Here is a 54175-nt window from a genome sequence, read left to right on the forward strand (position 1 = left end):
GACCAAACATGCGCCTCACCACCAACACATAACCACCAACAACGCCTGAGTAAGACACCGCTACCGGATACTCACTCAGGCGCTACCAGATACTCACCACACCGCTACCATTTCAGTCTTCTGAACAAGCAATGGGCTTGAAGCACTCACCGTGGAAGAGCTCTTACCATTCGCATATAACTGGCGTGACATGGACAAAGAGCAACGCATCTATATGTGGGAAGGCTACGAGAAATCAATTCGAAGCGGAGAAAAGCAACAAACAATTCGGGTGGATGACCCCTTCCACGAAGGAAGCGCCCAGATTGTCTTCGAGAAAGAATCCGGAGAGGTTGTCACCATTCCCGCAGAGGTCACATCTGTCGTCTCTACCCAGCGGAGGTCCTTGACGGAGGAACAAGCCCGAAGAGATGGCTTTGGTTCTCTTGCTGAGCTTCATGAAGCGCTTGATACTCACTATCCCGGATTAGCTGAGGATGACGAGGTCGACGTCGTTGAGTTCATACTCCGTAAGGCTTAAGTACTTCGGCAAAACGACGGGGAAATGATTTTACCTAGACTGTCGGTATGTTCGGCCCCGCTTCCGCCCAGCCACCGCGGCTTATAGATTTCCCTGTGCTGCGGTTACCGTTTGTGGAGTTCGTGCTTGTTGGGCTGCTGGTGGCCCTCTTTTTCGTCGATACGCAAGGAACTGATGCTGAGAGTGGCTTCCTTGCAGTCTTTGTGCTTCTTCCCGCACTCGTGTTTCTGGGAATTGCTTACCTTGTTTCCCTGCCCATGCAGCGGAAGGTCATTACAGATTTCCGCCTGGATGCCGTTTTCGTCGTTATCGGGGCGGTTGGTCTCTTCGGCTGGATCGGGCAGATGCTCATCGCTTTGCCCTTCCTGTGCTGCCTACCCGTGGGGCTTTCAGCACTGATCCGCAGGGGCATCGCCTTTGCGTTGTGGAAGAAGGGTAAAGGTCCTCAACTGCCGGAATGAGGTTACGCGCTTTGCCAACGCATCCTGCCATCAGAAGCGGGTGCGCATGTCATCGGGACACCTCTCTTTGATACGCCGCTTCCGCCGCTGCAATACGCGCCGGGATGAACGTAGTTCTCCTGCACGGCGGGTGCTTCATACACCGCGGCGGCTTCTTGAACTGGAGGATTCGCAGCCAGCATCTCGTCCGAGCACTGTTGCGTCCAGCCAGAGGTTCCATCGCTGAAGAATGTCGTTCCGGTTTCGTGTAGCGAGACATCACCGCAGGACTCGATGGTTTTCTCCATCGGAGTAGGCTGCGCCGCGCCGGGGGCCTCGGTGAAGCCGATGACTTCCTCTTGTGGTTGATCTATGTTGACGCCTTCGACGTTTTCCTCGGTAGCGGGGAGGGTGGGCTGTGGGCCCTCGTCTGCTGTTTCGGCAGTGGTGCTGGCTGTGCTTGTCGACTGCCCACTGCTATTCGTCGGGGTGTTCGTGGAAGGTTCGAGGTCGAGGGAACAGCCGCTGAGAAAGAAGAGTGCAGCGGCAAGAGAGAAATCGCTTCATCACAGGTCCTAATGATATGCCGTGGTGTGCGGTGAGCACGCATGCGATTTCACTGATAGAGTTACGCCTTGTGTTCCCTGGTATTCTCGCTTCCTTGCTCTCCATCATCGTGACAGTGACGTCCTCCCTGTTTGGCGCCCCCACTTCTGCGAACGTCCCCGGGGTTCTACAGGCAACGAGCACGGTTGCAGCCAGCGATGACCGCGTCGCGGCGCTGTGGCGAAACGGCAAACGCGAGTGCTCCGCGGGGTACATCGGCAATGATTGGTGGCTTACTGCTTCACACTGCCTGGGCCGCGACCTGCGTCTCACGCAGGCGGACGGTGACAGTGCCAAGGTGCTCGCCTCTACCCCGGTAGCAGAGAAGTCGGACGTCGCCCTGCTGAAAGCGGAACCCATGGACGCGGAAGCCTTCGAGTTGCCCTCGCGGCCGCTGCGCGTCAATGACTCGCTCTTCCTCGTGGGCTACGGAGGGATGCACAATTTTGCCTCCGAGGCCGTGGTCCGCGTCGAAGAGACTGGGGTCGCTGGGGAGATTCAAGGCTACGATTTCGATAATCTCATCCAATCGCGCTCCATGTTTGCCTCGCGCACGTGCAACGGAGATTCCGGCGCGCCGCTCTACCAGGACACCATGATCTTCGCGGTGCACACCGGCGGTGAAGAAAACGAGGAGTGCACCGATGGCACGCGCCGACACATGTGGCACAGCGAAATCTATCCGAATCTGCAGTCTCTGCGGACGCTGATGGATAGCTACGATGACTTCGACTCGCCCGCAGCATTCGAGGAAGCAAAGAAACACGCCCAGACCCAAAAGAAAGAATCCAAGCGCTCCAGCAGCTTGAGCAGCCTTTCCTCCTGGTAGGTCGTTAGGCATACAGGAACCGTACAGCAGACGCTCAGGGATCGGCGCTAAGCTGTCTCCTTATGAAAAACGGCTTCCTGCAGCGTGCCTTCCTCGCTATTCTCCTCGCCACTGCGGCCCCCGTTCCGGCCCATGCTCAAACCATGGAGACCTCCGCCGCGGAGGGTCTCGGCATCAACGATCCCGACTGCCAGCCCACGGGTCCTGTCGCCGAGCCGGTCGTTTTGCTGCACGGAACCTCGGCTAACTCGGCCGAGTGGAACGACCTCATCCCAAAGCTCAAGGACCAGGGCATGTGCGTGTGGGCCTTCGATTATGGCGCCGAGGACGTGGCCTACCAGAACGCTTATGACTACCTGAAGGGGATTGCGGATCTAGAGTCCTCTGGGCGCGAAATAGCCAGGCAGATAGAGCACATCCGGGAGGTCACCGGAGCAAACAAAGTAAACCTCGTGGGCTTCTCCCAGGGCGGCCTGCACACCAAGACTTTCACCCAGCTCTACGGTTCGCCCGAAGAAGTGAACCGCGTGGTCACCATTGGCGCAAATTTTCACGGGACGACGTGGGGCGGTAGGGCAACGTCGCTAAGCACGGCAGCCAAAATCGCCCCCAGCGTGGTCAAATTCGTGGGTACCAGCGCCGGCATTCAACAGTTGGAGGGCTCGGAGTTCATGGAGAATCTCAACCAGTTGCCGGACACCGCGCCCGGCCTCACCTATACCTCCATCTACTCGCCGGCGGATAGCACTGTGACGCCGAATCAGACCTCTGAGTTGAGCGCTGTTCCGGGCGCGGATGTGGTCAACGTGGAATCGGCCCCGGTCGAACATGGGCAGCTGCCCCATGACCCGCGCGTGCACGAGCAGATTCTGTGGGGGCTCACGCGCTAGGCCGGGGTCGGCGCGGACTTGCGGGCGCGTGCAGCAATGGCGAAGGTGGCCGTTAGGCAGATAGCGAGGGCCACTAAGGGCAACGCATTCGACAGCCAGTAGGCGGTGGTGAAGGGGAGGGAATAGGCGGCGACGACGCGGATGATGGCTTCGAGCAGGAACACGACGCCCCACACGATGGTGATGTAGCGCTGGGAGGCGCGGAAGGTCGGGTATTTCCACAATCCGTTCCAGTAGGCGACGCCTTCCTTTGTGCCGTCGGTGCCAAAGCGCTGGCCAAAGTAGAAGGCAAGGGGCTTTCCAAGGGCCAGGCTGCCGAGGAAGAGCAATCCAATAATGCCGGTAACAACGCTGCCCTTAACCAGCAGGAGGCGCTCATCGGTGCCACCGACCAGCGTGGCCAACGCCGCAGCAACGTTGAAGGCAAGGATCAACGCAGAAATCCCAGAAAAAGACTTCTGGCGCACATGCTGGATGATGCCGCCGATAAGGGGGCCGATGCTGGCGGCCAGGTAGGCATAGACGTGGTTGTTGGTTGCGGAATCGACGATCTGGAAGAGCAGGATGGCCAGGCCGACGTCGAAGACGCCGAGGATGAGGAAGTTGAGCAGGCGTGGATTGAGACTCATGCCACATAGTGTGCCACAAAACATACGAATCGGTTTGTTTCTGACACATAAAAACCCTAGGGTTGGGGCATGGCTGACGTTGGACCAGGAACTTTTGGATACCTCTGTGGGTTGGCCCGCCGCGAGGAGCTCCCCGGTCCCGTGCTGACACCGATCCTCACTGGGCTGGGTCTGTCGCCGGCCGGCGCGCGCACGTACTTATCACGCATGGTGCGCGCGGGCGACCTATCCTCGCGCCGAGTGGGGCGTTGTTCCGTGTATTCCATGGTGGGTGACTACCTTGCGGAGTTTCGTCACCTAGGTTCGCCGCGCGACTTCCACTGGGAAGGGGCGTTTCACACCGTGATCCTCGATATCGGCGAGGATCGCCGCGCGGAAAGAGACGCCCTCCTGCGCGCCGCCCATGCCAGCGGTTTCCGGCAGCTGCGGCCCGGAGTCCTGGTGGGCGCCCACGCGCCGGGGGAGTGGGCGCAGAAAACCTTTATCGGCACCTGGGCCGTGGATGAGGACACTGCTCGCAACGTTATTGCTACCGCGTGGGACCTCGAGGACAGTGCTGCCCGCATTAGCGCGCTGGGCGACGTTCCCCCTTTGCCCACCGATGACGTTGGCATCGTCGTCGAAACTACGCGCCGCCACGCCGCCGCCTTCGCGGCGCTGCGCCGCACTCCGCCCTTCCCCGCACAGCTTCTCCCCGCCGATTTCCCTGCGGAATTACTGGAGAGCCGCCTGCGCATGGACATCACGCCGGCCTACCGGGCGATGGCGCGGCTGTTAGAGTCGTGGCCATGATCCACGGAGCCATTGACGCGGAGGGCCGGTGCCGCCACTGGCACACGCTTGTCGACGTCATTGCGAACAAGTGCCACACCTGCGGCGGCTGGTTCGCGTGTTCGCTCTGCCATGCGGAGTTAACGGATCATGATTTTGGACCCATGCCGAAGGACGAGCTCTGCGTCATGTGCGGCGCGTGCGGCCGAACAATGACGTTTGCCGAGTACTCTGCATATAAATGCCCCGCGTGCGGGCATGCCTTCAATACTGGCTGCGCGCTGCACGCGGGGACGTATTTCCGCTAGTTTTCTACGGCAAAAGCTGGGCCAGCGGGGTGCCCTCGACGAGGGTCTTGAGGTACGCCACGATATCCGGGACGTAGATGGTGAAGGTTCCGAAGGTCACTGGAATCGTCGGAAAAGCGTTGTTTGTCGGGGCCTTATTGCCGTTATTGGCTGGGGTACCACCGTTGTTGGTAGGCGCGGTGTTGTTAGCTGGGGCAGTGTTGTTGGCTGGGGCACCACCATTGTTAGCAGCGTTGCCACCGCCGCCATTCAGGCCGCAGCGCGCGATGGCCTCGTCGGCGCGGGCGACGGCGTCGCGGATCTCGCCGCCGCGCGGGTGGAAGTTAGCGGCAGCGAGCGCCTGGGACTTCTTGCTGTTGTAGTCGGACGGGTTGGTGTAGTATTTGGTGGCCTGCTCGCAGGAGATCTGGCCGGCCGGGACCTTGGCCAGGTAGTCATCCACCATGTCGGCGGAGGCAGTAGGAGCGGACAGGCCGATGGCGGCAGCAACGGAGCACAGGACAAGCTTTTTTCTCATGCGCCACATTGTGCCACAGCTTTTACACGTTTGCGTTAGCGGCTCAGGAAACGATCGACCAGCGAAGAATACGCCTTCACGGTCAAATCCAAGTCCTCCAAGTACAGGTGTTCGTCGTGGCTGTGCAGCTGCGAGTTCGCGCTGGCCATGTCCCGATCCTCGGCGTGCAGCGCGAAGCCGTAGGCATTGCCGCCACGGCGGCGTGCTACGCGCAGGTCGGAACCACCCGTCGCCAGTACCGGCAGCACCTTCTTTTCTGGGAAGAACTCGTGGGCGGTCTCTTCAATGCAGCGCCACAGCTCAGTATCGGTGGAGGACTGTGTAGCGTCCTCAGTAATAAGGTGCTCGATCTCTACCTCCTCGGCCATATCGCCGAGCGCTTCGCGCAGGAAATCATCAAGCTCCTCCTGGGTCTGGCCAGGGAAGGGTCGGATATCCATCTCCAGGTAGGCGTGGGAGGGCAGCACGTTGATGGCGCCACCCGCGCGCAGGACGGTTTGGGCAATCGTCGTGTGCGAAAAGGCGTGGGCGTAGGCAGACAAATTACCGAACTTTTCGTAGTCGGCGGCGGTAGCGGAGCCGTCGAGAAGCGCTGCCTCCGTTGCGGGGTCGAAGCGGAAGGTCTTGACGAATCCCTGCCACACCTCATCCGTCGCCACGGGCGGCTCGGCAGCAGCGATGCGGCGAGCGACCTCACCAATCTTGACGATGGCAAAGTCCTTGCCGAAGGGCGTCGAGCCATGGCCGGCATCGCCGTGCACGTGCAGGCGGCGCTGGCCTGCGCCCTTTTCGCCGACGTTGAAGCCGAGCGCGCCGGGCAGGTGGCTGCCGCCGGTCTCCGAGAGGCAGTTGCGCACCGAGTAGGCCTCCGGGTGGTGCTTGTCCATCCAGATGGAGCCCAAACCGCCGCGGGCCTCCTCGTCCGCCATACCTACGAACGCCAGGGTGCCGCCGGGGTTGCCGCGTTTGGCGACGTCCCTGACCACCGCCGCCATCGTCGCCGTAATAAAGAGCATGTCCACCGCGCCGCGGCCGTAGAGTTTGCCATCTTCGATGACGGCGTCGAAGGGCGGTTTGGTCCACTTGGGCTCGTCGACCGGCACGACATCCGTGTGGCCCATGAGCGTCAGCGGCTCCTTGCCCGGGTCACCCGGAACGGTCACCACGATGGTCACGCGGCCTGGGTGCGATTCATAGCGTTGAATCTCGACTGGGGTGCCGTTGAAGAACTTCTCCAGAGTATCCGCGTTGCGGACCTCGTGGCCGGAGTCAGGCGTGAGGTCATTCACGCAGGCATTGCGAATAAGCTCCTGGAGTAGCGCGAGGGTGTCGTCATAGAGCGTGGAATCCATGGCCTAGAGGTTAGTCCGGAGTAAAGAAAACGGGCAGATTTACCACAACTTGAACGGTGTTCAAGTAAGGTTTCCCGCATGAGCATCGTAGATATCGCACGCGAGAAGGCCCTGGAGCAGGGCATCGGCCTGAACGAAGAAGAACTGCTGCAGGTCCTCCAGATCCCGGATGAGCAGCTGGAAGAGATTGCGGACATCGCGCATCAAACCCGCCTCAAGTGGTGCGGTCCGGACGTCTCCGTGGAAGGCATCATCTCCATTAAGACCGGCGGCTGCCCGGAGGACTGCCACTTCTGCTCGCAGTCGGGCCTTTTCGAGTCCCCCGTGCGTGCCGCGCGCCTCAACATCCCGGAGCTGGTGGAGGCCGCCAAGAAGACCGCCAAGACGGGTGCGACGGAGTTCTGCATTGTGGCGGCCGTTAAGGCCCCAGACGAGAACCTCCTGTCCCAGGTTGCCGAGGTCATCCCGGCCATCCTCGATGAAGTTGATATCGAAATCTCCCTGTCCCTGGGCACCCTCACCCGCGAGCAGGCCCAGCGCCTCAAGGACATGGGCGCCCAGCGCTACAACCACAACCTGGAGACCTCCAAGTCCTTCTTCCCCAACGTGGTCACGACCCACACCTGGGAGGAGCGCAAAGAGACCCTCGAGAACGTCCGTGCTGTCGGCATGGAGATCTGCTCCGGCGGCATCATCGGAATGGGCGAATCACTAGAAGACCGCGCCGAGTTCGCCTACCAGCTGGCCCAGATCGAGCCCTGCGAGGTGCCGATGAACTTCCTCGACCCGCGCCCGGGCACCCCTTTCGCGAACTACCCGCTGGTCCCGCTCGGTGAGGCACTGCGCGCCGTGGCCGCCTTCCGCCTGGCCATGCCGTCTGTAACCCTCCGTTTTGCGGGCGGCCGCGAGCTCTCCCTGGGTGATGACGGCACCGAAAAGGGTCTCCTCGGCGGCATCAACGCCATCATCGCCGGCAACTACCTGACCACTCTGGGCAAGCAGATTGAGAAGGACGTCGACATGCTCGGCCGCATCGATCTGCCCATCAAGGCGCTCTGATGAACAGCTCGACGGAGCTGGCCGCCGCCGTCCTTGCTGGCGATGAGCCGCTGTTCCACCCCAACACGGGGAAACCACTAAGCGAGGAATTCACCTTGCACCCGGCAGCCGCGGCGGGCCTGGACGTCCCGCGCTATTGCCAGCTGTGTGGGCGCCGCATGGTGGTGCAGGTGCGCCCGGATGGCTGGAACGCGCGCTGTTCGCGCCATGGCGAGCTCGACTCAGATCATCTCTATGAGGAGGCTCTCCCGTAAGCTGGGGCACCATGGATCCCGCCGTTGCCCACGCTCACCAGTCCGCGTTGCGCTCCATCTCCCGGGTCGTCGCCGAGATCGCTGAGCCGACTCCGCCACAACAAGCACTGGACGCCGTCACCGATCAACTGCGCCGCGGCAACGTCATGGTCCTCACCGGGGCGGGCGTATCCACGGAATCGGGCGTGCCCGACTACCGCGGCCCGCGCGGTTCCCTCAGCCGGCACCGCCCCATGACCTACCAGGAGTTCCTGCACGATCCGCAGGCCTCGCACCGCTATTGGGCGCGTGCTTTCGTCGGCTGGCGGGTCATGCAAGCTGCACACCCCAACCGCACGCACTATGCGTTGGTCGAACTCGAGCGCGCCGGGCTCCTCACGGGTGTCGTCACACAGAACGTGGACGGCCTGCACGAGGAAGCCGGGCAGCGCAACCTCATTGCCCTGCACGGGGACATGCAGCACGTGGTGTGCTTGAGTTGCGGGTACGAAGAACCACGCGCGGACTACGACGCCCGCGCCGCCACAGCCAACCCGACTTACCTCCAACGCTGGGCAGTCAACAAAGAGGACGTTAACCCCGACGGCGACGTTGCCCTCAGCCAAGAAGCGGTCGAAGAATTTGTGATGCCCGGCTGCGTGCGGTGCGGCTCACAGCGCCTCAAACCAGACGTGGTCTATTTCGGCGAGCCCGTTCCGACTTTTAAAAAGGACGCCGCCTACGCGATGGTCAACGCGTCTGACTCCCTGCTGGTAGCCGGCTCGTCGCTGGCGGTGATGAGCGGCTTCCGCTTCGTTCTGGAGGCGAAGAAACAGGGCAAGCGCGTGGCCACCATCAATGGAGGGCCAGGACGTGCGGATGACCGCGTGGACACGCTGTGGCGGACCCAGGTGGGCCCGGCTTTCGACGCGGTGCTCGACGAGCTGGAGCTCTAGAGTCGCTCCAGTTCCTCGAGGACAAACTGGCATACCCGTTTATCCATGGGCATATCCTCGTGGCGAATAATCGCAAGGCGCTCGATGTCCTGGATATAGACGTTGTGGACATTCGGGCCATTGAGGAAACAGGTGTTGGGCGGAACCACGATGGCGTCGGCGCGCGTGGCGATGCACGTATAGCTCACCCCGGGTTCGACCTCGCTGCCGCGGTTCGTGGCCTCAACAATCTCGCTGCCGGTGACCTGCTGCATGCCGGCGGGGCCAAACCAGCCGTCGATAAGCGAGCGCGCCACCTCCTCCTGCCTCTCGCTGCGAAAGAGGGGGCTGGCGATTCCTCCCTGGGTCGTGCCGTGATTGGGAGAGCTGATACACACCACGTGCCGTACAAACTCCGCGCTATCGTGCATGCGCATCCAGTACCGAGCCAATAATCCACCCTGGGAGTGGCCCACGAGAATCACCTGCTCCGCGCCGGTGACGGTGCGGACGGCGTTGATGTAGGCGTCGAGCTGCCGGGCGGATTCCTGCAGGGGGCCGGTGGCGCGGGTCCCGTAGTCGGGGGCGAAGGTGGCCCAGCCAGCGGCGCGGAGCATGTCTGCGAGAACCTGCCATATCCCCTTGCTGTCGCAGGTTCCGTGGATCAAGACAACCGGCCAGGGTCGTTCGGCGGTGGGGCGCGCGGACCAGTCGTCTTCGTAGACGCCGCGTGGACGCCTGCGGGCACCGAGGGGGAGTGTGGTCATGAAATTTCAGTTTACTCTTGACCCCTATCCAACTTTCGTACTAAGCTAAGGCTTGCCTAATACGGAACGGCGGTGAGCTCCACACCGTACGCGTTACCGGATTAGTCATGGGGATAGGGCCCGCCGCTTCACCGCGGCGGGCTTCTTTCATGGATACACTCGCGGGCATGACCGACCTGCAGCATGTCCACTCCGTCAACGAAGCGGTTGCTCGTCTCTGCGAGCTCTATGACAGTTCCTGTGCGCTGGCACGTGAAGCACTGGCCTCAGGGGATCACGATGCCTACCGCCACGTGGTGTATCCCAAGATCACCGTGCATGTGCGTCAGTGGACTCCTATCGACCGCTCCGAGCCCTTCGGCTACGTGGACCAAGAGGGCCGCTACTCGGCAGTGATATCCAAACCATGGCTGATTCGTGATTACCTGATAGAGCAGCTCACGCGGCTTAGCAACAACTACCCGTGCGATCTCTACGTCGGTCAATCGGATGAGCGCATCCCGCCGGAATACATTCGGGGGATTACGCAGATTCCTCAGGACCGTGGCGACATCCCCCGACCCACCCTCGATGCGGTGCATGACGGAATCGTGGACGGCGCTTGGAAAGCCTTCCACGGCAAGGAAAAACCACTGTTCCATTTTGGTGCGCAGCGCTTCGACATCGCCTGCGCCCGCATCGAGCACTACACCGGCATCGAGGTGGACACCGTGCAGAAGTACATCCTGTTCACCAACTACGCCATGCACACCACCGAATTCGTCAAGTTCGGCCTGCGCGAACTGGCGCGGGAAGACTCCCGCTACACCGCACTCGTGCTGCCCACGGGAGAGACCATCCACCCCAATGATGCGGTGCTTCTCGACGTCGACGAGCTCACCCTCACCTCTCGCTACCAGATGCCGCGTTTTGATCTCATCACCGCCGGCGGCGATGGCATAACGATGATCAATATCGGCGTCGGCCCCTCCAACGCCAAGACCATCACGGACTGCTTGGCAGTCCTGCGCCCGGAGGCCTGGATCATGATCGGTCACTGCGCAGGGCTCGATGGCCGCATGCGCATCGGCGACCTCATCCTGGGCAATGCTTACCAGCGCGAGGACCACATCCTCGACGGCACCGTCACCACCAGCAACCCGATTCCCGCCATCCCGGAGATCCAGCGCATGCTGGAGGCCGCCGTCGACGAGGTCTATGGGAAAGATAATTCGCTCATGCGTACCGGAACGGTGCTCTCCACCGATGACCGCAACTGGGAGTGGCGCACCTCGCGCGATTTGTGGGAGTGGCTGCGCCACTCCACTGCGGTGGCAGTAGATATGGAATCCTGCACCCTCGCCGCCAACGGCTACCGCTACCGCATCCCCTACGGCACGCTGTTGTCGGTCTCCGATCTACCCCTGCACGCCGTGCCCAAACTTCCCGCCCAAGCGCAGGCCTTTTACTCCAATTCGAAGGAGGCTCACGTGATGTGCGCGGTGCGCGCGGTGGAGGCCCTAGCGGAGAATCCGGAGCGGCTGCGCACCCGCAAATTGCGCCGAACGGTGGGAGAGGTTCCGTTCCGTTGAGGTTGATGATTAGACTGAGGGAAATGCAAAATCTGGCGAAGGAGACCTAGACGATGAGCACCCCGGAGTGGTGGAACCCGGAACGCGAGAACCTGACGTGGGAGGTCTTCGGTGAGGCCAGTCGCTTCCTGTCCCAAGAAATCGTTGATTCGGGCTGGTTCCCGGATCTCATCGTGGGCGTGGCCCGCGGTGGATTGATCCCAGCCGGCGCTATTGGCTACGCCATCGGGGTCAAGGAGATGGGTGCTATCAACGTGGAGTTCTACACCGATATCGGTGAGACCCTCCCGGAGCCGATTCTCCTTAACCCGCAGCTGGATACGGATTCGCTCAAGGGCAAGAAGGTCCTCGTTGTTGATGACGTGGCCGATTCCGGCAAGACCCTCGACCTCGTGGTCAACCTGCTTGAGAAGACCGCCTCCGAGGTCAAGTCCGCGGTGATTTATACCAAGCCGACCACCATCTTTGAGCCGGACTTCTCGTGGAAGAAGACGGACCAGTGGATCAACTTCGCGTGGTCCGTCCTGCCCGTCATCACCCGCGACGGCTCTTTCAAAGACGGCCACTAGTGTCGGAGCACGCAGCCGGGTCTTTCCGCGCGGCTTTAGCTCGCCCGCCCGCTTCCGCAAGGAAGTGTTTGGCGGGCTTGCTGTTGCCCTCGCCCTCATCCCGGAAGTCTTAAGTTTTTCCATCCTCGCCGGACTCGACCCCAAGGTGGGGCTCTTCGCCTCCGTCATCATGGCGATGTCCATCGCCATCACCGGCGGCGCCCGGCCATGGTCTCTGCTGCGGCGGGCTCGGTCGCCGTGGTCATCGCGCCCCTAGCCCACGAGCATGGCCTGCAGTACGTGCTGCTGACCATCTGGATGGCGGGAATTCTCCAAGTAGTGATGGCAGTGCTGGGCGTCGCCAAGCTCATGCGTTTCATCCCCCGCAGCGTCATGCTGGGGTTTGTCAACGCCTTGGGCATCCTCATGTTCACGGCGCAGCTGAGCCACCTGTGGCAGGTGCCGTGGCTGGTCTACCCCCTTGTCGCGCTAGGCCTCGGAATCATGGTGGTGTGGCCGCGGATTACCACGGTGATCCCCGCCCCGCTCGTCGCGATTATCGTGGTTAGCGCACTCACTGTGATTTTCGGCTGGCAGGTTCCCGACGTCGCGGACCAAGGCGAGCTGCCGACCTCCTTGCCCAGCTTTGTTATTCCGGACTTACCTTGGACGAAGGAGACTATTCTCCTCTGCCTTCCCTATGCATTGGGCGTTGCACTCGTCGGCCTTATGGAATCCCTGCTGACCGCCAAGCTTGTCGACGATCTCACGGATACCCACTCCGATAAGACGCGCGAATCCGTGGGCCAGGGCATCGGCAACATGCTCGCCGCGGCCATCGGCGGCATGGGCGTGTGCGCAATGATCGGCCAGACCATGATTAACGTCAAGGAATCCCAGGCGCGCACGCGCCTGTCGACGTTCCTCGCCGGCGTCTTCCTCCTCATCCTCATCCTCGTGTTGGGCGATACCGTAGGAAAAATCCCCATGGCCGCGCTCGTGGCGGTCATGTTCATGGTGTCTTTCCACACCGTGGATTGGCACTCGGTGCGCACGATTCACCGCATGCCGTTGAGTGAAACCCTCGTCATGCTCGTAACGGTGATTGGCACCCTGGTGACAAATAACCTGGCGGTCGGTGTGATCCTCGGCGTCCTGACCGCCTCGATAGCCTTTGCACGCCGCGTGGCGCACCTCGTGTCGGTGGAGCTGGAGGGCAATGTCTACACCGTGCGCGGCCAGCTCTTCTTCGCCTCCTCGAACGACTTGGTCTACGCCTTCGATTACACCCTGCCGGTGGACAAAATCATCGTGGATTTCTCGGAGGCCGATATTTGGGATGCCTCGACCGTCGCGGTACTCGAGTCCGTGGAGAACAAGTACGCAAGCCGTGGCATAGCGGTAGAGTTCCGCGGGCTCGACGGTGTGAGCCTCGAACGCTATAAGAGAATTTCTGGTTTGGGTTAGGTAAACCTATCAGAAAAAGTGTTATGACGTGCGAGTTTGCTTAAGATCGCCTTGCTAGCGTGCGCGAATTTTTTCTGTATTGTGGGTAACACCAAACAGACGAAAGGAATCACTTTCATGGACGAGAAGCTGCAAACCCTCCTTAACGAGCAGGTCATCAACGAGCACGGCGCAGCCCTGATTTACACCCAGCTGGCTTACGAGATGGACAACCTGTCCTTCCCGGGCATGCGCGATTGGTTCTTCAAGCAGGCAGAGGAAGAGCGCGAGCACGCACAGAAATTTGCTGAGCACCTGCTGGACCGCGGCTACCGCGTCGAGCTGGGGGATATCCAGGTCGGCTCCGTCAAGGCCGCCACGCCGTTGGATGCCTTCGAGGCATCCCTCGCGCATGAGCAGAAGGTCTCGGAGCAGATTCGGGAAATCGCCCGCACCGCGGATGCGGCTGGGGATCTGGATTCCCGTGGTCTCATCAACTGGTTCCTCGAGGAGCAGGTTGAGGAGGAGTCCTCCGTGTCCGAGATCATTGACCAGCTCAAGCTGGTGGGCAATGATGGCTCTGGCCTCCTGCGCATCGATGGTTCGCTGGCGCAACGGTAACGAAGCCATATAGTTTGCGCGAATTCTCCCACAGCCCCCTGCGGTTGGTGGGAGAATTTCTTTTATGACTACAACGCGCCTGATGCTCATTTGCGGTGTCCTGGCCGGCCTTGTGATCGCATCGGTCGGCGGCACGTGGCTGGCCGCAACGAACATGGCGCTGGGAACCTTCTTCTTCGCTCTTGCCGTCATGCTTGGTCCGTTTGCAGGACTTGCCCTCTTGTTGGGCGCGGCTGCGGCATCGACGGCGCTGAGCCGCTCCCTGTTTAGCGTGGGCGGTTTGTTCCTCGTGGGAGCGACCTCGACGTTGTGGGCCCACGGCACGCTGTCGCTTCCGCTTTTCGTGGCGGGCACCCTGACCGGCGCTATTGCGGTCTGGCTACACTGGGCGCATGGCCACTTTGCTCTTCGACCTCTACGGCGTGCTCATGCGGCCCGCTGGGAACGCTGAGCTGGAGGATTATCTCCGTCCCGAAAACCCGGAGCACTTTTGGTCGCTCTATGAGGAGTTTCGCCCAGCTTATAATTCTGGGCACCTGAGTGATTCGCAATATTGGGGGCGCATCCGCGCGCTGACTGAACTGGACTCCTTTGACGTCAGCCACGCGACCGAACTGGACACCGAGCGCCTGCTGGTTGCCGACTCACAGGTAGTTCGTGCGGTGCTAAACCTCATCGGTCAAGGCCACAGCGTCGGCATCCTAGCGAATGTGCCGGCGGTACTGGGAACCCGGATCCGCCAGACGCAGACCTGGCTTCAGGAATGCGCCGCCGTGACGCTGAGCTGCGATATCGGGGTAGCTAAACCAGATCCGGAGGCCTACCTCGTGGCCGTCGATGCCCTGGGCGCGCAGGCCAAGGACACGCACTTCTTCGATGATCGGCCCGACTTCGTCACTGGCGCGCAGCGCCTCGGACTCAAGGCCCACCTTTTTACGGGCATCAATTCGATCCCTTTTTAGGCAGCTTTCGCCTCGCGGCCGAGCTCCAGCGGTACGCGCAGCAGTGGATCGAGCGCCACAGCGCGGGTGCAGGCGCGAACAATTTCGGTGTGCGAGGGGATCATGCGCAGCTCCACTGGGTGATCGGTGGCCTGGCGCACGGCGGAAGCAAAGAGCTTCGGGGCCGCCGGATCATCCGAGAAGGCGCCGCCGGCCACAACGAGAGTATCGGGCGTGTGCTCCGTCAACAGTTCAGCGGCGGTGGTGCCGAGGGAGCGCGCGCGGTCGTCGAGAAGCGCTCGCGTCTGATCGTCAGCATTCGCCACCACGGCTGGGAACGAGTCTCCGCCGGTCTCATTAAGCATCGCCTGCGTGGCCAGGGCGTCAGCCCCGTCGAGTTCGAGCTGCACAATTTCATCGCCGACTGTGAGCGCAGCACCGACGGAGTCATCCGCGTAGAGCACCATGACGGGCTTTTCCGCGCCCAGCTCCGCGGACTGCGTCTCGGATCCCAGGATGGCGGGGATGACGGAAGACACGACAACCGGAACGCCGAACTGGTACTCCAGACGACTAGCGATGTCCATCTCGTCCCAGCCCAGGTTGTGGGCAGTGATGCGTCCGGCCTCGTTGACGCTTCCGGAGGTGGTCACGCCGACTGAAACCAAACGGAGATCCAGGCCGGTCATGAGGCGATTGACACCAGCGATGATGTGCTCGATGACATCGTTTGCACTCAAACGCGAAACCGGGGTAGCCACGTCTTCCTCGCGGAGGGTGCGCCCCTTGGTATCGAAGAAGGCGATGTGGGTAAAGGCGGTACCAACCGCAATGCCGGCGAGCATCCAGTTATTATCCGCTACCTCTAGGGGCACGGTGGGGCGCCCGCGGCCGCGGGACTGCGTCAAATCCGTGCGCTCGCGAATCAGTCCAGCGCCCAGCAGCGCGGCGGTGGCGCGGGTAATCGTGGGCTGGGATAGCCCCGTGGCTTCGACAAGTTCACTGCGGGTCACAACGGGATTGAGTCGAATGATGTGGAGGCACTTCGCCGCCGGGGTGCGGGGGCGAGTGAACACGGGACCAGATTTAATCATGGCGCAAGTATAAATTCACCAGACCGCATTGTCTAATAGAAATTGGGATTCAGTAGACATCATAGTCTAGAAGTGTGCCTGCGTTAGAGTGGTGTTCATGGATTCTGTTGCTGTGTACTGCGGCTCCGCCGTCGGAAACTCTGAAGCCTATGGCCAAACCGCACACCTTTTGGGGGAGGAGCTCGCGCGGCGCAACCTCACCCTGGTCTATGGCGGCGGTGACGTGGGCCTGATGGGCATCGTCGCGGATTCCTGCTTGGCAGCTGGTGGCACCGTCATCGGAGTAATCCCGCGGCAGCTCGTCGATTACGAGATGTCACACCAGCGGGTTACCAAGCTCGAGGTCGTGGACACCATGGCGCAGCGCAAAACGCGCATGGAGGAACTCGCGGATGCCTTCGTGTGCCTGCCGGGCGGCGTGGGAACTCTAGAGGAGCTCACCGAGGTGCTTACCCTGCAACAATTAGGCAACCTTGATGGCCCGGTGGGCCTAGTAGACGTCAACGGTTTCTGGCAGCCGTTTATAAACATGTACTCCGCAATGGTGCAGGAGGGGTTCGTTCAAAAACGCTTCCTCGACGCGCTCGTGGTCAGCCCGTTTCCAGCTGAAGTCCTGGATCAATTTGCATCATGGACGAGCCCGGGAAGTAAGTGGAGCAACAATTAGCTAACAACCTGGTAAATAAGGCGGCGCTGGGTTGGCCCAACCCCCTGGATCTTCGTTAGACTTCGCCCTTATGAGTTTTGACCAGAACGCAGAGCGCCAGCCTTCGCTGCTGGACGCGTCGTGCGATAACTTCGTCCACGACCTCGCGCAGCTCACGCCCACCGATGCCACCGCGTGGGGAATCCCCGGCTTCGACGGAGAGTTGGAAGATTTCTCCCCGGAGTACTACTCCTCCGTGGCGGATCGCACCCGTGAGATGATGGCGGATCTCGACGCCCTTGATGACACCACCGACGAGTCTGATGATGACGATGACTTCGATGAGGTGGACTACGTCACCGCCGCCGTCTTGCGCGACCGTCTCTGCCTGGATCTTGACCTACACCATGCCGGTGAGGACATCCGCTGCCTCAACAACATTGCCTCCCCGGTGCAGACCATCCGCGACACCCTCATGCTCATGCCGAAGGACACCCCGGAGCAGCTTGATGCGTTGCGTTCGCGCCTGTCGAAGGTGGCGGCCTCCCTCAACGGCTACAGGGAGTCCCTCACGGAGGCGGCGTCGCGTGGCATGGTGGCGCCCCAACGCCAGATCTCCGATGTCTTCGTGCAATGCGAGCGGCTTGCCGACGCCGGCTCCATGCTCGAGGACCTTGGCGTTGAGGGCCCAGAGGTGGACGCGGCCAAGGAAGCCTTCGGCGAGTTCGCCGATTGGCTCTCTAACGAGCTGCAACCGCAGGCCCCCTCGCAGGATGCGGTGGGCCGCGAGCGCTACGAGCGCTTCTCCAGGCTCTTCGTCGGCGACGTCGTGGACCTCGATGAGGCCTATGAGTGGGGCATGGACCAGGTGCGCTCCATCAAGGCGGAACAAGAAAAGATCGCCCACGAGCTCTATGGCTCCGACGTCACCGTGCGCGCAGCTATGCGCAAACTCAACGAGGAGGAGCGTTACCAGCTGCACGGCACCGACGCGTTAGTGGAGTGGATGCAGTCCACCGCGGACCGCGTCATCAAGGACCTCGACGGCAGCGCCTTCGACATCCCGGAGGCCGTTAAAGAAATCGAGTGCTGCATCGACCCGGCCGGCACCGGCGGCATCTTCTACACCTCGCCTTCTGACGATTTCTCCCGCCCCGGCCGCATGTGGTGGTCCGTACCGGCTGGCCAGGAGCTTTTCCACACCTGGCAGGAACTAACCACCGTCCACCACGAGGGCGCGCCGGGCCACCATCTGCAAATTGGTGCCGCGCTGACCCAGCCGGACCTCAACCTATGGCGCCGTGCGGTGACGTGGAACTCCGGTCACGGTGAGGGCTGGGCTCTGTACGCTGAGGCACTCATGGCGGAGCTGGGGTACATGGATGATCCGGGCTTCCGCATGGGGCTTCTCGACGCCCAACGCTTCCGCGCCGCCCGCGTCGTGGTGGACATCGGACTCCACCTGGGTAAAGCCCTTCCAGATTGCACCGCGTCCGGCGTCTGGGACAAGTCCCACGTCAAGACCTTCATGCGTGAGAACACCGCGATGGACGATGCCAACCTCTCCTTCGAGGTCACCCGTTACCTGGGCTGGCCGGGCCAGGCACCGTCTTATGCCTTGGGCCAGCGCCTGTGGCAGCAGACCCGCGACGCCGCAGTCGAGCAAGGGATGGACGTACGTGACTTCCACTCCCAGGCCCTGGCGCTGGGTTCGGTGCCCATGTCGATTCTGCGCGAGACCATTCTGGATTAAAACCCCAGGTCGCGCGCCAGACTCTTGGATTTATCCACACCTGACTCTTGGATTTATCCACTAGTGACTCTGTGATTTATCCACTAGCGGCGGAATAGCCCCAGGAGCTGGGGCAGGTAGCCGGCGATGACCAGCACGATGATGAGCCGGATAATCTGCACGGCCACCACGGCGGGGCCGGCGCCGCCTTCCGCAGACAGAGCAAGCACCGTCTCCAGCGCGCCGGGCGAAGTGGCGAGGTACGCCTCGAAGTAGGTGATGTCCAGCCATGCGGTTAAAGGCACAGCAGTGAGCGCGCACACGCCGATGACGACAATGATAAAGAGGATCGTCGCCGGCAGCTGCTTGGCGAAGGCCCGCAGTGCCGGTACCGAAAGCCCACCACCGCAGACCCAGCCGATGGACATAAACGCCATGATCTTGAACACGTAGAGCGGCTCCAAAGTGTGGCCGGCGGGAATAACCTGCGCGACCAGCACCGTCAAGATGAGTGGCCCCAAAACAGCAGCAGCTGGCAAACGCACCAGCTTGCCTAGCTTCTCACCAACCACGGCGATGGCGACCGTCAACCCCACGATCCACCACGTGACCTCGCCGTCAACGCTCATGTCCACGCCTTTTCCGGCTGGGGCATCTAACAAGGAGACCACCAAAGGCAGCGACACCGACACCGCCAGAAGGCGCAGGTATTGCGTCAGCGCCACGTAGCGGTAGTCCGCACCGAGTTCACTGGCGAGCGCCGGCATGAGCGAGGCCCCGCCCGGCAGCATGGATAATATTCCGGTTTCCCAAGAAATATCCTTCGGCTGCGAACGATGTAGCAGAACACCACCGGCGACGCCGATTAAAACAGTAATAAGTGACATCGTCACCGCGGCTGGCACAAAGCCGATGAGGGTGGAGGCAGGAACTAAGGTCAGAGGTATGCCCGCCATCATTCCGATGAATCCGCGGGCGACAGAATAAAAGTGCTCGTTAACGGCGAGTTCTTTGCCCGTCGTCAAGGCCATGGCTCCCGAGACCACGATGGCGCCGAGGATCCAGGCTGCGGGTACGTGAAGGTAGCTAAACAATGCCCCGAGTGCTGCAGACCCCGGGGCCACGATGACCCATCTCGTACGAACAGACATGGAATCGAGTTTAATGATGGACATGGATTTCGGATTAAGCGGTTGGACGATTCTCACCATTGGCGCTGCCGTGGCCGGATGGATCGATGCCGTCATTGGCGGCGGCGGGCTCGTGCTTATTCCGCTCATTCTGGCGGTCGCGCCCCAGCTTGCTCCCGCCACCGCCCTGGCCACGAACAAGGTGGCGGCGGTCTCTGGAACGGCCTCTGCTGCCGTCACGCTCGTCAAGAAGGTCCGCCCGCCGAAGGGCGAGCTCATCCGTATGGGCCTTATCGCCCTCCTATGTTCCGGGCTCGGCGCTGCAGCAGCCGCACTCATGGACAAGGACGTCATGCGGCCGGTCATCATCGTGCTCATGGTGGCAGTCGGCATTTTCGTGGCCTTTCGCCCAGACTTCGGCAGCGGCGAAGGGGACGGTATCCGTGGCGGCTGGCGCACGTGGACCGGGTTAGCCGCCGTGGCGGCCATTGCCTTTTACGACGGTATTTTTGGGCCCGGCACCGGCATGTTCCTCATCATGGCCTTCACCGCCATCTTTTCCCAGAACTTCCTTACCTCCGCCGCGATGTCCAAGGTGGTCAACACATGTACCAACGTCGGCGCGCTCGTGGTCTTTATCGTGGGCGGGCACGTGGTATGGGGCCTAGCACTTGTTCTCGCAGCAGCAAATATCATCGGCGCGCAGCTGGGCGCGCGAACAGTGCTCGGCGGCGGTGCGAAGCTCATCCGCTATGCACTGCTCACTCTCGTCGTGGTGATGAGCGTGTACCTGGCCTGGCAGCAGTGGGGTTAAATCCGGTTCTTCGTCTTTGCGGTTGCTACCGCATTCCACGGATCCTCCGGCCACGGGTGCTTGGGATAGCGCCCGCGCATGTCGGCGCGCACCCCGGCATAGGGCCCAGACCAGAAGCTCGCTAGATCATCGGTGACGGCAAGTGGCCGGCCGGCGGGGGATAACAGATGAAATTGCACGCGATGGCCGCAGTATTCGGGAGACTCCGCCAACCCGAAACATTCCTGCAACTTGATGGAGACCACTGGGCGCTCGCCGGACCAATCGATCCTCGCAGCACGTCCGGACGGAACCGATAACCGTTCCGGCGCGAGCTCATCCAAGCGGCTAGCTTCGGGCCACGGCAGCAGGCGCTGCAGCGCCGGATACATGTCTGGGCGCTTACCGGAAGCCAGTTCATACAGCTCCGGCTCCAGCCAGCTCAGATCATCACCGTCCACGTCCGGCCATGGCTCACCGTATGCAGCGTGTAAGTGCCGCATACGTTCCCGCAGGTTCTGGGCCTTCTCGCTGAAGTGAAACAGGTTTAAACCCTGTCCGGAGTTGCGTAGTGCCTCCACCGCCTCATCACCGGAGACCTTCACTGGGGTTTCCGACAATACGATGGCGCCTGCCGCACGCACACGGATTCCCCGCACTTTGGAGCCGTCGAGAAAAGCCCGCGTCTCTTCGGTCACGCCGATGATCTCGAGCGCGTCTTTTTCCGCAATCGGCACTGCTTCACGAATGATGGCGTTTCCAGATTGCGCCAACGACACCTCAGCCACCGCCAACCACTCGTGACCATCCTCGAGAAACCGCGCGCGGGTGCCACTCGCCAACAAATACTCCTTGTCACCTACGCGCTTAGCCACGAACTCCGGGAAGGCAGTAGCGACCACCACGCCTGGGTCCACCGGACCTTTGTTGGGCACCAGGCGGGCAAGCCGCTTCGGATCCGAATCATCCAGGCGGGCAATCGTCTGCGCCGCCCCCGCACCGTACTTCAACAGTGCCGCGCCCCACCGTGGGTGCGTCGGCAGCAGCGCCAGTTCTTCGCCAGCGTTGAGCAGATCTAGGGTGCGGTGGGCGTCGGCAAGCGCGGGCCCCGGTGGGGGATCCAGCAACGGGAAGTCCGGTCCCGCGCCCCAACAGTCCATGAACAACGCCGCCTGCGTGAGGTCCGCAGAGAGGATCTCCGGGGTGACGTGCGGGGAAAAGTGCTGGTAGTCCTCCTGCGAATAGCAGCGGACGACGGTACCCGGCGCCTCACGCCCGGCACGTCCGGCGCGTTGATCGGCGCTGCTTTTCGACGTCGACACCGTCACCAACCCACTCATCCCGCGCTGCGCATCCCGCTTGGGGACGCGGGACAACCCAGCATCGACGACGGTGCGCACACCCGGCACGGTCAGCGAAGATTCGGCGATGGACGTGGCGACGACGATGCGCTGTTCTCGCGTATACAGCGCAGCGTCCTGCTCCTGCGTGGTTTGGCGGCCATGGAGCGGAAAAACGTTGTGGCCGCTCAAGGCATCACACACCAGGTTGACCTCGCGAACTCCCGGCACAAAGACCAGCGTGGACTCGTGCTGCCGCGCGGCAACCCTCGCCACGCCTTTCCAAAAGTCTCGATCTCCCGCAGCGCGCCCCGGAATCGGTTCATAGGAGATGTTGAGCGGATATGTAACGGCCTCAGTGGAATGGATCGGCGCCCCTCCCATGAGCTGGGAGAAGCGGGAGGCGTCGACAGTCGCGGACATGGCAATGACCCGAAAATCATCGCGGAGCTGCGCCAACTCCAAGCACATGCCGAGTACGAGGTCAGTATCGAGCTGGCGTTCATGCACCTCGTCGATGGCTACGGCGGAAATTCCTTCAAGTTCCGGATCCCGCAGCAGGCGGCGCAACAAAACACCTGGGGTAACAAACTCGACGTCTGCGCCTTTGCGGGAATCACCGCGCACCGCATAGCCGATGCGCTGGCCTGACAACTCTTGAAGGCGGTTTGCCGCAGCACGCACAGCTACGCGGCGCGGCGCGGTGACGAGAACCTTGCCCTCTACTTGGTTAGCCAGCGCCGGCGGAACGAGCGTGGTCTTACCCGTGCCGGGCGGAGCCTGGACTACGACGTGACCGGCGGAAGGCAGAGAATCGATGGTCTCCAGGACGGGTAGCCCCTTGCCGATCGCCTTGAGATCAAACATCGAGATCCTGGCGCTCCCACCTATCTTCGTTGTCCTCCAGCTTGCGCACCACACGACCGGGTTGACCCAGCACCAGTGACCTATCCGGGATATCTGTGGTGACCAGTGTGTTCGCTCCAACGACACAATCCTCGCCGATGGTCACGCCCGGCAGCACAGTGACATTGGCACCAAACCACGTGTTATCGCCGACGCTGATAGGCTTCGCAATCTCCCAACCTTCTGCTCGCATCTCATGGTCGTTGACAGGATGCCCCACGGTAATGAGCGAGCAATTCGGCCCGATCATGACGCGGTCTCCGAGGGTTACAGGCGCCTGCGCCAGGATTGTCGCACCAAAGTTGATGAACACGTCTTTTCCGATGGTCACATTGCAGCCATACTCGACGTTGAGCGGCGTGTGCAGCCCGGGAACCTCGGACTCGGGCGACAACAGTTCCCGCAAAATCTCCTTCGCGCGCTCTGGGTTGGTGTTTTGCAGCTCATTGAGCTCCTTGGCCAGCAGGAAGCCGCGTCGATGTTCGGCGCTAACCTCCTCGTTGACACTGGGCATGAACCACTGCCCGCTGGTCATGCGTTCAAAGGATCCTTCGTCTGGGTGATGCATGTCAGCCATCCTATTCCCTCCTCTTAGTCTCGAGTCAGAACATCGAGAGCGGCACGGTGAAGGAAAACCTTGGAGCGGCCTTGTTGGATTTCTTCTAGGATTCCTAAATCTACGAGATGCGCCAGCCACGCGCTGGCGGTTTGGCGTTTGACGAAGCCCGTCTCTACCACGTCAGTAATGCGTACATAGGGCTTGATAAGAATGAGCTCGGCCATCTCGAGGGGATGGTTAATCACGCCCGCAGAACGTATTCGTTGCGCAGTGTTTTCCTGGATAGCCCGAAGCTGGGTAATCATCGAGGAGGCGTCGGCAGCCGCTGCGTGAACGCCGCGGATCATAAAAAGAAGCCAGTTTTCCCATGCTCCCTTAGCTGTCACAGCGTTGAGATGGCGATAGTAGTCTGCTTTGTTTCCGACGATATACCCGGACAGGTACAAAACCGGCAGCTCAAGAAGATCTTCTTGGATGAGGTAGAGGACGTTAAGGATTCGTCCAGTGCGCCCATTGCCATCGTAGAAAGGATGGATTGCTTCAAATTGATAGTGAAGCAGTGCCATCTTTACAAGGGAATCAACGTCGTGGCTGCAATATATATAGTCCTCCCACGCTGCGAGATGGTCCTCGATAATCTCCCTTCCTTCAGGTGGGGTGTAGAGCCTCTCCTTCGTTACAGGGTTACCGATAAACGTGCCCGGAAGTGAACGCACCTCGGCCTGAGTATCTAGAAGGGTGCTGCATACGATTTTTGCTGTCTTTTCTGATAGAGGTCGCTGCGATAGTGAGGAAAGTCCAGCGTGGAGCGCGGCGTTATAGCGAAGAGCCTCCTTGGTGGCAGGAGTCGGCTCGGCATCGACGTGCCACGCCGCACGGAAGAGCTCGTCATTAGTGGTGACGATGTTCTCAATCTCGGAGGAAGCACGAGCCTCACGCAGTGGAATCGTTGAGGTGATGATCTCCGGGTTAGGGATGAGCTGGCAGGCCGTACGCAGTTCAGCCAGTTTTTCCTTAGCATCGATGATGGCCTTAAGCACGGGAACGGTTTCCACCACTTCTGCAGGGGGGAGGGGTGGAAGCTCATTGTAGGGGGTGTCCGGGCTATAGGTTGGCATGGTAAAAGAATAGACATGTTGAGCAGATATGTCGATTTTTTTCAGAATTTTCGACATATCTGGATGACTTGTCGATTGCGTCGACATATCGGCGTACCCTCAGACGTTGACGTGTTAACAAATTAAGAAAGGCATCCTTATGGCGAAAATCGGCATCATCCTCGGCTCCACCCGCGACGACCGCGCCGGGCTGGCCATCGCCCAGTGGGTCACCGATCTCGCGCAGGGCCGCGACGTGGACTACGAGCTCATCGACCTCAAGGCCTTCGATGTTCCGATCCTTACTTCTTCCGTCATCCCTATGGCGGCAAACAAGAATTACGAGGATCCGCAGGTGCAGGCCTGGTCCGATGCTGTCGATTCCTGCGACGGCTATATCTTTGTCACCCCCGAGTACAACCACTCCGTGCCGGGTGCGTTCAAGAATGCCGTCGATTCCCTCGGCGCCGAGTGGGTAGCCAAGCCGATTGCATATGTGGGCTACAGCTTCACCGGCGGCATCCGCGCGGTGGAGGCGTGGCGTCTCATCATGGCTAACTTCTCCATGAAGCAGCTGCGCACCCAACTCGATATTTCGCTCAATACTGACATGAAGGATGGCACCTTTACCCCGGCCGACTTCAAGATTGAGATCGTGGAAAACATCTGCGCCGAGCTGGAAGAAGTCCTATCCTAGGGCGCATGGAAAAGGTAGCAGTTGTCACAGGAGCGTCCTCGGGGATTGGGGCGGCGTCGGCAAGAGCGTTAGCGGCCGACGGTTGGCATGTCGTCGTCGGTGCGCGTCGTGTAGAGCGCCTTGAGGCTCTCGCGAAGGAAATCGGCGGCGAGGCGTACGCCCTCGACGTGACCTCGGACGAGTCCGTGGCTGAGTTCGTTTCCCACCTCGACCGGGTTGACCTCTTGGTCAATAACGCCGGTGGCGCTAAGGGTCTGGAGCCCCTCGTGGAGACCACCATCGAGGACTGGCAGTGGATGTATGACGTCAACGTCCTCGGCACTGTCCGCATGATCCAAGCCCTCATTCCTAAGCTGCAGGGCGGCCTCATCATCAACATGGGTTCCGTCGCCGGGTGGAACGTCTACGAGGGCGGCTCCGGCTACAACGCCGCTAAGCACGGTGTGCGCGTGATTTCCCGTGCACTTCGTATCGAGGAGCACGGCGTTCGTGTCACCGAACTCGACCCGGGCCGTGTAGCCACGGCAGAGTTTTCCCTCAATCGTTTTCGGGGCGACAAATCGCGTGCCAATGCTGTCTATGACGGCGAACTCAACCTCACCGCAGAAGACATCGCCGAGGCGGTTCGCTGGGTGGCCACGCTGCCGGAGCACGTCAACATCGACACCATGACCATTAAGCCGCGCACGCAAAGCTAAATTACCTGTTTCGCTGCAGGTGAGACGCCTCTTATAGTGGCATGCGTTAGCAACAATGCATGTGAGTAATGGGGGTGTTAGATGGCATTCAGCGCCATAGTGGCCTTAATGGGTGTGTGGTTCGCGGCGATGGCCTCGCCGGGACCAGACGTGGTGCAGATTATTCGTTTGGGTGCACGCTCTACGCGCGCGGCGGTGTGGGCCGCAATCGGCAGCACCACCGGCTTGATGATGTGGACCGTTGCTTCGCTAGCGGGGCTGACCGCATTGATTTCGGCGCATCCGGAAATCCTAGTGGCGCTGCAGGTCGCCGGCGGCAGCTATCTGCTGTGGATGGCTTTTTCTGCCATCAGCGGTGGCATCAAAGAGCGCCGTGCACCGGCAACTATGAATCCCCAACCGCGCGGTTCACCTCGGACGGCATCATCAGACTCGGCACGGCGTATCGCATGGGCCTAGTCAGCGACCTGTCCAACCCCAAGGTTCTGATCTTCTTCGGCGCTATCTTTGCCAATTTTATCGATCCGGACATGGGCTTGAGCGCCAATGCCACGGTTGGTTCTGTGTTGGTTATAGAAAGCCTCATTATTTTTGTTGGTGTCGCGCTGTGTACTCGTGCGGTGTCGAAGTGGATGGCGAAGAACTCCGCCAGTGTCGATATCTTTAGTGGCGTAGTGTTTGCCCTGCTTGGCGTCATCATTCTGGTGGAGGGACTGCTCAGTGCAGCCGCTGGGTATGCTGGTCAGCATGCTAGAAGTCTCAATTAAGGGAGAATCCATCAAGCTCGGCCAGTTCCTCAAACTGGCCTCCTTGGTCGCCACCGGGGGTGAGGCCAAAGAACTTATCGAGCAAGGCCAGGTCACCGTCAATGGGGAAGTGACTAAGCAGCGCGGTGCAACGCTGGCGCTTGGCGACGTCATCTGTGTCTCCGACACCTGCGCCCGCGTCGTCGAAGACGACGACGATTATTTTGATGAGGCCACCGCCGATGATGACTTTGACCCGGAGAAGTGGAGGAACCTTTAATGCCCGCCTTTGAAGCAGAAGTAGGAATGCCCTACTGGATTACTCTGGCTAGCTCCGACGTGAAGGCTTCCGAGGAGTTTTATTCCGCCGTGTTGGGCTGGGAATTCGAAGAGGGCATTGCCCGTCTGGAGGGCCTGCCGATCGCGGAGATCGTCCCTGGCCAAGACACTTGGGCAACGTACTTCCTTTCCCGTGACTTGGAAGCCGACTGCGCCCGGGTAGAACAACTCGGCGGCAAGATTCTTGCTTTAGGCGCTCCGTTGGCGCTTGTTCTGGACAACAGTGGTGCGATGTTCGGGTTGACGCAGCCGGAGCTCGACCGCTTCGTTGCTGGCGGCGAGCCGGGGACCCCGGTATGGCACGAGCTGACGGTCTCGGAGAATTTCCACTCGACGTTGGACTTTTATGGCGAGCTCTTCGACTGGGAAATCCGTGGTGATGAGCACTACGCGGTTGCAGAGGAGGAAGGCGCTGCCTTTGCCGGGTTCTGGCACGCGGAGGGCTTGCCGAGTTTCTGGCAAACCTACCTGGGCGTGCGGGATATCGACCAAGCGGCGAAGGCTGTGGTGGATAACGGCGGAAAAATCATTCGCGAGCCCCACGATTCACCATTCGGCCGCCTGTGCCTGATCGAGGATTCCACGGGCGCGACTCTGACCTTGTGTGAGGTCGAGGATGCCCCCGAAGAACCCATCGAACTCTAGGGTTACGGAGGTCGTGCGCCGCATACCGCCCGGCAATGTCTCCACATACGGAGAGATCGCAAAAGTGGCGGGCGTCGGCCCGCGGTATGTGGGCTGGGTGATGTCGAAAAGCACAGATCTGCCCTGGTGGCGGGTGGTTAACAGTACCGGCCGCGCCCACACTTCCGCCGCCCAAGTCCATTGGGATGAAGAAGGTATCCCACACCGTGGGGACCGCGTGATCCTTTCGAAGTGCGGTCTGGATGCGGCGGATCTGGGAGGGTGAAAGTGCGCGCTTGGCTCTTTTTGACCACTGCCATCATCAGTGAGGTGGTGGCGACTTTATGCCTCAAGGCGGCGCTAGAGCACCCCGCGGTCTATGTCGTGGTGGTGGCGGGCTACGTCGTCGCTTTTTCCGCCCTGCACCAAGTGTTGCGCTGCGGCATGCACGTGGGTGCGGCCTATGGCATCTGGGGCGCAACCGGCGTGGTGCTTACCGCAGGGTTGTCCGCGTACCTCTTTGGCGAACAGCTCACGCCGCTCATGTTGGTGGGCATGGGGTGCATCATCGTCGGCGTGGTCTGCGTTGAAATGGGCGGCAGGGAACCGAAGACCACGCTCGTGGAGGTGGATCCTTGATCTGGTTATCCCTTGCCATCCTCATCGAAGTCGCCGGTACATTGGGCCTGCGTATGCTGGCCGTTCATGGGCAGAAGGCGTGGGTAGCGTGGGTCGTCGTGGCCTATGTGTCCTCCTATGTTTTCTTGTCGTTGGCTCTCCGTCAGGGCATACCGCTAGGTGTGGCCTATGGAATCTGGACTGCCTGTGGCGTGGCGCTTACTGCTCTTTTATCCTTCATGCTTTTCCGCGAGCCTTTCACTTGGCTTAAGGGCTTAGGGATCGCGTTGATCATTGGCGGAGTGCTCCTAGTCGACATGGGGTAGAAGGGCTCTCCCATTCGTCGTTGTAAACGACGAATCCTTCCTAGAAGGGGATTTCCTCACCACCCTCAGATTTCTTGTTCTTCGCCTTTTCTGTTTGGCGTGCGGCTTCTCGTTGTTCTTTGTCTAGCTCGGCTTTAAGCTCCTGAGCCTCGCGATGCTTCCTGGTGCGATATCCTTCAATATCTTGTGCAATGGTCCGTGCCCAGCGCTTGCGCTTAGGAGCCAGTGGCCCGGAAGGCTCTGTGATTGCCCAAGTTCCGTCCTCAAAAAGCCAGACCACATCCCCGGTATCCGGGTCCAAGATATAAAAGGCCCGTCCATCGGTTTTCATATTGTGGTGGTGCTGGCACAACGCCACCATGTTGTCCGGATGCGTTGGCCCACCATCGGCGTAGTTAATCCGGTGGTCTAACTGACACAACCACGCCGGCATTCCGCAACCAGCGGCACGGCAGGTGCCATCGCGGCCTTCAACGTATTTGCGAACCATCGTGGCTGGTCCGTAGCTCTTAGAGGCCTCCGGCTTGGTGCTCAAATCTCTCACCGTTGTGGATTGAGCCGGGATGTCTCCCACTTGCCAGCCATGTCCTTCTACGTACACCGGGGCGTCCTCTACATCGTCGGCTTTATATGTGTGGAGCACTACTCGGGCAGCTTCTGGCTCCACCTTTCCGGTAGTGAGGAGGATCAGCGCTTCCGCCATGGACACCTTATGCTTTTCGGCTGCTGCCTTAATTGCTTCATGGATGATGATTCCGACGCTGCTGTCTACCTCGAGTTCTAGGGTGGCGCGCTGGGCGCGGGTCATCATGGAGTACCGATTCTTTGGGCGCTTATCCTCCACGGCGATGGAGTCATCATGAACTTTGACGAGGTCGCGTATCCGGCGGCGAATCTGCGCGGTGGTGGGAAATACCTGATTCGGCTTAGTCGGGGTAAACCACCGAGCTAATGAGGCATCAATTGCGGCGACCACCTCCTTTGAAGGCTGGCCTAGTTTAGCCATCACCTGATCGATGGCAATCAAAGCCGCTAAATCCAGCAAATGGTTGGCATCTTGCAGAGCCTTTACTTGAGGAAGCTCGGTAAGGCGGTGAAGGCCCATGATAATGCGGGCTACCGCGCCAGCAGATTTACCGGTCTTTATCCCAAGGCGCATGCAAGCAGTATCGGCGTCCTCGTCAAGTGCGGGAAGAACGCTGGACCAGAATTCATAGTCTGCCTGGCGTACACCTTGACCTGCCACGCAGACTGGATCATTTGGATTGGAATGAGAAAAATAGGACGCATTAACAACATCTGTAGTGGAAGACACGAAACGCGCAACCCCCCTCTTTCTTTAGTGAATTACTGAGAGGATCCGAACCCCCCACTGTTCGAAACCCTTTTCGAAAACGAGTTTATGCCACACCCTCGACGATGTCTACCCCGGAAGAAAAGTTGTTAAAGGGGAGACAATTGAGATGACAGATGCTGGCGAGGTGTGGTTTCAGTCGGTCTCCCGCTCGATGTGGGCCGCGCGGAAGTCCCCTGGAGTGGGACGTATGTTTGGTTAATGCGCCCTCACTAGGGGTTGTTAAAATTGTGACTTGAGTTAATCTATGCACGTGCTGAAACCTACCCCGCTCATCGTTGGCCTTGCTCTTGCGGCTCTCACGGCGCCACCCGCCCATGCCCTGACGTTCGATCCTGAAAAGGTTCCACCACGCACCCAGATGACCGTGCGTTATGCCGACGGAAACTCAGTCTCTACCGGAAATGGCCATGAGTCCCGCGCCGCGCTATCCCTGGCCAAGCTATACCTTGGCATGTGGGTGCTGAAGTACGGCGCGCCGGAGGATCTCACGCGCTTCATCGGGGTGATTTCTGGCGATCCGGTTGCCGCGCCGATCACGAAGGGCATGGCGACGGCAGCGCCCACGGCGGCCGACGGTTACCGCCAGGACTTTGGCACCGCACGAATCCCGGGCATCATCGGCACGAAATTTGGGTGGTCGGATGATCGCCAAGTTCACGCGAGTGCCTCTTTTGGTCCGGGTTATAGTGTGGCGGCTAATACCTATGGTTCCCCGGCGGATCTCACGACGGATGTTCTCGGTGCGGTGGAGGTTTCTCCGCAGGCGCCGAGCTTGCCGACGCCCCTCCAAGATGCGCGCGATAGGGCGTGTGCGGAACTGAAGCGCGCTGTGCCGAGCTCGTCGCAGGTGTGCTGACCAACCAGGAAATAAGCTAAGAAGTACCTTTGCGCTTGCTAAGAAATCAATATATTCTCGGCTGTCAACGAAGCAGTTGCTAGCCCGAAAGGTATTTCTGATGCGCAAGACGTTGTCCATTTTGACCATTGCTGTTGCAGCTTTGAGCGCTGCCCCAGCAGCGACTGCGAAGAGCGACCAAACCCGTTCGCTTATTTCCCCAGGCACGTGTGCCACCATTACCAAGTTGGCAAATGAAGGAAAGCCCGTTCCGGATCCGTCTATTCTGCGCGATGCCGATTCCGTTCCTTCTTACTTCCAGAGCGGGGTCCTTAAGTACAAGGTGGCGGATGATTTCCCCTACCGCGAGCAGCTCGATGCCGCGGTAGCTGAGTGGAACGACGCGCTCGACGGGAAGGCCTCGCTTAAGGAAGTAGCGCCGTCCGAGGCTGATGAAGACACCATCGCCATCATCTACAAGCCGGAACCGAACGGTTACGTCCAAGGTACGGCCTACCCGGACCATGGGATGCTCTTCATCAAGACCGCTAACGCTCAGTACCCAGAGGCGCTCCAAGGCACTATCGCCCACGAGCTCGGCCACATGATGGGCGCGGGTCACTCCTGCGCCCACGCTCTCATGGCCGGTGCGAACCAGAATCCCATTTCTTATCATGTGACTCCGCTCGATGCGGTGGCTGTCCTGCAAGGACAGTTCGACTAGTTCACCGCAGGCTGGCCGCGCCCGGCGAATGCGAATAGGTGTCGTCGGTCTTGGCCAGGCGGTGAGCGCGGATTCCCAGGTAGATGACCGTCGGGTACATGATGAGCGCCACGAGGACATACTGCGTGACGAGCTGCCAGGTTTCCTCCCACATGTAGTTCCACGCGAAGTGGAGACAGAAGGAGAAAAACAGCGCGCCCACGCCAATGCCGAGGCACCACCACCATGGTTTATGCGCGGCGTAGATAGCCCAGCCGATGCCAAAACCTGCGATGGCAGAGAAACACATATGCAGGCACGGGCCTGCAACAAGGCGCAGGCCCCACATCTGGAGCATGCCGATCCAGTCTGAGGTGGGGTGCATCAGTGCACCCATCGCGGAGTACAGGCTGTTTTCCAGGACTTCGAAGCCCCAGCCCACGAGCGCACCGACGATGAAGCCGTGCCAAGGCCGGTTGAGCTGTCGGAAGCTGAGGAGGATGAAGACCACGCCGAGGGCCTTGGCAAATTCTTCCGGATAAGCACCGGCCCAGGACATCATGGATTCCTCCCAGCCCAGGCCCACGGAGAGGTCGGTCAGTGGGGAGGCTGACAGCAGCGCCAAGGTCACAGCAGCGCCGGCTCCCCAGAGCACGCTTGCCGACGCCCACCCTTTCCCCGGCCTTGCCCACATCGGACTGCGACTCCACAGGAACAGGCCCAGCGCCAAGAAACCGACGCCGAGGATCAAGCTAACGAGGCCCGGCAGAGGAGCCACGAAGAAAATGCCGAGCAGATTAATCAGGGAAATCGGCAGGCAGAGACCAATGATGATCCACAAGGTAACGCGGAAGATTTTGCTCATCAGAAGGCCTCCATAAATTGTTGGGCAAGGTCGGTCGGGTCACCATTGGAGAAGACGATCTGATAGTTGAGATCGCCTTTAGCCACGCTGAAGGCGAAGACCGGAATAAAGCCATCCGTTTCAAGAGTGAGAATGCCTCCGGCATCTTTAACGTCTTCTTTCTTCGGCATGCCCTCGAAGCTGGTTGCGCGCACGGCGCGGCGCAGGGCGAGCGCATCGTCCTCGACGCCTTCGGTGACATAGGCCTCGACCAAGGTATCGCCGCAGTCCCAGGCCTGGTTGGCCATGGAATCATGATTTACGCTGCACGTAAGGCCCTCGATGGGTTGGCGCCACTCAGGGTCATCGAGCACCACTTCTTCCATTTCAGGTTCACGCTCCGGCAAGGCCAAGCTCAACACAGCGGGCAACCCAAGGACGAGCAAGGTTGCCCCGAGCACGGCGAAGAAAGGTCCCGTCATCTTCGCCGGAGGGAAACGATAAGAAGTCATGCACACCACACTAACGCGTGCTTCTGACATAGAGTGAAGTGCATGAAGGATCTGTATCAATTTGTTAATGGCCCATGGATTGAGTCCCACGTTATCCCCGATGATCGCGGTGTCGACGGCACCTTCCACGCGCTGCGCGACGAAGCCGAGGAACTCGTCCACGAGATCGTTAAGGAAGACGCTGGCCGTCCCGGGATCGTGTATTCCTCTCACATGGACGTTGAGGGAGTCAATGCTGCGGGGACGGCGCCACTTTCCGAAGATCTGGATAAGCTGGTTGCGGCTGATCCGGAGGAGTTGGCGCACAACCTGGGTGTTCTGGAGCGCGAGGGCGTTGGTGCCCCAGTGACCTTCTGGGTAGAAAAAGACTCCGGCTCTGAGGACGCGGTGGCCTACATTATTCAGTCTGGTTTAGGTCTGCCGGATGAGGCTTATTACCGCGAGGAAGCTCACGCGCAGACGCTCGCTGACTACGAGAAGCACGTTGCGGCGATGCTGGGATTCTTAGATCCCGCCCGCCTCTTCGGGCTGGGCGCGGAGGTTGCAGCTACCCGCATCGTGAACCTGGAGAAGGAAATTGCGGCAGGGCACTGGGATGTGGTGGCCTCCCGTGATGCGGTAAAGACGTATAACCCGGTGGACGTCGCCAAGCTGCCCAACATCACCCGCGCCATCCTGCAGGGTGGGGGACTGCCGGAGCACCGTGTGGTGGCCATGATGCCGTCCTACTTTGAGCACCTCGAGGGCCTGTTCACCGCCGGCCGTATGGCGGATTGGCAACTGTGGGCTACGTGGCACATTCTGTTGTCGCGTGCCCCCTACCTCACCGAGGAGATCGGTAAGAAGAACTTCGAGTTCTATGGAACTAAGCTCTCGGGTGCTACTGAACAGCGTGCACGTTGGAAGCGCGCCGTCGGGTTGGCGGAAAACATGGTGGGCCAGGAAATCGGCAAGGTCTTCGTGGACAAGCACTTCCCGCCGTCCTCGAAGTCCGAGATGGATGAGCTGGTGGAATACCTTACCGCCGCCTACCGCGAGAGGATTTCGCAGCTGGAGTGGATGACCCCGGCTACCCGCGAGCGCGCGCTGGAAAAGCTCTCCCAGTTCAAGGCCAAGATTGGGTACCCGGATACGTGGCGCGACTACTCTGACCTGGAGTTTTCGCCGAAGGGTGCGGACTTGGTGGCCAATGTGCGCGCAGGCAACGCGTGGAACCACGATTATGAGTTGGCCAAGATTGGCAAGCCGGCGGACCGCGATGAATGGTTCTCCACCCCGCAGACGGTGAATGCTTTTTATAATCCGGTGGTCAATGACATCACCTTCCCGGCGGCTATTTTGCGCCCGCCGTTCTATAACCCAGAAGCTGATGCCGCGGAGAACTTCGGTGCTATCGGCGCGGTGATTGGCCACGAGATTGGGCATGGCTTTGATGATCAGGGCTCGCAGTATGATGGCCAGGGCAACCTCAACTCTTGGTGGACGGATGAGGACCGCGCGGCCTTCGAGAAGTTGACCGCGAAGCTGGTGGATCAGTTCCAAGGCCAGGTGCCCAAGGTACTGGAGGGCACTGATTCCGCAGGCGTCAACGGCAGCTTCACTCTGGGTGAGAACATCGGTGACCTGGGCGGATTGGGCATTGCCGTGGTGGCCTACAAGAACTACTGCGCCGACAAGGGCCTGGACATCAACGGTCAGGTCGCGCCCTTTGAGGCAGAAGGTGCTGAGCCTGAATTGACAGAGCACGAGTACACCGGTCTGCAGCGCTTCTTCCTGGCGTGGGCGCGCGTGTGGCGTACTGCTATTCGTCCGGAGATGGCTACGCAGTACTTGGCTATTGACCCGCACTCGCCGGCGGAGTTCCGCTGCAACATCATCGCCGAGAACATTGACGAGTTCTACGAGGCTTTTGATGTCGAGGATGGATTGGTCCCAGAGGAGCGCGTCACCATCTGGTAGTACCCTTGGGGGCCATGAGTGACTACCAACTAAGTCCGGAAAAACAGCTCGAGCAACTCTCCTCCTACATGGAGGTGCACTACCCGCTGCCGGACTTCCGCCCGCCGTGGGCAGGTGGAGGTTCGCCGGAGGCGGACCGCTACTGTGCGCTGCTGCCGGATCGCATCGTGCAGGCCTCGATGATGGTGCTGGGTTCCGCGGTGGATCACTCGCTGCCCGGTACTGCCTTCACGGCGGGGGTGCGTGTTGAGGATTCTGAGGTCGGAGCTATCTTTGTTCCCTCGGAACAGAATGGCCGCTGGGCAGTCTCGCTGCACTCCGGTGGTTGGTGGCGCGGTGACGGCAAGGCGCTAGAGATGCAGTGGCGGCCCGAAGTGGCTGCTGCGGCGCAGCTGTCGGGGACCACGATCATTGATGTGGATTATCCGTTGGCGCCCGAGCACACCGTGGCGGAGATGGTTCAGTCGGTTCAGGCGGCCGTCGATTATGCGCGCGAGCATGGGGCCAACCGCGTGACGGTGTGGGGATATTCCTCCGGTGGGGCGCTCGCAGCGCTGGTGCCTGCCGACGCCCTCCTCCTCACCTTCCCCGACTTCGGTGCGTTGGCCAAGCTGCCGGAGGAGATCCGCGGCGACTATGTTCTCGATGTTGAGAAGCTGCCGGGGCTGTATTCCGACATCTTGGTCCAGACCGCAGTACAGGACGAGATTGCTGAGCCCGTGGAGATTCCCGGTGCACAGACCGCGGAGTACGTGTCGATGCACCGTATCTCTACCCCGGCCGTGGCGCGCCAGCGGGTGCGTGACGCTGCCAAGTTCCTGTAGGGTTATTGCTCGCCCTCTGGGCGAATCTTCATCTCAGAGTTCTTCCACCAGCCGGAGCGCTGAATGATTTCTTGGTCGATCTTCGCCTCCAGCGGGGCCTCGCCTTGGGAGTTGGTGCGCAGCTCGTACTTTTCAATAGAACCCCAGTCCCGCGCCCAATCGTTGTTGAGGTAGCTCGGGATCTCATAGGAGTAGTTCACTGCCTCCGCGGTTGCCAGCGCGCCACCACCGGAGAAGGACTGGAAGTCCGTGAGGGAAGTTTGCGCGGCGGCGTCGGGAAGAATGCGGAACTGCGGAATTTCGGTTACCCCGGCGTAGTGGTCAAAGGTGCGCTGGCAGGGGAACTGCAGGGCGACGGACCAGTCAAGGAGTGCCGGGGTGGAGGAATCGAACTGGGAGTTGATGGTGGCCAGCTCCGGGACGCGCGGCGGGGTAAACGCCATCCAATCATCCTCATCGGTGGAATCGTCTACCGCAACGAGGCGCACGACGTTGGCCTCGTCGGGGATCTTGTCCAGTTCGATTCGCAGGTTGCGCCACTTGGGGGTAGCACGACGTCGGAAAGCTCGGCCTCACCCTTGTTGGTGACCTTGCCGTCCTTGAGGGTGCCGTACTCCAGGGTGAGCTCGGTGCCCTCCTGCTCCACGCCGTTGACGTCGTGGTGGTAAATCTTGCCGGCGGCAGAAACCGAGAGGATGGGGGAGTTTTCTGAGGATTCCGGCAGGTTGTACCACTGCGTGGTGATGGTGGCGGTGGAGCGCTGCGACTCATCGTAGGAGCCCATGACCGGGACCTTCGTGTAATCCAGGTTGAAGGGCAGGTGCATCTCGGAGCCGTTGACGCCCAAGGTTCCGCGCACGCCGCCGGCGGAAGAGTCGGTGACCTCGGTGGCCTTCTCCTCGGTCTCGGTGAGCTCCTTTTGCTCGTTAGAAGACGCAGAGGAATCACCGGTGGTGTTGGCAATGGCGCCTACCGACGCCGAGTTGAGGTTCTCCGGTTCAATATCCTCCTTGATCATGTTCGGGCCGAAGCCGAAATTGTCTTCCTTCGGATCCACCAGGGAGTCTTTGAATTCGCCTGTAACCGGAGTGAGGAAAGCGTCGTTGGTGTTGGTTTCCACCAGCGTGGCATCCGCGAGCGAGCAGACATCGCCGCGTAGGGAGGCCAGGTTGCCCTTGCCCACGGAGTAAGAATCCGCCTGGGCCACGTAGCCCTTGGCAAAGGAGGCGCAGGAGAAGGCGACGATGAGGATGCAGGCCACTGCGATTGGTGCGGACATGGCGCCTGCCCAGCGGGACACCTCAGCCTTCCGGCTGTTGTGAGTAAGTGATTGGTAGAGGCCAATCGCCAGCACCACCATGCCGATGGCGAGCACCACGGTATTGGCCTCAATAGCCTTGAATTGCACCGTGCGGTCCCACCACGGGATGCCGAAGGAAGACACGTACCACCAGGCGTTCCAGCCGCCCAGGGAGATGGCCATGAGGAAGATCACCGCGGCGATGGAGAAGGTCCGGGCGCGCGGGGAGCGCATGGCGATCTGGGAAAGGACCACCGAGCCGAGCGCGGCGATAACGCCGGCGATACCGGCGTAGATGCCGAAGTGGTGCGTCCACTTCGTCGGCGTGAACATGAGGAAGAAGGCCGACAGCGCCATGATGGCTAGCAGGCGCTTGGTGGGATCTGCCTCCGCGCCCACGACGCGGTGGTCCTTGATGAAAGCGTAGATAATGAGCGCCAGGCAGAAGAGCATGGTGAACATGGCGAATCGGCGCGTCAGGGAGCCATCCACGGAGGGCTCAAACAGCGTGGAGTAGCGCACGAACTCCGAGTACCACGGCAGGGACGGGCCGACCGCGGAACGAACGCGAGTGGACTCGAGCACGGACGCTAACGTTTGATCCCCGAAGGCGGCAACCATGACCGCAGTGCCGCAGGCCAGGAACGGGGCGATGAGGGCTGTCCAGCCGACCTGGGAAGCGCGCGTGCCCATGATGCGGAACAGCGCGGGCAGGCAGACCAGGAAGATGCCCACCGCGGTAAGACCAGTGGGGCCTGCGGCCAGGGTAATGGCGGCGATGATGGTGCCCACGGCCGCTGGTAGGAGGCGCTGGTTGGAGATGGCGCGCTCAAAGGAGGCCCACGTCAGCATGACGCCGAGGGCCACGATGGGTTCCGGGCGGATGCCGTTGTTATACGGCAGCCAGAAAGCCAAGAACATGAAGGCCGCGGTCCAGTGCGCCAAGCGGCGCTCGTTGACGCGGGCACCGAAGCGCGGGAGCATCTCGCGCGACAACACGAACCAGATGATGAGCGCCGAGATGAGGGAGGGCAGGCGCACGATGATGGAGGCGCTGGAGAACTGCGCCAGCCATGCTACGAGGTCGTAGTAGGGAGCACCGAACGGGGCCTCGGGGACGCCGTACCAGCGGTAGTAGTTCGCCATGTAGGTCGCGTGATCGGAAACGCGGCCCATGGTGAGGATGAAGCCATCATCGGAGGTGTTGGCGCCGAAGATATACCACCAGCCGAGTACGGCAGCCACGACGCCATCGAGCGGGCGGATCTGCTTCCAGGTCTCGGGCATGAAGCCGAAACGTTTGCCATCGAGGCGGTCAATTCGCCACAAACACACCAGGCTGATGACCACCATGGCCAAGCCCAGCCACATGGCGATGAGCTTGAGCGGTGTCGGGGAGGAGGTGAAGCGCGAGTTGATCTCGACGTGGATACGGAGGTCATCGCCCAGCTCTGTGAGGTTTTCTGGGGTGTCGTCGATTTCGGTGTAGACGCCGGTGACCTGCGGGCGCAGATCCTCATCGGAAGTTTTCTTGTGCTTGCCCAGGGTCACCGTGGTGCCGTCACCGGTGGACTGGATGCGGAGGGTGGCGTCGTCAGGCAGCTTCGCCACTTGCTCGGCCGTGAGCGAGAAAATGACCTCATCGAGGCTGGTGACCGAGAGACCACCCTCGCCGGCACGGACAAACATGCCGCGGTTGGAGGCCTTCTTGGACTCCGGGGGCACGGTGCCGTAGAGCAGGTCCTGGCCATCGCGCAGCTTGTCGACGGCGCTCAGGGGGATCTCTGCATCAATTTCTTCCGGCGCCACCGAGATGAGCGGGGCGTTGATGGACTGCAGGGAGCCCTGCTGGGGCCAATCGAAGGAGGACTGGGTCTGGTTCACCGGCAGCAGCGGCGTGGCCACAAAGCAGAGGAACCCGATGAGTCCAGCGATGATGGCGGTGAGCCGCAGGGACTGCGGTGCACGTAATGAAGAGGTTTTCCGATCTGACACGGCGATCAGTGTACGTCACCGACGTGCCTTTTTAAGATCTGGCCGCGACGACGAAGGGGCCGATTTGTTTGACTTCCCAGCCCTTCTCAAAGACTTCCGGGTTGAAGAACACCGCGCGGTAGCGCACGTTGGGCTGGTTGGGGTAGATGTCCTCCGCCAAGTGGGTCTTGTAACCGTCACCGGGTTCTTCCATGTCGCCGCGGAAGATGAGGACGTCGGGCCCGCGCCACGGTGCGGACTCGAGGGACTGCGCGAACTCCTCCGGAGTTTGTTCCCAGGACTTCGAGGCCCACTCCTCGATTTGCAGGTTGCGGGTGCTGAACTCTCCCAGCGGGTTGGCGTAGTTGCTGGTGAAGGCGTTGAACCCGTAGTAGGGGTTATACGCCATGAAGAGCTTTTCATCCGTCAGGACAACTGTGTCGGTGGCGTCGTAGCCCTGGGAGTCGATGAACTCGCGGATCTTGGCGTAGTTGGCGGAAGAATCGCTGGTGTAGCGGTCCGCGCGCTCACCGTAGCCGTCGGTATCGGTATAGGCGTGGTCCAGGGCGGTCACGTTCGTCGCCGGAATCTGCTGGGCATAGTAAATACCACCAAGGCCCATGATGATGGCGAATACCAAGGTTATGCGCTTGCTCGTGGTCTCGGTGAAGCGTGCCGGGTAGAGCGTGGGAAGGCCCATGAGGCGGACGTCGGCCAGCGCGAGGATGCCGGCAGCGGCAAAGAGCACCGCGACGATCAGCTCGAGGCGGAAGCCCAGCAGCGTGCTGCCGGCGAGGGTCATGACCATAGAAGCCAAGATCCACAGGTAGGTGCCGACGATCGCGGTGCCCATTGACCTGATGTCGGGCTCGTCGATGCGTAGGACGAGGTAGATCAAGCCGATGAGGCTGAGAATGCCGATGACGGACAAGGAGAGGAAGGGGGCCGGGATCTGGGTTCCCTCCTCCGGCAGGTAATGCTGCGCGGTGGATTCCAGCGGGGCGGTGGCATGCAGAACCGCGTGCAGGTATGGCGCCCAGGCGATCGCGGCGATGGCCAGAGAACCGGCCGCGATAGTCGCGAGGTGTATCAGGGGAGTCCATGTACGTTCGGCCACGCAGGTGACGAGCGCAATGAGGCTGACGATGGTCAATGCCACGGCACCGGTATAGAGCGTGTAGAAGCAGGCGGAAACTCCCAGGTAGATGGCAATTCCGGCGGTGGAGGACCAGGAGGAGTTGTGGAAAGCATGCGAGCACAGCACGGCCACGGCCGGCACGCCCATGGCGATGACCGCGGAATAGGGCTCCTCAGCGCCGATGGCCAACGTCACCGCTGTGGTGGTGAGGGCAATGGCGGTGGCAACCGGCAGGGAACCGGACAGCCGTTGCCACAGGGGAACCAGGATGCACCCGGATACGGCCAGGGAGATGAGGCTCCACGGTTGGTATACCTCCCAGCCGGGCATGTTGAGGAGGTTTGCGAGGCGCCCGCCCATCCAGAACCAGCCCAGTGGGTAGAAGGTGGGTAGGCCCTCGTAGTTCATGTCCGCATAGGAACCGGCTTCCGTGGCGCGGGTCAGGAATTGGGTGCGGAAAACCTGGTCTACCTGGACGCCGTCGAGCCACAGGCGGGAGGCCGAAAGGGGGAGGCCGATACTGGTCAGCGTGAGCAGCGCTGGGGAGATATAACACACAGCGGTGGTGAGCCACGTTCGCCAGCGGGGGCGCGGGGAGGCGCCAATCACCCACCACACGCATAACGCGCCCACTAGGAGAACGGTGAGCGCAGTTCCCGCAGTGCTCAATGCGCGGGTCACCATCGACGTGCTGAACGCCGGCAGGGAGACCGTCTTGAAGGCGAAGAAACCAATGAGCGTGATAAGGCCGCCACCTACAGCGGCGGCGGCCATTCCCACGAGAGTGGCGCGACGCGTCAAGCGGTCGACGTTATATTCCACGGTGGGGGACATAGACGACGTGGCGGGAGACTCAGTCATGCACTTAGTCTCCCACACGCCGTGGACATAGCGGAACTTTAGAAAGGCAGCTTCCGGAAGATGGCCTGCGGGATGAACTTGAATCCCAAGGACACGTACTCAAAGAGCGGGTGCACGAAGATGGACTGCTTGCCGTCGAGCACTGCCTTGACGGTGGCCTTGGCCACGTCGGAGACGTTAACGGTCAGCGGCGCTTCGCCGGCCTCCGCCGACATCTTGGTGCGCACCTGACCCGGGCGAACCACCAGCACCTTGGCGCCGGAGCCGCGCAGGGCCTCACCGAGGTTGATGAAGAAGCCGTCGACACCGGCCTTGGAGGCGCCGTAGACAAAGTTGGAGCGGCGCACGCGCATGCCGGCGACGGAGGAGATCGCCACGATGGTGCCGTGTCCCTGCTCCTTGAACTTCTGGCCGAGTAAGACTCCGAGGGAGACCGGTGCGGTGAAATTGGTCTGGGCCGAGGCAACTGCCTTAGCCTGGTCCTGCCAGAGTTCCTCCTGGTCACCGAGGGTGCCGAAGGCGATGATGGCGACGTCGACATCGCCACGTTCAAACGCGCGCTGGACGACGTCCGGGTGGCCCTCGAAGTCAGTCGCGTCAAAGTCCAGGACCTCGACGTCGCCACCGCGGGACTCGATGGTGGCGCGGGCCTCCGCGATACGTGGGGAGTCGGCACGAGCGGCCAGGGTGACCTTGGCCGGGCCGCGCTCGAGGAATTCCTCGACGATGCCGAGGCCGATCTCGGAGGTGCCGCCGAGAAGGAGGATGTGTTGTGCTTGGCCTACTGCATTCAGCATGAGGTTAATCCTTTCTAGTGCAGCTCGAGGCGGCGGGACATATCGGAGGCGAAGACGCCAGTTGGGTCGATGTCGTTGCGGGTCTTGAGCCAGCCCTCGAGGCCCGGGTACATCTTGTGGAAGTTCTCCGCCGAAGTGCGGGACTCCTTGGCCAGGTAGAGGCGGCCACCGAATTCCATGACGCGCTTGTCCAGATCGTCGAGGAAGGTGCCCAGGCCCGGCTTGATGGGGAAGTCCACGCAGACATTCCAACCCGGCATCGGGTAGGACAGCGGGGCCTTGTTACCCGGGCCGAAGAGCTTGAACACGTTGAGCGCGGAGTAGTGGCCGGAGCGCTGCATGTCCCGGATGATGTCCTTGAAGGGCTCGACGGCGTCGGTCGGCACCACGAACTGGTACTGCAGGAAGCCGTTGGAGCCGTAGCCGCGGTTCCACTCGCCGATGAGATCCAGCGGCTGGTAGAACTGCGTGAGGTTCTTGACCTGGTTCCGGGCCGGGGCGCCCATGAGGTAGTAGGCCTCGCCGATGGCCATGAGCGAGAGCTTGTTCATGGTGAAGTTCGGGAAGATATCCGGAACGGTCATCAGCTGCGGGGCGTTGAACTTCAGCGGGTCTTTCGCCAGCTTCGGGTTCAGCTCCTCCAGCTGCTCCAGCGTGGCCAGCGAGCCGCGGGAAATGGTGGAGCGGCCCAGCTTCGGCTCCGGGGAGATGACGTCGAACCACGCGGAGGAGTACGTGTAGTTGTGCTCCGATCCATCGGAGTGGAAGGCGATGGTTTCCTCGAGGTTATCCGTGCGGTCGGTATCCGCGATGAAGTAGGCGGTTTCCGTCTTCGTCATCTTGATTTTGGCGCGCAGGATGATGCCGGTCAGGCCCATGCCGCCGACGGTGGCCCAGAAAAGATCTCCTTCTGGATCCTCATCTGAGCCCTCTGGGCTCAGATGTAGTACGCGGCCGTCGGCGACGAGCAGCTCCATGGAGGTGACGTGGTTACCAAAGGAACCGGCGGAGTGGTGGTTCTTGCCGTGGATATCCGGGCCGATAGCACCACCGATGGTGACCTGGCGGGTACCCGGCAGAACTGGAACCCACAGCCCATAGGGCAGGGCAGCCTTCATGAGCTGGTCGAGGGTGACGCCACCGTCGACGTCGACGATGCCCGACTCCGGGTCGATGGAGTGGATGTTGTTGAGCGGTTGCATGTCGATGACGAGGCCGCCGGCGTTCTGCGCGGGGTCACCGTAGGAGCGGCCCATACCGCGGGCGATGACGCCGCGGCGCAGGTGGGAAGGCTTATCAGCGTTATCCTCGGCCACCTGGGCGACGGCAGTCTTAATGACGTCGACGTCCGGGGTGGATAAAACATGGGCGGTTGTCGCCGCCGTGCGGCCCCAACCGTAGAGGGACTTCTCAGTAGTATGCAGTTCCATCTCTTACTCTTTAAATCGATGTGATGGGTCGGTTTTCTACACTACCTAGGAGGCAGTGCCTGTGGCGTCAGTGAAAACGTGAGATTAGGTACAAAAGCCAAGCAAACGGAACATTTGTGCCGTCCGGTTGTATGGTTTTCTATGGCTAGTACAGATCCATGATCTGCCGGATTTCCTCGGGAAGTTCATCCTGCGAGGTGATCTCAGGGCCTTCATAAGAACGCAGGATTTCATAGACGCGGCCGCGCGAGGTGGAGTCGAGGATGGGCAGTTCCTCGGCGATGAGCCGCGTCATAAAACCATTGAGCGGCAGTGAGGTGTGCTCGGTAGCGAGGAAGTGCCCGTGGCGCTTGTCGTCCTCGGCGCGCTCATCTTGCGCCGCGCGCTGTGCCGGAGTGAGGTGCTCTTTTTTGGAGGAGTACATGCACGGTAGCCTACCGCCCGCCTAAAGTGGTGCGGTATGACTTCTCCCAAGCAAGACAATTATGCCCTGGATGACACCCTCGCCGGACGTATCACCCAAGCTGCGGCCGTGGCGATCATGACTTCTTATCCAGATTGGATCAAGAACAAGACTGCGCTCGTGTCCGCCTATGTCCTGTCTTTCTTAGGCTTTGGTGCACTCGTGGCCATTACTAATGCCGAGAGCCACGAGGGGCAACCGGAGCCGGAGAAGCCGGAGGTGCCGCTGTGGGCGCTTCCGGTTGGCCTTGGTGCGCTCGTGGTTGGCGGCTGGTTGGGGATTAAGGCACAGCGGGGAATCGTTGGCTTTATCCGCCGCCGCGGCGTGGCAAAACCGTGGACGGTGTGGGGCGGAATCGGGGCCGCCATCGTGTTCATCCTCAGCGAGCTCGAAGCGCGCGAGAACGCCGCCCGCAACTAAAAGTGCGTATGGTGGGGCACATGAGCTCACAGGTCACAGATTTGGCGCAGGTCCGCGCCAAACGTGGTGATTCTGCTCGAACCCTGCTGTGCCAGGTGTCCAACGTCCGCGCGGAAGCCGAGGTGCACCGCCAGATTGGTTTCTCGGATGCACTCACGCTGGAAGAGCTTCATCATATTCTCGAGGTCTGCTTCGGCCTGCCTCAAGAGAATTCGCCGTGGCACTTTTTTGAACATACCGATGCCCGCGGCCAACGAATCGATCCGAGCCATACCGTGCGCGAATTCTTAAGCCGCGAAGGCGAGCAGATTGATTATGCCTGGGGGCTGTGGGATTTCGAGATAGTCGTGGTGGAGACCTATCCGCGCGATAACGGCACGCCGGAGGCTCTGTGCGTGGGTGGCTCCGGATCTTTTCAGACACCGTTTGATCTCACCGCCGTGAATGCTGAGCTCACAGGCCAGGAAACCATTGATGAAGTTCTGGATCTGGTGGTTAGTCCCGTCCGCGCGCTCATTGAACGAACCCGGCTCTATGACTTCGTTCCGCTCCTCCAAGCTTTGGATTTGAATCGCGAAGTCAACATTGATGCTCAGGCGTACCGCCAACTGCGTACCCTGCCGCGAGAAGTAACAAACGAAGGCAAGGACGCCTTTTGGTCGATGGCGCTGGCGCTGTCCTGCATGGGCGGGCGCGAGCTGACGGATTCCGTGGTGGAGACCGCCATGGCGGCGTTGGGCTGGGTCGACGATGACGGCGAGGAGCTTCGCGGTGCCGAGATTCGGGAGCTGTGCACGGCGTCGCTTAAGGTTTTGTCATCCCTCGGCGCCTATGGTGAAGACGCCGTCGCACCCGTGGATCGCCTGGACATTTACCGCGCCCTCATCCGCGGGTAGAGTATTCCGCCGTGACTGAACCTACTTCCACCCTGAAGACGCAGCTCGTGCGCTTTGTCTCCGTCGGTGTTTTCACCGCGGCCATCGACTATGGCCTCACCCTCTTCCTGACGTACCTGGGCCTGCACCGCTCCCTGGCCAAGGCGATAGGCTGGGTTTTCGGTACCATCGCCGCGTATGTAGCCAATGCTCGCTGGACTTTCGGTGCACAAGTATCTGGTCGTACCGCCGGTGCCGTGGGCATGCTGTACCTGTCTACCTTCGCCGTGCAGAACTTCCTGTATTGGGTGCTCAACGCTCCGCTGATCAGTCTGGGCTTCGAGGGCGCGCTGAAGGACACTATCGCTTTCGTCATCGCGCAGGGCGTGGCCACGGTGACTAACTTCGCCATTCAGCGCGTATTCATTTTTAAAGGCAAGTAACTATGGCTGGTCGCGCCGAACGCCTCTCACGATCGAATTCCCTGCACGCGCAGGGCGCGAAGTTCGCCATTACGGGAGCCATTGCCGCGCTTATCGACGTCTCCCTGACCTGGCTTTTTCAAATTGGTTTAGGGGTGTTCGGGGACGTGGGCTCCCGAACTGTCGGCTTTGCTGTGGGCACCTTCGTGGCTTATTTATTGAATCGGCGGTGGACCTTCAACGCTCGGGCATCGAAGCGCCGCTTTGCCGCGGTGTTTGCCACCTATGCCATGACCTATGCGATCAATATTTTGTTATACCGCTGGGCCTTCCCCTTTTTCGACCACAACCTGGAGTGGCCCTCGTCCTGGGCACTGGCGGTGGCGTTTGTGATTGCGCAAGGCACGGCAACACTCATCAACTTCTTCGTGCAGCGGTGGGTCATTTTCCGCAGCACGCGCAAGTCCTTTGAGGTTTAGGGCCTGCGGAAGTCTTCCTTGCGGCCACGGTTGTGCAGGCGCAGCCATTCCATGAATCCCTTCACGTCATGTTGCTGGACCAGGAAAAACCAGCCAAAACGTGCGAATTCCTGCGGCAGCAGCTTGCGCATGCCGCGCTGCCACAGAAGGTAGCCGCGGTTGCGGTAGGTAAAGAAGCGCTTGAACTCGCCCTCCGGATATTGCGTATGCATTTTGCCACCGAGGATGGGCTTGAACTCGTCGGAGCCGTCCGGGTGCAGGTAGCTGGTGGTCAGCGCAGTGCCGAAGCTCAAGCCCGAGTTGACCAGGCGGCGGTGGTACTCCACCTCATCACCACGGATGAACAGGCGGTAATCTGGCACGCCGATGATCTCCATGGCCTCGGCGGAGATGAGCGCGCCGTTAAAAAGCGAGGCGATACCGGGCAGAAAGTCGCCCTCTAATTCGCTCATGTAGCGCCGCCATATCAGTCCCTGGCGAAGAGGGAAGGCGAGCTTGGCGGGCTCATTGATATTGCACACGGCGGGGGAGACTTCGTGGAGTGCGTTGTTTTCCGCAACGCGGTAGAGCTCCTCCAGCACGTGGTGGTCGGCGGGGCGGCCATCATCATCAGCGCACCACACTGCGTCCGCGCCGAGGGCGAGTGCGGTGAGGAATCCCAGCGCGAAGCCGCCCGCGCCACCGAGGTTGGTTTCGGAAGGCACATAGACGCCGCGCTCGCCGGCCAGTTCGTGGAGGAGATCCTCCACGGATTGTTCCGCACCGTTATCCACCACGATGACCCACTGCACCGGGTGTGTTTGGTTCACCACCTGTTCAAGGGAGGCGCGCAGCAGCTCCACGCGCTGGTGGGTGACGATCACAGCGGCCGTCGTTCCGGCCTGGGACAGAGTGGCAGTCATGCGTTCCATTGTGCCACCCGTGCTGAGCTATACGATGCTAACCATGGCTGTAAAAGGTATTGAAGAGATGTGGGCTCCTTTTGGGATTTCCGTACAGGTCGGCGAGCTGACCTTGCGGGTGCTGCGCGATAGTGACATCGCCGCCATCCACGGTGTTAGCGCCGCTGCGATATTTGGTGAGCCGCTTCCGGAGTACACGTTCCCCTGGCTGAAAGAGAAACCGGACCCGAGCTTCCGGTGGGCGCACCGCGCGCAGATGTCCCCGGAAGAATGGTCGCTCGACTTCGGAGTGCATCTTGATGGTGAGATCATCGGCTCGGTGGATCTGCGGGCGAAGAATTTTCCCGATAACCATGAGGTTGTAACCGGATCGTGGATCTACCACCACCTTCAGGGCCGCGGTATTGGTACGCAGATTCGTCACGCCGTTGCGGTCTTCTGCTTTGATTACTTGGGCGCGCGCCAGCTGCGCTCGGAGTGGGAGCCGGGGAACGAGGCGTCCCAGGCGGTATCACGCAAGCTGGGCTACACCATCAACGGCAACAAAGCAGTGCTGCGCAAAGAGGATTACCAGCCGGGGCCGGCAGTGACTGTCAGTGGCATGAGCGAGGAGCTGGGCGAGCTGCTTGGGGTGAGGTGCCCTAAGTGACGAAAGTATGACCGACCATTCGCTGGGGCCCGAAAAGTTTGGCAACTAGGGCAGTAGGAACAGCAAGGTTTCCGTGAAAACAAGTGAATTGTCGCCTGTTTTCACGGAAACTTAGGCGTTTTCCTCGTTATCGAAGCGCTTGCGCAAATCCCGCACGTACTCGCCCACCTCGGGGCCTTCGTACTCGCCGACGACCTCGGAGACCTCGCCCACCGAGCGAATCTGACCGTGGTCGATCCACAAGGCGGTATCGCACAGCTGCGCCAGGAAGTCATTGGAGTGGGAAGCAAAGACTAGGATGCCGGAGCGTTTCACCAGGTCCTGGAGGCGGACGCGAGCCTTGGCCATGAAGGCGGCGTCGACGGCGCCGATTCCTTCGTCGAGAAGCAGGATCTCCGGCTCAATGGAGGTCACCACGCCCAGCGCTAGGCGCACGCGCATACCGGTGGAGTAGGTGCGCAGCGGCATGGAGAGGTAATCACCTAGCTCAGAGAATTCGGCGATCTCATCCATCTTGGCCTTCATCTGCTTGATGGTCTGGCCCAAGAAGAGGCCGCGGATGATGATGTTGTCGTAGCCGGAGACCTCCGGGTCCATGCCCACGCCGAGGTCGAAGACTGGTGCCACGCGCCCACGGACGTCGGCGGCGCCGCGAGTGGGCTCGTAGATGCCGGACAGCAGGCGCAGCAGAGTGGTTTTGCCCGCGCCGTTGTGGCCGACGAGGCCCACACGGTCGCCCTCGCGCAGGTGGAGGTTGATGTCTTTGAGTGCCTCCACCATGACCACGTTCTGGTCATTCTTGCCGATGGAGCCACCGGCCGTGGAGAGCATCGCCTTCTTGAGAGAGCGGGACTTGGCATCAAAGATGGGAAAGTCCACGCAAGCGTTATACGTATCAATGGAAACCATGGACGATCCTTTCTAGACCCAGTAGGAGACGCGGAAGCGCCACTGGCGCATGGCCAGGCCGGCGATGAGCAGACCGGCGACGGTGCAGGCGATGACGATGAGCCAGTGATAACCGGCGACGGGCTCGCCGATCATGGGGGCGCGGATGATCTCCATGTAGTGATACAGCGGGTTGATCTCAGCGATGCGTGCGCGGCTGGCCACGGCACCTCCCTGATCCTTCAGGGTGTTGGTCATCCACACGATCGGCGTGACGTAGAAGAGCAGCTGGGTCAGCGCCTCCAGCAGCGGGGCAACGTCACGGAAACGGGTGGCAATGATGCCGAAGAACATGGCAACCCACACGCCGTTAACCAGGAAGAGTCCTAGCGCAGGGATGAACAGGAAGAACTCCCAGCCCAAGTGGCGCGGGAAGATAAGAATGAGCAACAGCCAGATGATGAGGTTGTGACCCAAGAAAAGGGTTTGCCGCCAGACCAGGCGGTAGACGTGCACCGACAGTGGCGCGGGCAGCTGTTTGATTAAGCCCTCGTTGTCGATGAAGACCGTCGAGCCTTCTTTGATGGCGCCCGAAATGAAGTTCCACATAATCAGGCCCACGGTCACGTGGGGCAGGAACTCCGCCACGGGGATCTGGAAGAGCATGGAGTACAGCAGGCCAAGCGCCGCGGCCATGACACCGGTCGCGATGGTGATCCAGAACGGACCCAGCACCGAGCGGCGGTAGCGCTGCTTGATGTCTTGGATGCCCAGCTTGAACCACAGCTCGCGCTGGCGAGCGCCTTGCAGGAGATCGGCGAAGGCCGCCGACATGGTCATGGAACGCGAGGCCGGCTCCTCGCCGGGTGCAGGCGCGGAGGTCATGCGGGCGACGTCGTCACGCAGGTTTTTCTTGTCTTGCACGCCCTTCACCCTAGCGCGCACGTCCCACAAACACCTACACACACGCCCTTAACCTGGGAAAACACGGGCGAGCTGGGAAAACCGAGGGTTAGGAAAGATTCAGGTGGGGCGTATAGAGTAGGGGGCGTTCATCCGCATTGGGAGGAAGGGTTGAAGCATGACGGAACAGTATGACGTCGCCAGCGTGCGAGGTCTTTACACTGGTCTGTCCGATGGTTGGACCTACCTGAACGCGCATGCCGCGCCGCAGATTGCGGAGCGAGTGGCCTCTGGTGTTGCCCGTTCTTTCCGCATGTCCGCCACGGTGAAGCCGCTGGAGGACGCCGTGGGTGCGCACTCGGCGCACAACGATCCGGGGGAGCTCCACGCGGCTGACATGTATGCCTCTGCGCGCCGGGCGGTGGCGGATCTCACAGGTGCCACGGCGGAACGGGTCATCCTGGGCCCGTCCTTGCCGGTGCTCTACCAGTCCTTGGGCGTTGCACTGCGCCCGCTGCTGCGCCGCCAGTCTTCGGTGGTGCTTTCCCGCTTTGATTCGCCGGAGATGACACGCGCGTTTGAGCACGTGGGTGCTGATATTCGGTGGGCGCAGCCGGATTTGGGTACGGGCGAGCTCCCAGCCTTCCAGTACGCCGATCTGGTTGATGGCTCGACGCGATTCGTCGCTTTTTCCGCCGCGCACGAGCTGCTGGGCACGGTCACGCCGGCGTCGGAGATTATTGATTCGGTCCATGAGCGCTCGCGCGCCTGGGTGCTTGTCGACGTCTCATCGATCGCCCCCTACCGCCTCCTCGACTTTGATGCGATTGGGGCGGATATTCTCGGTGTGGATGTGGGCGCGCTGGGTGGCCCGCAGATGGCGGCGCTGGTCTTCCGCGATACCGCGATGTTCCGCCGCCTCGATGAGCTTGTTGTTGGCCCGGTCTCCGCGGGCTTAGCGGGTGGCGTTGGCCCCCTGGTGGACCATTTGGCGGAACTCGCCGGCGGGGAGCGGGGTTCGCGCCGCGTGCGCCTGACGCGTTCGATGCAAGCTCTCTCCGGCTATATGGAGGATCTCACCGGGGATCTTTACAGCTTGTTGGGCACGCTGCCGGCCGTTCACATCCTGGGTGTGACCGGTGAGGCAGCTGCCGACGCCTCCGATGACCGCCTCCCGCGCCTCACCTTCGCCGTGCGCGATGTTCCGGCGGATGTGATTCACCGCCGGCTCTTCGACAATGGCTTGGTCATTACGATCGCCCCGCACACCCCGCTGCTCACGGAGATGGGGGTGGAGGAGGTCGGCGGTGCCGTCACGGTTTCGCTGAGCCCGTTCAGCACGTACCACGACGTCGAGCACCTCACCCGCGTCGTGGCGTCGCTGGCTTAGACCTCGAGGACGAGCTTGCCCGTGACCTCGCCGGAGTCGAGGGCTTTGTGGGCTTCGGCGGCGCGAGCAAGCGCATACGTCGCGTGCAGGTAGTGCTTGACGCTGCCGTTCTCTAGCCAAGGCCAGACGTGTTTAACGGTATCCGCAACGATGGTGGCCTTGCCCTCCAACGAGCGGGAGCGCAGCGTGGTGCCCTGCAGGGTCAGGCGCTTGTTGAGGAGGATACCCATGTTGAGCTCGGCCTTCGTGCCACCCTGCATGCCGATGGTGACCATGTGGCCGCCCTTAGCCAGCGCAATGAGGTTCTTCTTGAGGTACTTCGCGCCCATGATGTCGAGGATGACATCACATTGGTTTTTCAGCTCCTCGGCGAAGTCCTGCTCGTTGTAATTGATGAGGATGTCCGCACCGAGCTCCTTGCAGGTCTCGAGTTTTTCGTCCGAGCCAGCCGTCACGGCGACGGTGGCGCCCAGTTGCTTCGCCACCTGGATGGCGAAGGTGCCGATGCCACCCGCGCCGCCGTGGATGAGGATGGTCTGGCCTTGAGTAAGACCAGCTTCCATAGCGATGTTGGACCAGACCGTGCAGGCCACCTCGATGACGGATGCGGCCTCGGCAAAGGAATAGCCGGTGGGGATGGGCAGCAGCTGGCCTTGGGGCACGGCCACGTACTCGGCGTAGCCGCCGCCGGCGAGCAGCGCGCCGACCTTGGAGCCCACCTCGACGTCGGTGTTGCCTGCATCGACGACCTCGCCTGCGACTTCGAGGCCGATAATCTCCGATGCGCCCTGCGGCGGCGGGTAGTGTCCGCGGGCCTGGAGCAGGTCGGCGCGGTTTACGCCGGCGGCTTTGACCTTAACGAGGACTTCGCCGTCTTGGAGTTGTGGTTTATTGGTTTCCCCCAACTCCAGCGAGTGTGGGTCTTCCAGGTTGGTCTGAATGATGGCTTTCATGCCACACCACCGTACTTAAATCCAATCATCCTCGACGAGGAAGCCGTTGACCGTGATAGCAGCAGCATTGGCCTGGCCCATGGCCATCGCCACCTGTGCGGCTGGATTGACCACGTTGCCTACTGCCCAGACGCGCGGGTGGCTGGTGGTACCGGTGAGATCGGCCTTGATCAGGCTGCCGCCCATCGCAGGGGGCGGACTGTGGCGCTCGAGGTTGAGGTCAGCGAGGAACTCATCGTGGGGGCGGGGAATGGGCATGTAAAACAGTGCATCGACGGCATGCTCGTCGCTTTCCAGCAGGACTTTTCCGTCTTGGAAGGTGGTGACGGGGCCGTCGATAAGCGCAATGCCCCGCCGAGTCAGGTCCGCGCGCTGCTCGTCGGTGAATTCCATTCCATTGGTGAAGAAGGTGATGTCCTTCGACCACTGGCGCAGAACCGCGGCATGGTGGAAGGAGAACTCGCCGATGTAGAGCACGCCGAGCTTCTTGTCCGCCACCTCGTATCCGTGGCAGTAGGGGCAGTGGAGGACCGTATTTCCCCAGTTTTCTTCCAAGCCCGGGATGTTGGGGTGCTCGTCGTCCACGCCGCTGGCGACGATGATGGAGCGGGCAGCGACGGTCTCACCGTTGCTCAACGTGGCGGTGAGCGTGCGGTCATTATCGGTGACGGAATCCACGGTGGCGTTTATGATCTGCGCGCCATAGCTGCGCAGCTGCTCCTTGCCGCGCTCCTGGAACTCAAGCGGTGGTGTGCCTTCGAGGGCGATGACACCGTGGATTTCGTGGGCGAAGCGGTTGCGGGGAGTGGCGGAATCAACAACGAGGACACTGCGGCGGGCACGGACCATGACCAGTGCTGCCTGAAGGCCGGCCGCGCCACCGCCGATGATGAGGGTATCTACTGTCTGCATGGGCCCGAGTAAACCAGAAGAGGGCCCAGCGGCGGTGGAGGGCACCTTGGGTATCCTTTGGGTGTCGTTGAGTCTTGAAGGAGCAAGAAAGTAGCATGACCCACCCCTCCGCTGTCTCTCAGGAGGGCATCCGATCCCGTGCCCTGCGTTTCGCACCGCGCCGCTCGGACTGGTCCCGCGCGACGATCGGGCGCGACCTCTCGGCAGGCCTCATGGTGGCCCTCGTTGCACTCCCCTTGGCGCTCGGCTTTGGTGTTGCGTCCGGTGTCGGCGCGGCAGCCGGAATTACGACGGCCATCGTCGCGGGCATCCTGGCCGCGATCTTCGGCGGTAGCAATGTCCAGGTAAGCGGCCCGACCGGCGCAATGACGGTCGTGTTAATCCCGATCGTGGCTGACCATGGTGCCGACGGAGTGCTCGTTGTCGGCGTGCTGTCGGGGCTCATGCTGCTCTTGCTGGCATTCACCGGCGCTGGCCGCGCGATGAAGTACATGCCGTTGCCTGTCGTCGAAGGTTTCACAGCCGGTATTGCGGTGATCATCGGCCTCCAGCAGCTGCCTGCTGCACTCGGTGTTGACGTGGACGGCGAGAAGGTCCTTGGCTTGGCGTGGGGCGCAATCAAAGCTTGGTTAGATGCGCCGGCATGGCAAGCACCCGTGATGACCCTCGCGGTGGCGGCCGGAATCGTGCTTGCTGCGCGCATTCGTAGTGGCTTTCCCGCGGCGCTGGTGTTGGTAGCTGCCGCGACGGCCATCAACATGCTGGCAGACAGCGGTCTGAAGACTATCGGCTACATCCCGTCGACGTTGCCTGCCCCGCGCTTGCCGCAGATCCCGTGGGAGCACCTGGATTCCTTGCTGTTGGCGGCGGTCGCCGTCGCAGCGCTCGGTGCGTTGGAGTCCTTGCTGTCCGCGACGGTCGCTGACGCAATGACAGTCGGCGACCGGCACGATCCCGACCGCGAGCTCTTTGGGCAGGGCGTGGCCAACGTCGTCGCGCCCCTGTTCGGTGGTATTCCCGCGACCGCCGCGATCGCCCGAACTGCCGTCAACGTGCGAGCAGGCGCAGGCACACGCCTGGCAGCTGTGTTTCATTCGCTGCTCTTGCTCGTCGCCGTGCTCGTCGCGGCCCGGTGGGTGGGCGAGATCCCTCTCGCCGCGCTCGCCGGCGTGCTCATCGCCACTGCGATCCAGATGATCCACCCGCGGAACCTCCGCTCGGTGGTGCGCGCCACCAAGGGCGACGGGGCTACCCTGCTCATCACGGCTGTCGCCACCGTCGTGTTCGACCTTGTCGTCGCCGTGCTCATCGGCCTTGTTATAGCGGGCTTCTTCGCGCTGCGCGATACTGCCCGCACGGCGGTGTTAGAGGCCGCCCCATTGGAGACGGGAGACCACCGCGACAAGGAACGCGAGCTTCTCGACGAGCACATCGCCGCCTTCCGCTTGGAAGGCCCACTCTTCTTTGGTGCAGCGCACGATTTCCTCCTCGATCTCGCTGATGCCTCGTCGGTCAAGGTTGTCGTGCTCCGCATGCGTTATCTCACGACGATCGACGCCACCGGCGCCCAAATGCTCGCCGACACGATCGGACACCTCGAACGCCGCGACACCACGGTCTTACTTGCAGCCACGAAGCCCGAACATGTTCCGGTGTTGCGCGAACTTGGTGTATTCGACCAGCTTGCACACGAGAATCACGTTTTTGACGACACTCTCGACGCTATCGCTCACGCCCGGCTGCATGTCTCGCGCATTCAGCATGAGGAGTCGGATGGCGCAAGCGCGGCGTCGCAAAGCAATCAGCACGACGAGTAGCACTGTCGAGTCGAATTCTTCTCCCGCGGCGGAGTCTAGTACTCTGAACGTGTTGCGCGCGGTGCATGCTGACGCGTGACGAGGAGGCGTGGCAGAGCGGCCGAATGCACTGGTCTTGAAAACCAGCGTGGGGAAACTCACCGCGGGTTCAAATCCCGCCGCCTCCGCCAATTTTTTTGGTGATTACACCAAAATCTTGCGTAAATTTAGCAATGGCACTGGGCTATTCTAGTTCCATGG

Annotated in this window: 59 protein-coding genes, 1 tRNA gene and 2 pseudogenes; 39 read left to right on the top strand and 23 right to left on the bottom strand. The window is 61.1% G+C overall.

Translation table 11 applies throughout. The features are described 5' to 3' along the window. The first annotated feature begins 190 nt into the window (after positions 1–190). Positions 191–520, top strand: coding sequence for an ASCH domain-containing protein (locus FME68_RS08580; protein WP_230308946.1), 330 nt, complete (start codon positions 191–193; stop codon positions 518–520). A 47-nt stretch (positions 521–567) separates the two neighbouring features. Further along, complete coding sequence (locus FME68_RS08585; RefSeq protein WP_158397251.1) at positions 568–981, top strand: hypothetical protein; 414 nt, start codon at positions 568–570, stop codon at positions 979–981. A gap of 2 nt (positions 982–983) precedes the next feature. On the opposite strand, the gene FME68_RS13285 is transcribed toward FME68_RS08585, so the two are convergent. Beyond that, positions 984–1268, bottom strand: a complete 285-nt coding sequence (locus FME68_RS13285; protein WP_230308947.1) for a hypothetical protein — start codon at positions 1266–1268, stop codon at positions 984–986. 329 nt (positions 1269–1597) lie between these two features. On the opposite strand from FME68_RS13285, the gene FME68_RS08595 reads away from it, so the two are divergent. Both FME68_RS08595 and FME68_RS08600 read left to right on the top strand, forming a co-directional pair. Then, the gene (locus tag FME68_RS08595) at positions 1598–2395 is read left to right on the top strand and encodes a trypsin-like serine protease (protein ID WP_070512812.1); all 798 of its coding nucleotides are present in this window, start codon (positions 1598–1600) and stop codon (positions 2393–2395) included. Between the two features lie 62 nt (positions 2396–2457). Further along, positions 2458–3285, top strand: a complete 828-nt coding sequence (locus tag FME68_RS08600; RefSeq protein WP_046648634.1) for a lipase family alpha/beta hydrolase — start codon at positions 2458–2460, stop codon at positions 3283–3285. Here FME68_RS08600 and FME68_RS08605 read toward each other — a convergent pair. After that, entirely contained in the window at positions 3282–3914 is a 633-nt protein-coding gene (locus FME68_RS08605) for a VC0807 family protein (protein WP_158397253.1), read from the bottom strand. The genes FME68_RS08600 and FME68_RS08605 overlap by 4 nt on opposite strands. Positions 3915–3983: 69 nt before the next feature. Here FME68_RS08605 and FME68_RS08610 point away from each other — a divergent pair, with 69 nt between their 5' ends. After that, the gene (locus tag FME68_RS08610; RefSeq protein ID WP_158397255.1) at positions 3984–4706 is read left to right on the top strand and encodes a PaaX protein; all 723 of its coding nucleotides are present in this window, start codon (positions 3984–3986) and stop codon (positions 4704–4706) included. After that, positions 4703–4993, top strand: a complete 291-nt coding sequence (locus tag FME68_RS08615; protein WP_049156675.1) for a CHY zinc finger protein — start codon at positions 4703–4705, stop codon at positions 4991–4993. The genes FME68_RS08610 and FME68_RS08615 overlap by 4 nt, the downstream gene beginning before the upstream one ends. A 4-nt stretch (positions 4994–4997) precedes the next feature. Here FME68_RS08615 and FME68_RS08620 read toward each other — a convergent pair whose 3' ends face one another. Together FME68_RS08620 and FME68_RS08625 are read right to left on the bottom strand one after the other, a co-directional pair. Beyond that, positions 4998–5510, bottom strand: coding sequence for a hypothetical protein (locus FME68_RS08620; RefSeq protein ID WP_369816116.1), 513 nt, complete (start codon positions 5508–5510; stop codon positions 4998–5000). Between the two features lie 35 nt (positions 5511–5545). Further along, positions 5546–6862: a M20/M25/M40 family metallo-hydrolase gene (locus tag FME68_RS08625; protein WP_158397257.1), complete on the bottom strand. Its 1317-nt coding sequence runs from the start codon at positions 6860–6862 to the stop codon at positions 5546–5548. Between the two features lie 78 nt (positions 6863–6940). Here FME68_RS08625 and bioB point away from each other — a divergent pair, with 78 nt between their 5' ends. Genes bioB through FME68_RS08640 form a run of 3 tightly spaced genes read left to right on the top strand, consistent with a single transcriptional unit; the run spans position 6941 to position 9110 of the window. After that, complete coding sequence (gene bioB / locus FME68_RS08630) at positions 6941–7921, top strand: biotin synthase BioB (RefSeq protein WP_158397260.1); 981 nt, start codon at positions 6941–6943, stop codon at positions 7919–7921. Further along, positions 7921–8175 (top strand): biotin synthase auxiliary protein BsaP, encoded by a 255-nt coding sequence (gene bsaP, locus FME68_RS08635; RefSeq protein ID WP_046648628.1) that lies wholly within the window; start codon positions 7921–7923, stop codon positions 8173–8175. The genes bioB and bsaP overlap by 1 nt, the downstream gene beginning before the upstream one ends. A gap of 11 nt (positions 8176–8186) precedes the next feature. Beyond that, complete coding sequence (locus FME68_RS08640) at positions 8187–9110, top strand: Sir2 family NAD-dependent protein deacetylase (protein ID WP_049156682.1); 924 nt, start codon at positions 8187–8189, stop codon at positions 9108–9110. On the opposite strand, the gene FME68_RS08645 is transcribed toward FME68_RS08640, so the two are convergent. Continuing rightward, positions 9107–9856, bottom strand: coding sequence for an esterase/lipase family protein (locus tag FME68_RS08645; protein WP_144012874.1), 750 nt, complete (start codon positions 9854–9856; stop codon positions 9107–9109). The genes FME68_RS08640 and FME68_RS08645 overlap by 4 nt on opposite strands. Positions 9857–10023: 167 nt before the next feature. Here FME68_RS08645 and amn point away from each other — a divergent pair, with 167 nt between their 5' ends. The 6 genes and pseudogenes from amn to FME68_RS08675 all read left to right on the top strand — a co-directional run bounded on the left by amn (position 10024) and on the right by FME68_RS08675 (position 15004). Next, positions 10024–11427, top strand: coding sequence for an AMP nucleosidase (gene amn / locus FME68_RS08650; RefSeq protein WP_070702528.1), 1404 nt, complete (start codon positions 10024–10026; stop codon positions 11425–11427). A gap of 53 nt (positions 11428–11480) precedes the next feature. After that, positions 11481–11996, top strand: coding sequence for a phosphoribosyltransferase (locus FME68_RS08655; RefSeq protein WP_158397262.1), 516 nt, complete (start codon positions 11481–11483; stop codon positions 11994–11996). A 64-nt stretch (positions 11997–12060) separates the two neighbouring features. Next, a pseudogene (locus FME68_RS08660) lies at positions 12061–13442 on the top strand (SulP family inorganic anion transporter). Positions 13443–13559: 117 nt separating this feature from the next. Then, complete coding sequence (locus FME68_RS08665) at positions 13560–14042, top strand: ferritin (RefSeq protein ID WP_070702524.1); 483 nt, start codon at positions 13560–13562, stop codon at positions 14040–14042. Between the two features lie 64 nt (positions 14043–14106). Continuing rightward, positions 14107–14493, top strand: a complete 387-nt coding sequence (locus FME68_RS08670) for a hypothetical protein (protein WP_158397264.1) — start codon at positions 14107–14109, stop codon at positions 14491–14493. Continuing rightward, positions 14435–15004: an HAD-IA family hydrolase gene (locus FME68_RS08675; RefSeq protein WP_049156695.1), complete on the top strand. Its 570-nt coding sequence runs from the start codon at positions 14435–14437 to the stop codon at positions 15002–15004. Before FME68_RS08670 ends, FME68_RS08675 begins: the two co-directional genes overlap by 59 nt. On the opposite strand, the gene FME68_RS08680 is transcribed toward FME68_RS08675, so the two are convergent. After that, a complete protein-coding gene (locus FME68_RS08680; protein WP_158397266.1) occupies positions 15001–16077 on the bottom strand; it encodes an ROK family protein in 1077 nt (358 codons plus the stop codon). The genes FME68_RS08675 and FME68_RS08680 overlap by 4 nt on opposite strands. A gap of 97 nt (positions 16078–16174) precedes the next feature. Here FME68_RS08680 and FME68_RS08685 point away from each other — a divergent pair, with 97 nt between their 5' ends. Both FME68_RS08685 and FME68_RS08690 read left to right on the top strand, forming a co-directional pair. Further along, positions 16175–16744 carry an LOG family protein gene (locus FME68_RS08685; protein WP_158397268.1) on the top strand — a complete coding sequence of 190 codons (570 nt, stop codon included), beginning with the start codon at positions 16175–16177 and terminating at the stop codon, positions 16742–16744. A 70-nt stretch (positions 16745–16814) separates the two neighbouring features. Next, on the top strand, positions 16815–18476 hold the full coding sequence (locus FME68_RS08690) for a DUF885 domain-containing protein (protein WP_158397271.1): 1662 nt from the start codon (positions 16815–16817) through the stop codon (positions 18474–18476). A gap of 83 nt (positions 18477–18559) precedes the next feature. Here FME68_RS08690 and FME68_RS08695 read toward each other — a convergent pair whose 3' ends face one another. Further along, on the bottom strand, positions 18560–19606 hold the full coding sequence (locus tag FME68_RS08695; RefSeq protein ID WP_230308948.1) for an AbrB family transcriptional regulator: 1047 nt from the start codon (positions 19604–19606) through the stop codon (positions 18560–18562). A gap of 16 nt (positions 19607–19622) precedes the next feature. Here FME68_RS08695 and FME68_RS08700 point away from each other — a divergent pair, with 16 nt between their 5' ends. Continuing rightward, on the top strand, positions 19623–20399 hold the full coding sequence (locus FME68_RS08700) for a TSUP family transporter (protein ID WP_369816137.1): 777 nt from the start codon (positions 19623–19625) through the stop codon (positions 20397–20399). On the opposite strand, the gene FME68_RS08705 is transcribed toward FME68_RS08700, so the two are convergent. Genes FME68_RS08705 through FME68_RS08715 form a run of 3 tightly spaced genes read right to left on the bottom strand, consistent with a single transcriptional unit; the run spans position 20396 to position 24358 of the window. Continuing rightward, positions 20396–22585 (bottom strand): ATP-dependent RNA helicase, encoded by a 2190-nt coding sequence (locus FME68_RS08705; RefSeq protein WP_158397275.1) that lies wholly within the window; start codon positions 22583–22585, stop codon positions 20396–20398. The two genes, FME68_RS08700 and FME68_RS08705, sit on opposite strands and share 4 nt — an antisense overlap. Next, the gene (locus tag FME68_RS08710) at positions 22578–23192 is read right to left on the bottom strand and encodes a sugar O-acetyltransferase (protein WP_439329292.1); all 615 of its coding nucleotides are present in this window, start codon (positions 23190–23192) and stop codon (positions 22578–22580) included. The genes FME68_RS08705 and FME68_RS08710 overlap by 8 nt, the downstream gene beginning before the upstream one ends. A gap of 23 nt (positions 23193–23215) precedes the next feature. After that, a complete protein-coding gene (locus FME68_RS08715) occupies positions 23216–24358 on the bottom strand; it encodes a Fic family protein (RefSeq protein WP_049156716.1) in 1143 nt (380 codons plus the stop codon). Between the two features lie 82 nt (positions 24359–24440). Here FME68_RS08715 and FME68_RS08720 point away from each other — a divergent pair, with 82 nt between their 5' ends. The 9 genes from FME68_RS08720 to FME68_RS08755 all read left to right on the top strand — a co-directional run bounded on the left by FME68_RS08720 (position 24441) and on the right by FME68_RS08755 (position 28328). Beyond that, on the top strand, positions 24441–24977 hold the full coding sequence (locus tag FME68_RS08720; RefSeq protein WP_158397280.1) for an NADPH-dependent FMN reductase: 537 nt from the start codon (positions 24441–24443) through the stop codon (positions 24975–24977). Positions 24978–24982: 5 nt separating this feature from the next. Beyond that, positions 24983–25675 (top strand): SDR family oxidoreductase, encoded by a 693-nt coding sequence (locus FME68_RS08725; RefSeq protein WP_158397282.1) that lies wholly within the window; start codon positions 24983–24985, stop codon positions 25673–25675. Between the two features lie 108 nt (positions 25676–25783). Continuing rightward, positions 25784–26134: a LysE family translocator gene (locus FME68_RS13350; protein ID WP_268865438.1), complete on the top strand. Its 351-nt coding sequence runs from the start codon at positions 25784–25786 to the stop codon at positions 26132–26134. Next, entirely contained in the window at positions 26125–26442 is a 318-nt protein-coding gene (locus tag FME68_RS13355; RefSeq protein WP_268865439.1) for a LysE family transporter, read from the top strand. Before FME68_RS13350 ends, FME68_RS13355 begins: the two co-directional genes overlap by 10 nt. After that, the gene (locus FME68_RS08735) at positions 26423–26701 is read left to right on the top strand and encodes an RNA-binding S4 domain-containing protein (RefSeq protein ID WP_046648682.1); all 279 of its coding nucleotides are present in this window, start codon (positions 26423–26425) and stop codon (positions 26699–26701) included. Before FME68_RS13355 ends, FME68_RS08735 begins: the two co-directional genes overlap by 20 nt. Next, entirely contained in the window at positions 26701–27405 is a 705-nt protein-coding gene (locus tag FME68_RS08740; protein ID WP_070517092.1) for a VOC family protein, read from the top strand. Before FME68_RS08735 ends, FME68_RS08740 begins: the two co-directional genes overlap by 1 nt. After that, positions 27377–27670, top strand: coding sequence for an MGMT family protein (locus FME68_RS08745; RefSeq protein WP_080975120.1), 294 nt, complete (start codon positions 27377–27379; stop codon positions 27668–27670). Before FME68_RS08740 ends, FME68_RS08745 begins: the two co-directional genes overlap by 29 nt. 2 nt (positions 27671–27672) lie before the next feature. Further along, on the top strand, positions 27673–28023 hold the full coding sequence (locus FME68_RS08750) for a DMT family transporter (RefSeq protein ID WP_328287789.1): 351 nt from the start codon (positions 27673–27675) through the stop codon (positions 28021–28023). Beyond that, the gene (locus FME68_RS08755) at positions 28020–28328 is read left to right on the top strand and encodes a DMT family transporter (RefSeq protein WP_158397285.1); all 309 of its coding nucleotides are present in this window, start codon (positions 28020–28022) and stop codon (positions 28326–28328) included. The genes FME68_RS08750 and FME68_RS08755 overlap by 4 nt, the downstream gene beginning before the upstream one ends. 40 nt (positions 28329–28368) lie before the next feature. On the opposite strand, the gene FME68_RS08760 is transcribed toward FME68_RS08755, so the two are convergent. Further along, complete coding sequence (locus FME68_RS08760) at positions 28369–29574, bottom strand: HNH endonuclease signature motif containing protein (protein WP_328287790.1); 1206 nt, start codon at positions 29572–29574, stop codon at positions 28369–28371. Positions 29575–29935: 361 nt separating this feature from the next. Between FME68_RS08760 and FME68_RS08765 the strand changes: the two genes are divergently transcribed. Next, on the top strand, positions 29936–30541 hold the full coding sequence (locus FME68_RS08765; RefSeq protein WP_158397287.1) for a hypothetical protein: 606 nt from the start codon (positions 29936–29938) through the stop codon (positions 30539–30541). Positions 30542–30641: 100 nt separating this feature from the next. After that, positions 30642–31244: a zinc metalloprotease gene (locus FME68_RS08770; RefSeq protein ID WP_046647030.1), complete on the top strand. Its 603-nt coding sequence runs from the start codon at positions 30642–30644 to the stop codon at positions 31242–31244. A 1-nt stretch (position 31245) separates the two neighbouring features. Here FME68_RS08770 and FME68_RS08775 read toward each other — a convergent pair whose 3' ends face one another. Beyond that, on the bottom strand, positions 31246–32088 hold the full coding sequence (locus FME68_RS08775; protein WP_158397289.1) for a PrsW family intramembrane metalloprotease: 843 nt from the start codon (positions 32086–32088) through the stop codon (positions 31246–31248). Continuing rightward, positions 32088–32579 carry a hypothetical protein gene (locus FME68_RS08780; RefSeq protein WP_049156735.1) on the bottom strand — a complete coding sequence of 164 codons (492 nt, stop codon included), beginning with the start codon at positions 32577–32579 and terminating at the stop codon, positions 32088–32090. Before FME68_RS08780 ends, FME68_RS08775 begins: the two co-directional genes overlap by 1 nt. Positions 32580–32621: 42 nt before the next feature. Between FME68_RS08780 and FME68_RS08785 the strand changes: the two genes are divergently transcribed. Continuing rightward, complete coding sequence (locus tag FME68_RS08785) at positions 32622–34538, top strand: M13 family metallopeptidase (protein WP_158397292.1); 1917 nt, start codon at positions 32622–32624, stop codon at positions 34536–34538. Between the two features lie 14 nt (positions 34539–34552). Then, entirely contained in the window at positions 34553–35362 is an 810-nt protein-coding gene (locus FME68_RS08790) for an alpha/beta hydrolase (RefSeq protein WP_158397295.1), read from the top strand. A 2-nt stretch (positions 35363–35364) separates the two neighbouring features. Here FME68_RS08790 and FME68_RS08795 read toward each other — a convergent pair. The 5 genes and pseudogenes from FME68_RS08795 to FME68_RS08815 all read right to left on the bottom strand — a co-directional run bounded on the left by FME68_RS08795 (position 35365) and on the right by FME68_RS08815 (position 43286). Continuing rightward, a pseudogene (locus tag FME68_RS08795) lies at positions 35365–38657 on the bottom strand (arabinosyltransferase domain-containing protein). Between the two features lie 31 nt (positions 38658–38688). Continuing rightward, positions 38689–40635: a galactan 5-O-arabinofuranosyltransferase gene (locus FME68_RS08800; protein ID WP_158397297.1), complete on the bottom strand. Its 1947-nt coding sequence runs from the start codon at positions 40633–40635 to the stop codon at positions 38689–38691. Between the two features lie 38 nt (positions 40636–40673). Continuing rightward, entirely contained in the window at positions 40674–41432 is a 759-nt protein-coding gene (dprE2, locus tag FME68_RS08805) for a decaprenylphospho-beta-D-erythro-pentofuranosid-2-ulose 2-reductase (RefSeq protein WP_049156749.1), read from the bottom strand. A gap of 14 nt (positions 41433–41446) precedes the next feature. Then, entirely contained in the window at positions 41447–42862 is a 1416-nt protein-coding gene (dprE1, locus tag FME68_RS08810; RefSeq protein WP_046647038.1) for a decaprenylphosphoryl-beta-D-ribose oxidase, read from the bottom strand. 145 nt (positions 42863–43007) lie between these two features. Further along, positions 43008–43286, bottom strand: coding sequence for a hypothetical protein (locus FME68_RS08815; RefSeq protein WP_046647039.1), 279 nt, complete (start codon positions 43284–43286; stop codon positions 43008–43010). A 36-nt stretch (positions 43287–43322) separates the two neighbouring features. Between FME68_RS08815 and FME68_RS08820 the strand changes: the two genes are divergently transcribed. Genes FME68_RS08820 through FME68_RS08835 form a run of 4 tightly spaced genes read left to right on the top strand, consistent with a single transcriptional unit; the run spans position 43323 to position 45521 of the window. Then, positions 43323–43745, top strand: a complete 423-nt coding sequence (locus tag FME68_RS08820) for a hypothetical protein (RefSeq protein WP_046647040.1) — start codon at positions 43323–43325, stop codon at positions 43743–43745. A gap of 20 nt (positions 43746–43765) precedes the next feature. Continuing rightward, positions 43766–44641 (top strand): plasmid pRiA4b ORF-3 family protein, encoded by an 876-nt coding sequence (locus FME68_RS08825; RefSeq protein WP_049156751.1) that lies wholly within the window; start codon positions 43766–43768, stop codon positions 44639–44641. Between the two features lie 32 nt (positions 44642–44673). Continuing rightward, a complete protein-coding gene (locus tag FME68_RS08830; protein ID WP_049156808.1) occupies positions 44674–45063 on the top strand; it encodes a GtrA family protein in 390 nt (129 codons plus the stop codon). Between the two features lie 2 nt (positions 45064–45065). Next, on the top strand, positions 45066–45521 hold the full coding sequence (locus FME68_RS08835) for a GtrA family protein (protein ID WP_049156754.1): 456 nt from the start codon (positions 45066–45068) through the stop codon (positions 45519–45521). Here FME68_RS08835 and glfT1 read toward each other — a convergent pair. Next, on the bottom strand, positions 45518–46432 hold the full coding sequence (gene glfT1, locus FME68_RS08840) for a galactofuranosyltransferase GlfT1 (protein WP_195914099.1): 915 nt from the start codon (positions 46430–46432) through the stop codon (positions 45518–45520). The genes FME68_RS08835 and glfT1 overlap by 4 nt on opposite strands. Before the next feature lie 34 nt (positions 46433–46466). Between glfT1 and FME68_RS08845 the strand changes: the two genes are divergently transcribed. Further along, a complete protein-coding gene (locus tag FME68_RS08845; protein WP_158397301.1) occupies positions 46467–47072 on the top strand; it encodes a GNAT family N-acetyltransferase in 606 nt (201 codons plus the stop codon). Positions 47073–47183: 111 nt separating this feature from the next. On the opposite strand, the gene wzt is transcribed toward FME68_RS08845, so the two are convergent. Together wzt and wzm are read right to left on the bottom strand one after the other, a co-directional pair. Next, positions 47184–47981, bottom strand: a complete 798-nt coding sequence (gene wzt, locus FME68_RS08850) for a galactan export ABC transporter ATP-binding subunit Wzt/RfbE (protein ID WP_070681585.1) — start codon at positions 47979–47981, stop codon at positions 47184–47186. 12 nt (positions 47982–47993) lie between these two features. Further along, positions 47994–48845 (bottom strand): galactan export ABC transporter permease subunit Wzm/RfbD, encoded by an 852-nt coding sequence (gene wzm / locus FME68_RS08855; RefSeq protein ID WP_070533525.1) that lies wholly within the window; start codon positions 48843–48845, stop codon positions 47994–47996. A gap of 196 nt (positions 48846–49041) precedes the next feature. Between wzm and FME68_RS08860 the strand changes: the two genes are divergently transcribed. After that, positions 49042–50253, top strand: coding sequence for an aminotransferase class V-fold PLP-dependent enzyme (locus FME68_RS08860; protein ID WP_158397303.1), 1212 nt, complete (start codon positions 49042–49044; stop codon positions 50251–50253). On the opposite strand, the gene FME68_RS08865 is transcribed toward FME68_RS08860, so the two are convergent. Together FME68_RS08865 and FME68_RS08870 are read right to left on the bottom strand one after the other, a co-directional pair. Further along, on the bottom strand, positions 50250–51206 hold the full coding sequence (locus FME68_RS08865; protein WP_158397305.1) for an NAD(P)H-quinone oxidoreductase: 957 nt from the start codon (positions 51204–51206) through the stop codon (positions 50250–50252). The two genes, FME68_RS08860 and FME68_RS08865, sit on opposite strands and share 4 nt — an antisense overlap. Positions 51207–51221: 15 nt before the next feature. Further along, on the bottom strand, positions 51222–52118 hold the full coding sequence (locus tag FME68_RS08870; RefSeq protein ID WP_158397307.1) for an NAD(P)/FAD-dependent oxidoreductase: 897 nt from the start codon (positions 52116–52118) through the stop codon (positions 51222–51224). 95 nt (positions 52119–52213) lie between these two features. Here FME68_RS08870 and FME68_RS08875 point away from each other — a divergent pair, with 95 nt between their 5' ends. Further along, on the top strand, positions 52214–53935 hold the full coding sequence (locus FME68_RS08875) for a SulP family inorganic anion transporter (RefSeq protein WP_158397309.1): 1722 nt from the start codon (positions 52214–52216) through the stop codon (positions 53933–53935). An 82-nt stretch (positions 53936–54017) separates the two neighbouring features. Further along, a tRNA-Ser gene (locus FME68_RS08880) sits at positions 54018–54105 on the top strand. Positions 54106–54175 lie beyond the last annotated feature (70 nt).

It is taken from the genome of Corynebacterium hiratae (assembly GCF_009708045.1).
Classification (GTDB): Bacteria; Actinomycetota; Actinomycetes; order Mycobacteriales; family Mycobacteriaceae; genus Corynebacterium; species Corynebacterium hiratae.

Bases quoted from the DNA above. Each gene is read 5' to 3' on its own strand.
- FME68_RS08580 (WP_230308946.1), top strand. From the start codon at position 191: ATGGACAAAGAGCAACGCATCTATATGTGGGAAGGCTACGAGAAATCA.
- FME68_RS08585 (WP_158397251.1), top strand. From the start codon at position 568: ATGTTCGGCCCCGCTTCCGCCCAGCCACCGCGGCTTATAGATTTCCCT.
- FME68_RS13285 (WP_230308947.1), bottom strand. From the start codon at position 1,268: ATGGAGAAAACCATCGAGTCCTGCGGTGATGTCTCGCTACACGAAACC.
- FME68_RS08600 (WP_046648634.1), top strand. From the start codon at position 2,458: ATGAAAAACGGCTTCCTGCAGCGTGCCTTCCTCGCTATTCTCCTCGCC.
- FME68_RS08605 (WP_158397253.1), bottom strand. From the start codon at position 3,914: ATGAGTCTCAATCCACGCCTGCTCAACTTCCTCATCCTCGGCGTCTTC.
- FME68_RS08610 (WP_158397255.1), top strand. From the start codon at position 3,984: ATGGCTGACGTTGGACCAGGAACTTTTGGATACCTCTGTGGGTTGGCC.
- FME68_RS08615 (WP_049156675.1), top strand. From the start codon at position 4,703: ATGATCCACGGAGCCATTGACGCGGAGGGCCGGTGCCGCCACTGGCAC.
- FME68_RS08620 (WP_369816116.1), bottom strand. From the start codon at position 5,510: ATGAGAAAAAAGCTTGTCCTGTGCTCCGTTGCTGCCGCCATCGGCCTG.
- FME68_RS08625 (WP_158397257.1), bottom strand. From the start codon at position 6,862: ATGGATTCCACGCTCTATGACGACACCCTCGCGCTACTCCAGGAGCTT.
- bioB (WP_158397260.1), top strand. From the start codon at position 6,941: ATGAGCATCGTAGATATCGCACGCGAGAAGGCCCTGGAGCAGGGCATC.
- bsaP (WP_046648628.1), top strand. From the start codon at position 7,921: ATGAACAGCTCGACGGAGCTGGCCGCCGCCGTCCTTGCTGGCGATGAG.
- FME68_RS08640 (WP_049156682.1), top strand. From the start codon at position 8,187: ATGGATCCCGCCGTTGCCCACGCTCACCAGTCCGCGTTGCGCTCCATC.
- FME68_RS08645 (WP_144012874.1), bottom strand. From the start codon at position 9,856: ATGACCACACTCCCCCTCGGTGCCCGCAGGCGTCCACGCGGCGTCTAC.
- amn (WP_070702528.1), top strand. From the start codon at position 10,024: ATGACCGACCTGCAGCATGTCCACTCCGTCAACGAAGCGGTTGCTCGT.
- FME68_RS08655 (WP_158397262.1), top strand. From the start codon at position 11,481: ATGAGCACCCCGGAGTGGTGGAACCCGGAACGCGAGAACCTGACGTGG.
- FME68_RS08665 (WP_070702524.1), top strand. From the start codon at position 13,560: ATGGACGAGAAGCTGCAAACCCTCCTTAACGAGCAGGTCATCAACGAG.
- FME68_RS08670 (WP_158397264.1), top strand. From the start codon at position 14,107: ATGACTACAACGCGCCTGATGCTCATTTGCGGTGTCCTGGCCGGCCTT.
- FME68_RS08675 (WP_049156695.1), top strand. From the start codon at position 14,435: ATGGCCACTTTGCTCTTCGACCTCTACGGCGTGCTCATGCGGCCCGCT.
- FME68_RS08680 (WP_158397266.1), bottom strand. From the start codon at position 16,077: ATGATTAAATCTGGTCCCGTGTTCACTCGCCCCCGCACCCCGGCGGCG.
- FME68_RS08685 (WP_158397268.1), top strand. From the start codon at position 16,175: ATGGATTCTGTTGCTGTGTACTGCGGCTCCGCCGTCGGAAACTCTGAA.
- FME68_RS08690 (WP_158397271.1), top strand. From the start codon at position 16,815: ATGAGTTTTGACCAGAACGCAGAGCGCCAGCCTTCGCTGCTGGACGCG.
- FME68_RS08695 (WP_230308948.1), bottom strand. From the start codon at position 19,606: ATGTCTGTTCGTACGAGATGGGTCATCGTGGCCCCGGGGTCTGCAGCA.
- FME68_RS08700 (WP_369816137.1), top strand. From the start codon at position 19,623: ATGGACATGGATTTCGGATTAAGCGGTTGGACGATTCTCACCATTGGC.
- FME68_RS08705 (WP_158397275.1), bottom strand. From the start codon at position 22,585: ATGTTTGATCTCAAGGCGATCGGCAAGGGGCTACCCGTCCTGGAGACC.
- FME68_RS08710 (WP_439329292.1), bottom strand. From the start codon at position 23,192: ATGCATCACCCAGACGAAGGATCCTTTGAACGCATGACCAGCGGGCAG.
- FME68_RS08715 (WP_049156716.1), bottom strand. From the start codon at position 24,358: ATGTCGAAAATTCTGAAAAAAATCGACATATCTGCTCAACATGTCTAT.
- FME68_RS08720 (WP_158397280.1), top strand. From the start codon at position 24,441: ATGGCGAAAATCGGCATCATCCTCGGCTCCACCCGCGACGACCGCGCC.
- FME68_RS08725 (WP_158397282.1), top strand. From the start codon at position 24,983: ATGGAAAAGGTAGCAGTTGTCACAGGAGCGTCCTCGGGGATTGGGGCG.
- FME68_RS13350 (WP_268865438.1), top strand. From the start codon at position 25,784: ATGGGTGTGTGGTTCGCGGCGATGGCCTCGCCGGGACCAGACGTGGTG.
- FME68_RS13355 (WP_268865439.1), top strand. From the start codon at position 26,125: ATGGGCCTAGTCAGCGACCTGTCCAACCCCAAGGTTCTGATCTTCTTC.
- FME68_RS08735 (WP_046648682.1), top strand. From the start codon at position 26,423: ATGCTAGAAGTCTCAATTAAGGGAGAATCCATCAAGCTCGGCCAGTTC.
- FME68_RS08740 (WP_070517092.1), top strand. From the start codon at position 26,701: ATGCCCGCCTTTGAAGCAGAAGTAGGAATGCCCTACTGGATTACTCTG.
- FME68_RS08745 (WP_080975120.1), top strand. From the start codon at position 27,377: ATGCCCCCGAAGAACCCATCGAACTCTAGGGTTACGGAGGTCGTGCGC.
- FME68_RS08770 (WP_046647030.1), top strand. From the start codon at position 30,642: ATGCGCAAGACGTTGTCCATTTTGACCATTGCTGTTGCAGCTTTGAGC.
- FME68_RS08775 (WP_158397289.1), bottom strand. From the start codon at position 32,088: ATGAGCAAAATCTTCCGCGTTACCTTGTGGATCATCATTGGTCTCTGC.
- FME68_RS08780 (WP_049156735.1), bottom strand. From the start codon at position 32,579: ATGACTTCTTATCGTTTCCCTCCGGCGAAGATGACGGGACCTTTCTTC.
- FME68_RS08785 (WP_158397292.1), top strand. From the start codon at position 32,622: ATGAAGGATCTGTATCAATTTGTTAATGGCCCATGGATTGAGTCCCAC.
- FME68_RS08790 (WP_158397295.1), top strand. From the start codon at position 34,553: ATGAGTGACTACCAACTAAGTCCGGAAAAACAGCTCGAGCAACTCTCC.
- FME68_RS08800 (WP_158397297.1), bottom strand. From the start codon at position 40,635: ATGACTGAGTCTCCCGCCACGTCGTCTATGTCCCCCACCGTGGAATAT.
- dprE2 (WP_049156749.1), bottom strand. From the start codon at position 41,432: ATGCTGAATGCAGTAGGCCAAGCACAACACATCCTCCTTCTCGGCGGC.
- dprE1 (WP_046647038.1), bottom strand. From the start codon at position 42,862: ATGGAACTGCATACTACTGAGAAGTCCCTCTACGGTTGGGGCCGCACG.
- FME68_RS08815 (WP_046647039.1), bottom strand. From the start codon at position 43,286: ATGTACTCCTCCAAAAAAGAGCACCTCACTCCGGCACAGCGCGCGGCG.
- FME68_RS08820 (WP_046647040.1), top strand. From the start codon at position 43,323: ATGACTTCTCCCAAGCAAGACAATTATGCCCTGGATGACACCCTCGCC.
- FME68_RS08825 (WP_049156751.1), top strand. From the start codon at position 43,766: ATGAGCTCACAGGTCACAGATTTGGCGCAGGTCCGCGCCAAACGTGGT.
- FME68_RS08835 (WP_049156754.1), top strand. From the start codon at position 45,066: ATGGCTGGTCGCGCCGAACGCCTCTCACGATCGAATTCCCTGCACGCG.
- glfT1 (WP_195914099.1), bottom strand. From the start codon at position 46,432: ATGGAACGCATGACTGCCACTCTGTCCCAGGCCGGAACGACGGCCGCT.
- FME68_RS08845 (WP_158397301.1), top strand. From the start codon at position 46,467: ATGGCTGTAAAAGGTATTGAAGAGATGTGGGCTCCTTTTGGGATTTCC.
- wzt (WP_070681585.1), bottom strand. From the start codon at position 47,981: ATGGTTTCCATTGATACGTATAACGCTTGCGTGGACTTTCCCATCTTT.
- wzm (WP_070533525.1), bottom strand. From the start codon at position 48,845: ATGACCTCCGCGCCTGCACCCGGCGAGGAGCCGGCCTCGCGTTCCATG.
- FME68_RS08860 (WP_158397303.1), top strand. From the start codon at position 49,042: ATGACGGAACAGTATGACGTCGCCAGCGTGCGAGGTCTTTACACTGGT.
- FME68_RS08865 (WP_158397305.1), bottom strand. From the start codon at position 51,206: ATGAAAGCCATCATTCAGACCAACCTGGAAGACCCACACTCGCTGGAG.
- FME68_RS08870 (WP_158397307.1), bottom strand. From the start codon at position 52,118: ATGCAGACAGTAGATACCCTCATCATCGGCGGTGGCGCGGCCGGCCTT.
- FME68_RS08875 (WP_158397309.1), top strand. From the start codon at position 52,214: ATGACCCACCCCTCCGCTGTCTCTCAGGAGGGCATCCGATCCCGTGCC.